Source organism: Myxococcus sp. CA033 (assembly GCF_013336625.1).
In the GTDB taxonomy this organism is placed as follows: domain Bacteria; phylum Myxococcota; class Myxococcia; order Myxococcales; family Myxococcaceae; genus Myxococcus; species Myxococcus llanfairpwllgwyngyllgogerychwyrndrobwllllantysiliogogogochensis.
On sequence record NZ_JABUMU010000004.1, the window covers coordinates 461,374 to 517,106 of the forward strand.

At 69.1% G+C, this 55,733-nt stretch carries 54 protein-coding genes (2 of these 54 only partly in view); 20 read left to right on the forward strand and 34 right to left on the reverse strand.

The annotated features are described in order from the left end of the window. Positions 1-1,712: the final stretch of an Ig-like domain-containing protein gene (locus HUA78_RS14665; RefSeq protein ID WP_217442469.1), read on the forward strand. Its footprint begins 5,731 nt before the window's first position; 1,712 of the gene's 7,443 nt are visible here — the last part of the coding sequence; the start codon falls outside the window, past its left edge; the stop codon is at positions 1,710-1,712. Positions 1,713-1,758: 46 nt separating this feature from the next. Here the strand turns inward: HUA78_RS14665 and HUA78_RS14670 are convergent, their stop codons facing one another. The 7 genes from HUA78_RS14670 to HUA78_RS14700 form a co-directional block, all read right to left on the reverse strand. Further along, on the reverse strand, positions 1,759-2,178 hold the full coding sequence (locus HUA78_RS14670; protein WP_174461942.1) for an STAS/SEC14 domain-containing protein: 420 nt from the start codon (positions 2,176-2,178) through the stop codon (positions 1,759-1,761). Positions 2,179-2,207: 29 nt separating this feature from the next. Continuing rightward, the gene (locus HUA78_RS14675; RefSeq protein ID WP_141642923.1) at positions 2,208-2,888 is read right to left on the reverse strand and encodes an STAS domain-containing protein; all 681 of its coding nucleotides are present in this window, start codon (positions 2,886-2,888) and stop codon (positions 2,208-2,210) included. 10 nt (positions 2,889-2,898) lie between these two features. Then, positions 2,899-3,387, reverse strand: a complete 489-nt coding sequence (locus HUA78_RS14680; RefSeq protein ID WP_174455022.1) for an STAS domain-containing protein — start codon at positions 3,385-3,387, stop codon at positions 2,899-2,901. Beyond that, positions 3,384-3,959 (reverse strand): SpoIIE family protein phosphatase, encoded by a 576-nt coding sequence (locus tag HUA78_RS14685; protein WP_371745574.1) that lies wholly within the window; start codon positions 3,957-3,959, stop codon positions 3,384-3,386. Before HUA78_RS14685 ends, HUA78_RS14680 begins: the two co-directional genes overlap by 4 nt. After that, positions 3,950-4,645, reverse strand: a complete 696-nt coding sequence (locus HUA78_RS14690) for an ATP-binding protein (RefSeq protein WP_371745575.1) — start codon at positions 4,643-4,645, stop codon at positions 3,950-3,952. Before HUA78_RS14690 ends, HUA78_RS14685 begins: the two co-directional genes overlap by 10 nt. After that, positions 4,642-5,034, reverse strand: coding sequence for an ATP-binding protein (locus HUA78_RS14695; protein ID WP_371745576.1), 393 nt, complete (start codon positions 5,032-5,034; stop codon positions 4,642-4,644). Before HUA78_RS14695 ends, HUA78_RS14690 begins: the two co-directional genes overlap by 4 nt. A 347-nt stretch (positions 5,035-5,381) precedes the next feature. Next, positions 5,382-6,218, reverse strand: a complete 837-nt coding sequence (locus tag HUA78_RS14700; protein WP_174455021.1) for a class II glutamine amidotransferase — start codon at positions 6,216-6,218, stop codon at positions 5,382-5,384. A gap of 198 nt (positions 6,219-6,416) precedes the next feature. Here HUA78_RS14700 and dnaK point away from each other — a divergent pair, with 198 nt between their 5' ends. From dnaK to HUA78_RS14715, 3 genes are all read left to right on the forward strand, one after another. Continuing rightward, on the forward strand, positions 6,417-8,024 hold the full coding sequence (gene dnaK, locus HUA78_RS14705) for a molecular chaperone DnaK (protein ID WP_141642920.1): 1,608 nt from the start codon (positions 6,417-6,419) through the stop codon (positions 8,022-8,024). A gap of 1,641 nt (positions 8,025-9,665) precedes the next feature. After that, positions 9,666-10,430, forward strand: a complete 765-nt coding sequence (locus HUA78_RS47500; protein WP_174476565.1) for a J domain-containing protein — start codon at positions 9,666-9,668, stop codon at positions 10,428-10,430. A gap of 27 nt (positions 10,431-10,457) precedes the next feature. Beyond that, positions 10,458-11,225, forward strand: a complete 768-nt coding sequence (locus HUA78_RS14715) for a CvpA family protein (protein WP_141642919.1) — start codon at positions 10,458-10,460, stop codon at positions 11,223-11,225. Here HUA78_RS14715 and clpX read toward each other — a convergent pair. Then, positions 11,215-12,288 (reverse strand): ATP-dependent Clp protease ATP-binding subunit ClpX, encoded by a 1,074-nt coding sequence (clpX, locus tag HUA78_RS14720; protein ID WP_174461941.1) that lies wholly within the window; start codon positions 12,286-12,288, stop codon positions 11,215-11,217. The two genes, HUA78_RS14715 and clpX, sit on opposite strands and share 11 nt — an antisense overlap. Before the next feature lie 226 nt (positions 12,289-12,514). Here clpX and speA point away from each other — a divergent pair, with 226 nt between their 5' ends. Then, positions 12,515-14,521, forward strand: a complete 2,007-nt coding sequence (gene speA, locus HUA78_RS14725; protein WP_141642917.1) for a biosynthetic arginine decarboxylase — start codon at positions 12,515-12,517, stop codon at positions 14,519-14,521. 76 nt (positions 14,522-14,597) lie between these two features. Here the strand turns inward: speA and HUA78_RS14730 are convergent, their stop codons facing one another. From HUA78_RS14730 to HUA78_RS14750, 5 genes are all read right to left on the reverse strand, one after another. Then, on the reverse strand, positions 14,598-15,125 hold the full coding sequence (locus HUA78_RS14730; protein ID WP_141642916.1) for a hypothetical protein: 528 nt from the start codon (positions 15,123-15,125) through the stop codon (positions 14,598-14,600). Between the two features lie 120 nt (positions 15,126-15,245). Beyond that, positions 15,246-15,680, reverse strand: coding sequence for an OsmC family protein (locus tag HUA78_RS14735; RefSeq protein ID WP_141642915.1), 435 nt, complete (start codon positions 15,678-15,680; stop codon positions 15,246-15,248). A gap of 38 nt (positions 15,681-15,718) precedes the next feature. After that, the gene (locus HUA78_RS14740; RefSeq protein WP_141642914.1) at positions 15,719-16,942 is read right to left on the reverse strand and encodes a deoxyhypusine synthase family protein; all 1,224 of its coding nucleotides are present in this window, start codon (positions 16,940-16,942) and stop codon (positions 15,719-15,721) included. A 58-nt stretch (positions 16,943-17,000) separates the two neighbouring features. Continuing rightward, the gene (locus HUA78_RS14745; RefSeq protein ID WP_174455018.1) at positions 17,001-17,279 is read right to left on the reverse strand and encodes a hypothetical protein; all 279 of its coding nucleotides are present in this window, start codon (positions 17,277-17,279) and stop codon (positions 17,001-17,003) included. A gap of 12 nt (positions 17,280-17,291) precedes the next feature. Then, positions 17,292-17,762, reverse strand: a complete 471-nt coding sequence (locus HUA78_RS14750) for an Rrf2 family transcriptional regulator (protein WP_141642912.1) — start codon at positions 17,760-17,762, stop codon at positions 17,292-17,294. A gap of 81 nt (positions 17,763-17,843) precedes the next feature. On the opposite strand from HUA78_RS14750, the gene HUA78_RS14755 reads away from it, so the two are divergent. Both HUA78_RS14755 and HUA78_RS14760 read left to right on the forward strand, forming a co-directional pair. Beyond that, positions 17,844-18,662 carry a PHP domain-containing protein gene (locus HUA78_RS14755; protein WP_141642911.1) on the forward strand — a complete coding sequence of 273 codons (819 nt, stop codon included), beginning with the start codon at positions 17,844-17,846 and terminating at the stop codon, positions 18,660-18,662. Between the two features lie 187 nt (positions 18,663-18,849). After that, positions 18,850-19,818 (forward strand): deoxyhypusine synthase family protein, encoded by a 969-nt coding sequence (locus HUA78_RS14760; RefSeq protein ID WP_174476526.1) that lies wholly within the window; start codon positions 18,850-18,852, stop codon positions 19,816-19,818. 51 nt (positions 19,819-19,869) lie between these two features. Here HUA78_RS14760 and HUA78_RS14765 read toward each other — a convergent pair whose 3' ends face one another. After that, the gene (locus tag HUA78_RS14765) at positions 19,870-21,342 is read right to left on the reverse strand and encodes a D-arabinono-1,4-lactone oxidase (protein ID WP_174476527.1); all 1,473 of its coding nucleotides are present in this window, start codon (positions 21,340-21,342) and stop codon (positions 19,870-19,872) included. A gap of 212 nt (positions 21,343-21,554) precedes the next feature. Between HUA78_RS14765 and HUA78_RS14770 the strand changes: the two genes are divergently transcribed. Continuing rightward, positions 21,555-23,231 (forward strand): arylsulfatase, encoded by a 1,677-nt coding sequence (locus tag HUA78_RS14770; protein WP_174455016.1) that lies wholly within the window; start codon positions 21,555-21,557, stop codon positions 23,229-23,231. 27 nt (positions 23,232-23,258) lie between these two features. Here the strand turns inward: HUA78_RS14770 and HUA78_RS14775 are convergent, their stop codons facing one another. After that, a complete protein-coding gene (locus HUA78_RS14775) occupies positions 23,259-24,665 on the reverse strand; it encodes an aminotransferase class V-fold PLP-dependent enzyme (protein ID WP_174455015.1) in 1,407 nt (468 codons plus the stop codon). A gap of 56 nt (positions 24,666-24,721) precedes the next feature. Here HUA78_RS14775 and HUA78_RS14780 point away from each other — a divergent pair, with 56 nt between their 5' ends. After that, positions 24,722-24,949 (forward strand): amphi-Trp domain-containing protein, encoded by a 228-nt coding sequence (locus tag HUA78_RS14780; RefSeq protein ID WP_141642906.1) that lies wholly within the window; start codon positions 24,722-24,724, stop codon positions 24,947-24,949. Positions 24,950-24,958: 9 nt separating this feature from the next. Here HUA78_RS14780 and HUA78_RS14785 read toward each other — a convergent pair whose 3' ends face one another. Then, positions 24,959-26,524 (reverse strand): methyl-accepting chemotaxis protein, encoded by a 1,566-nt coding sequence (locus HUA78_RS14785; RefSeq protein ID WP_174455014.1) that lies wholly within the window; start codon positions 26,522-26,524, stop codon positions 24,959-24,961. Positions 26,525-26,771: 247 nt separating this feature from the next. On the opposite strand from HUA78_RS14785, the gene HUA78_RS14790 reads away from it, so the two are divergent. Further along, the gene (locus HUA78_RS14790) at positions 26,772-27,143 is read left to right on the forward strand and encodes an NADH-quinone oxidoreductase subunit A (RefSeq protein ID WP_141642904.1); all 372 of its coding nucleotides are present in this window, start codon (positions 26,772-26,774) and stop codon (positions 27,141-27,143) included. A gap of 6 nt (positions 27,144-27,149) precedes the next feature. Continuing rightward, positions 27,150-27,713, forward strand: coding sequence for an NADH-quinone oxidoreductase subunit B (locus HUA78_RS14795; RefSeq protein ID WP_141642903.1), 564 nt, complete (start codon positions 27,150-27,152; stop codon positions 27,711-27,713). Positions 27,714-27,796: 83 nt separating this feature from the next. Here the strand turns inward: HUA78_RS14795 and HUA78_RS14800 are convergent, their stop codons facing one another. Together HUA78_RS14800 and HUA78_RS14805 are read right to left on the reverse strand one after the other, a co-directional pair. After that, positions 27,797-28,165 (reverse strand): PaaI family thioesterase, encoded by a 369-nt coding sequence (locus HUA78_RS14800; protein WP_371745577.1) that lies wholly within the window; start codon positions 28,163-28,165, stop codon positions 27,797-27,799. Next, positions 28,155-30,296: a sulfatase-like hydrolase/transferase gene (locus HUA78_RS14805; protein ID WP_174476528.1), complete on the reverse strand. Its 2,142-nt coding sequence runs from the start codon at positions 30,294-30,296 to the stop codon at positions 28,155-28,157. The genes HUA78_RS14800 and HUA78_RS14805 overlap by 11 nt, the downstream gene beginning before the upstream one ends. 127 nt (positions 30,297-30,423) lie before the next feature. Between HUA78_RS14805 and HUA78_RS14810 the strand changes: the two genes are divergently transcribed. The 7 genes from HUA78_RS14810 (at position 30,424) to HUA78_RS14840 (ending at position 38,416) form a co-directional block, all read left to right on the forward strand. After that, positions 30,424-31,707 carry an adenylate/guanylate cyclase domain-containing protein gene (locus HUA78_RS14810; protein WP_174476529.1) on the forward strand — a complete coding sequence of 428 codons (1,284 nt, stop codon included), beginning with the start codon at positions 30,424-30,426 and terminating at the stop codon, positions 31,705-31,707. Positions 31,708-31,887: 180 nt separating this feature from the next. After that, positions 31,888-32,406, forward strand: a complete 519-nt coding sequence (locus HUA78_RS14815) for an NADH-quinone oxidoreductase subunit C (RefSeq protein WP_174476566.1) — start codon at positions 31,888-31,890, stop codon at positions 32,404-32,406. Positions 32,407-32,420: 14 nt separating this feature from the next. Then, the gene (gene nuoD / locus HUA78_RS14820) at positions 32,421-33,680 is read left to right on the forward strand and encodes an NADH dehydrogenase (quinone) subunit D (RefSeq protein WP_141648282.1); all 1,260 of its coding nucleotides are present in this window, start codon (positions 32,421-32,423) and stop codon (positions 33,678-33,680) included. Beyond that, positions 33,677-35,563 carry a 2Fe-2S iron-sulfur cluster-binding protein gene (locus HUA78_RS14825; RefSeq protein ID WP_174476530.1) on the forward strand — a complete coding sequence of 629 codons (1,887 nt, stop codon included), beginning with the start codon at positions 33,677-33,679 and terminating at the stop codon, positions 35,561-35,563. Before nuoD ends, HUA78_RS14825 begins: the two co-directional genes overlap by 4 nt. A 2-nt stretch (positions 35,564-35,565) precedes the next feature. Then, a complete protein-coding gene (locus HUA78_RS14830) occupies positions 35,566-36,990 on the forward strand; it encodes a complex I subunit 1 family protein (RefSeq protein ID WP_174455009.1) in 1,425 nt (474 codons plus the stop codon). Between the two features lie 31 nt (positions 36,991-37,021). Then, the gene (locus tag HUA78_RS14835) at positions 37,022-37,798 is read left to right on the forward strand and encodes an NADH-quinone oxidoreductase subunit I (protein WP_141648285.1); all 777 of its coding nucleotides are present in this window, start codon (positions 37,022-37,024) and stop codon (positions 37,796-37,798) included. A gap of 249 nt (positions 37,799-38,047) precedes the next feature. Next, positions 38,048-38,416, forward strand: a complete 369-nt coding sequence (locus tag HUA78_RS14840) for a ferredoxin (protein ID WP_141648286.1) — start codon at positions 38,048-38,050, stop codon at positions 38,414-38,416. A 57-nt stretch (positions 38,417-38,473) separates the two neighbouring features. On the opposite strand, the gene HUA78_RS14845 is transcribed toward HUA78_RS14840, so the two are convergent. Further along, complete coding sequence (locus HUA78_RS14845) at positions 38,474-41,011, reverse strand: adenylate/guanylate cyclase domain-containing protein (RefSeq protein WP_174476567.1); 2,538 nt, start codon at positions 41,009-41,011, stop codon at positions 38,474-38,476. A 160-nt stretch (positions 41,012-41,171) separates the two neighbouring features. Here HUA78_RS14845 and HUA78_RS14850 point away from each other — a divergent pair, with 160 nt between their 5' ends. Beyond that, a complete protein-coding gene (locus HUA78_RS14850; protein WP_174468301.1) occupies positions 41,172-42,041 on the forward strand; it encodes a hypothetical protein in 870 nt (289 codons plus the stop codon). Positions 42,042-42,068: 27 nt separating this feature from the next. Here HUA78_RS14850 and HUA78_RS14855 read toward each other — a convergent pair whose 3' ends face one another. The 9 genes from HUA78_RS14855 to HUA78_RS14895 form a co-directional block, all read right to left on the reverse strand. Beyond that, the gene (locus tag HUA78_RS14855) at positions 42,069-43,577 is read right to left on the reverse strand and encodes a hypothetical protein (protein WP_174476531.1); all 1,509 of its coding nucleotides are present in this window, start codon (positions 43,575-43,577) and stop codon (positions 42,069-42,071) included. Positions 43,578-43,645: 68 nt separating this feature from the next. Then, entirely contained in the window at positions 43,646-44,563 is a 918-nt protein-coding gene (locus tag HUA78_RS14860; RefSeq protein ID WP_174461930.1) for a hypothetical protein, read from the reverse strand. A gap of 166 nt (positions 44,564-44,729) precedes the next feature. Next, a complete protein-coding gene (locus HUA78_RS14865; protein ID WP_141648726.1) occupies positions 44,730-45,023 on the reverse strand; it encodes a YtxH domain-containing protein in 294 nt (97 codons plus the stop codon). A 49-nt stretch (positions 45,024-45,072) separates the two neighbouring features. After that, on the reverse strand, positions 45,073-45,519 hold the full coding sequence (locus HUA78_RS14870) for a hypothetical protein (RefSeq protein WP_141648727.1): 447 nt from the start codon (positions 45,517-45,519) through the stop codon (positions 45,073-45,075). Positions 45,520-45,555: 36 nt separating this feature from the next. Continuing rightward, positions 45,556-45,756: a hypothetical protein gene (locus tag HUA78_RS14875; RefSeq protein WP_141648728.1), complete on the reverse strand. Its 201-nt coding sequence runs from the start codon at positions 45,754-45,756 to the stop codon at positions 45,556-45,558. Between the two features lie 55 nt (positions 45,757-45,811). Continuing rightward, complete coding sequence (locus tag HUA78_RS14880; protein WP_141648729.1) at positions 45,812-46,033, reverse strand: DUF3618 domain-containing protein; 222 nt, start codon at positions 46,031-46,033, stop codon at positions 45,812-45,814. After that, positions 46,023-46,463, reverse strand: a complete 441-nt coding sequence (locus tag HUA78_RS14885; protein WP_141648730.1) for a phage holin family protein — start codon at positions 46,461-46,463, stop codon at positions 46,023-46,025. The genes HUA78_RS14880 and HUA78_RS14885 overlap by 11 nt, the downstream gene beginning before the upstream one ends. Before the next feature lie 140 nt (positions 46,464-46,603). Then, entirely contained in the window at positions 46,604-47,371 is a 768-nt protein-coding gene (locus HUA78_RS14890; protein WP_174455004.1) for an endonuclease/exonuclease/phosphatase family protein, read from the reverse strand. 9 nt (positions 47,372-47,380) lie between these two features. Continuing rightward, positions 47,381-47,941, reverse strand: a complete 561-nt coding sequence (locus HUA78_RS14895; RefSeq protein ID WP_174455003.1) for a hypothetical protein — start codon at positions 47,939-47,941, stop codon at positions 47,381-47,383. A gap of 307 nt (positions 47,942-48,248) precedes the next feature. Here HUA78_RS14895 and HUA78_RS14900 point away from each other — a divergent pair, with 307 nt between their 5' ends. Then, complete coding sequence (locus tag HUA78_RS14900) at positions 48,249-49,247, forward strand: M23 family metallopeptidase (protein ID WP_174461929.1); 999 nt, start codon at positions 48,249-48,251, stop codon at positions 49,245-49,247. Between the two features lie 12 nt (positions 49,248-49,259). Here the strand turns inward: HUA78_RS14900 and HUA78_RS14905 are convergent, their stop codons facing one another. The 6 genes from HUA78_RS14905 to HUA78_RS14930 all read right to left on the reverse strand — a co-directional run. Beyond that, on the reverse strand, positions 49,260-50,057 hold the full coding sequence (locus tag HUA78_RS14905; protein WP_174455001.1) for an enoyl-CoA hydratase/isomerase family protein: 798 nt from the start codon (positions 50,055-50,057) through the stop codon (positions 49,260-49,262). Beyond that, positions 49,991-50,707: a TetR/AcrR family transcriptional regulator gene (locus HUA78_RS14910; protein ID WP_174455000.1), complete on the reverse strand. Its 717-nt coding sequence runs from the start codon at positions 50,705-50,707 to the stop codon at positions 49,991-49,993. The genes HUA78_RS14905 and HUA78_RS14910 overlap by 67 nt, the downstream gene beginning before the upstream one ends. Before the next feature lie 110 nt (positions 50,708-50,817). Then, complete coding sequence (locus HUA78_RS14915; protein ID WP_141648736.1) at positions 50,818-52,356, reverse strand: Ig-like domain-containing protein; 1,539 nt, start codon at positions 52,354-52,356, stop codon at positions 50,818-50,820. 157 nt (positions 52,357-52,513) lie between these two features. Next, complete coding sequence (locus tag HUA78_RS14920) at positions 52,514-52,864, reverse strand: helix-turn-helix domain-containing protein (RefSeq protein WP_002634858.1); 351 nt, start codon at positions 52,862-52,864, stop codon at positions 52,514-52,516. 59 nt (positions 52,865-52,923) lie between these two features. Then, the gene (locus HUA78_RS14925) at positions 52,924-55,572 is read right to left on the reverse strand and encodes an LPS-assembly protein LptD (protein WP_174461926.1); all 2,649 of its coding nucleotides are present in this window, start codon (positions 55,570-55,572) and stop codon (positions 52,924-52,926) included. A gap of 46 nt (positions 55,573-55,618) precedes the next feature. Continuing rightward, positions 55,619-55,733, reverse strand: partial view of an AMIN domain-containing protein gene (locus tag HUA78_RS14930; RefSeq protein ID WP_174476532.1) — the end only. It continues 1,280 nt past the right edge of the window; only the last 115 of its 1,395 coding nucleotides appear in the window; its start codon lies off the right edge, out of view — the gene reads right to left on this strand; its stop codon occupies positions 55,619-55,621.

Here is a 55,733-nt window from a genome sequence, read left to right on the forward strand (position 1 = left end):
TCAACGCGAACGGAACGGCCTTCGAGGGCACCGCCGAGCCACTGAGTACCGTGAAGCTCCTCATCAACGAGGCCGTGTTCGTCACGGCGGTGACGAACATCAACGGACAGTGGGCCGTGCCTGTGAGCACCACGCTGGGTGATGGCCCCCACACCGTGACGGCCACCGCCACCGACGTCGCGAAGAACGAGAGCGCCCCCTCCGTGGCCATCCAGATCACCGTGGATGCCTCCCGCCCGGCGATTCCCATCCTCACCAGCCCGGCCGCCGATGCCGTGGTGGGCAAGGCGCGCCCCGACTTCATCGGAACCACCGAGGCGGGCGCCAAGGTGAGCATCTTCATCGACGGCGCATTGGCGGGCGCCGTGACGGCGTCGAGCACCGGTGCCTGGACGTTCGCCCCCGTGGCGGGGCTGAGCCAGGCGAGACACGACGTTCAGGTCCAGGCCACCGACCTCGCCGGGAACACGGGAGACCCGTCCTCCTCGAGGTCCTTCCGCGTGGATACGACGCCTCCCACCACGGTGGTCTCCGTGCCCGCCCAGAACGCGACACTCACCACTCCCACCCCTCGAATCGAAGGGACGGCGGAGGCGGACAGCACCATCTTCATCACCCTGGATGGCACCACCCTCCCGGGTGTCACCGTGGATGGCGCGGGGAACTGGTTCTATGTGCCTCCCCAGGGCCTCGCCAACGGGCGGCACGACATGCTGGTGCAGGCGATGGACCTCGCCGGCAACGAGGGGCCTCGCATCACACGCGCCTTCACGCTCGACCTGGAGCCCCCGGGCAAGCCCGAGCTGCGGACCCCCGCGAATGCCGCACTCGTGAACTCGCCGACGCCGCTCATCGTCGGCACGGCCCCGCAGCAATGCGTCCTCACGGTGCGCCTGGATGGCCTGCCCCAGGACCAGCATCCGGTCATCGCCAGCACGGGCGAGTGGAAGTTCACGCCCTCGGCGGCCCTGTCGGATGGGCTCCATCTGGTCAATGCGTACTGCACGGACGCCTTCAAGCGGACCGGCCCCGATTCCACGACCCACGCCTTCACCGTGGACACCTCAAAGCCCGCCCCCCCCGTCGTCCTGACCCCGGCGGTCGACGCCATCGTCAGGCCGGACAACTACACCATCACCGGCACTTCGGAGCCGGGGACGACGCTCACCGCCACCCTCAACGGACTGACGGTGGGGACGACACTGGCCAACGAGCGCGGCGAGTGGACGGTGGCGGTGACGCTGGCCATCGTCACCGGACTGCAGGACCTGCGGGTCTTCGCCACGGATATGGCGGGCAACATTGGCGACAAGTCCACGCCTCGCACCTTCACGGTGGACAGCCTGCCGCCGACGACCACGCTGAGCGGGGGCCCCACGGGCACCAGCACGCTCTCGGAGGTCACCTTCACCCTGAACACCTCCGAGCCCGTCTCCGGCTTCAAGTGCACGCTGGACGGCGTGGAGCTGTCGCCCTGTGAGAATCCCCTCACCGTCCGCTCGCTGTCGGAGGGCATCCACTCGCTGGATGTATTGGCGACGGACATCGCGGGGAACGTGCAGATAACTCCCGCCCATCACCAGTGGAACGTCATCCGTCCCAGCCTGGTGGAGGGAGGCGGCGTGGGCTGCTCCAGCACCGCGGGCGCCCTCCCGCTCGGCCTCGTCTGGCTGGCGTGGGTGGGCCTGCTCGGGCTGCGCCGGCGGCGGTGAGCGGGTCGGCGTCCGGAGGTTCTCGCGCCTCCTCCGGACAGCCCTTTCAGGAGGCTCGGGCAGCGCCCTGCAGCGCGCGCTGGGCGGCCACCCAGCCCCGGGCTTCCTCTTCCGTTTCCACCATGCCGAACGGAGCGCCCTGCGTCCGCCCGAGCAGGGCCGAGGCCCGCCCCATCATGTTGGCCATGGTCCGCAAGGCGAAGCTCGCGCCGAAGAGGACGGTGGCCACGAAGGGCATCGCCTCCGGGTTCTCGCTCAGCGTCTTGCGCGCGTCCGCGGAGATGCTCGTCCCGCGACGCACATCGGAGATCAGATAGAGCCGGGGATGCGTCGCACTCAGCTCCAGCGCCACCTGGTTCAGCTCGTGGAGGAGCTTGAGGTCGAACACCCCGACGTTGACCAGTCGGATGATGTCGGGCGACTCGAGCCACACCTTGTTGTCACCGAACGTCCACATGCGGACCATGCCGTGTCTCCTCTCGGAAATCGAAGGGGTCAGCGCCGGGAGGTGGAGGTGTTGCCGCCACGCCCGGCCAGGTGCTGGAAGCAATCGCGCAGGCCTTCCTTCAGGCTGCCGAGCGTCTTCACTTCCCGCAGGTCCACGCCAATCTGGACCAGCGTCTGGGCAATCAGCGGGCTGATGCCCGTCACCACGCAGTAGGCGCCCAGCAGGCGCGCCGCGTTCACCATCTTGATGAAGTGGTTGGCCGTCATCGTGTCCACCACCTCCACGCCGGTGATGTCGATGATGACGCAGCGGGCCTTTCCCTGGACCACCCGCTGCAGGAGCCGCTCCGTCATCTCCACGGAGCGCTGCGTGTCCACCACGCCGACGATGGGCAGCGTGAGGATGTCCTCCCACAGCTCGATGATGGGCGTGGACAGGTCGCGGATGGCGTCGCGCTGCCGGTCGATGGTGGAGAGCTTCTCCTCCAGTTCGCGGTGACTCGCCGCCAGGCGCGTCAGGGCCTCCTCGTGCTCGCGGCGGGTGGTGGCCAGCTCGCGCACGAAGACGTTGAGCGTCTCCTCCAACGCGGCGAGCTCGTCCTGCTCACGGATGGAGATGGTGGTGCGCTCGGGCGAGAACTCCCCCACGGAGATGAGGGACAGGACGTCGATGATGCGCCCCACGCGCTCGGGGTCGACGGTCAGGGGTGTGGGCAGGGCGGTGCTCATGGGGTCTCCCTCAGACGACGTTCCTGGCCACGGGAGGAGCGATGATGCCGAGCATCTCGTCCGCGAGGCGCTGGGCCTCCTCGCGCTCCGATTCGGCCGTGCGGGCGCCCACCGCTCGGACGCCGAGTAGCGACAAGCCTTCCTCCAGCCCCAGCGCCGTCTCCACGCCGTCGAGTTGGATGCCCATGCTCTGGAGGGTGAGCGCCACGTCGGCGCCCATGCCGCACAGCACGGTGCGCGTGCCCATCAGCCGGGCCGAGGCGGCCAGCCGCGCCAGCACCGCGCACAGGTGGCTGTCCACGAGCCACAGGCCGGAGATGTCCACCACCATCCCCTTCGCGCTGGTGCGCTGGATGTCGCGCAGCACGTCCGAGCAGAGCTGCGCCGCCTGCGCGTCGGTGATGTCGCCCTGGAGGGGGACGATGAGCTGTCCCCACAGGGGGATGATGGGGATGCGCGACAGGTCGCGCGAAGGGAGGGGACTGTCCGGGTGGCTCACGACGGCTCCACATCCGCCACCAGCACGGTGGCGTCATCGGTGACACGGCCGAAGCGCTCCATCAGGAACGCGCAGGCCGCATCGGGGGACTGCGTACGGACCAGCTCCAGGTCCAGGCGAAAGCTCAAGCCGTCGGTGAAGACCGCCAGACGGTCTCCGGGCGACAGCACGGTGGAGACGGTGCGCAGCGTGCGGAAGGACTGGCCGAGGATGCCCGGCGTGGGCAGCACGGGCACGCGCGTGCCCACGGTGCGCAGCTCCACGTTGCCCACGCCGCCACAGTGCAGCGTGTGCCCGTCGAACACGGCGAGCATGATGGCCGCGCCCCGGCCATGGCGCAGCGCCGCGTGCAGCGCCTCCATCAGCGGCTCCACGGACGGGCCCAGCGGCGCCTGGCCCAGGCAGCGCACGGCCTCCGCCGTCGCCTGTGCCGCAGCGGGCCCGTGGCCCAGCGAGTCCACCACCGCCAGCAGCGTGTGCGGCCCGTCGACGCGCACCACCACGCCGTCGCCGTTCTCCACCTCGCCCACCTTCGGACGGGTCCGGTGGGCGATGGACAACCTCACAGCCACACCTCGAACTCCACCTGCGTTCCCGTGGCGCCCGTCTTCACCTCGAACCGGTCCGCCAGACGCTTGACGCCCAGGATGCCCAGGCCCATGCCCGTCTTGCTCCGGTAGGTGCCCGACAGCACGCGCTCCAGCTCCGGGATGCCCCGCCCCTGGTCCTCCGCGCGCACGCGCAACAGCTTGCGCGGCGTCTGCACGGGGATGAGCTGGATGGTGCCGCCGCCCGCGTAGGAGATCTGGTTGCGCGCCAGCTCGCTCACCGCCGTCGCGACCTTCTGGCACTCATAGCCGCGTCCCCCCATCGACTCGCACAGCGCGCGCGCCGCGAGCCGCGCATGGCTTGCGTCCGCCTCCGTCCGCACCAGGTACGTGGTGGGCCGCGCGTCCATCGTCGTCGTCGCGGGGACCGGCGTCGGCTCGCGCGCGGCGCTCAACCCCGAGGGGACGGTGGCCGTCGCCGTCAGGGCCCGCAACCGCGCGGCCAGGTCCGGACGTCGGGCCGGGTCCACGAAGTGGCGCGTGGCGGGCTCCAGCGCCTCGATGACCCGCGGCAGCTCCGCCGCGCCCAGCGTGTCCGCCGACAATCGCAGCGGCTCCAGCGTTCCTCGAAGCACCAGCCGCGCGGCGGTCTCCGTCATGAAGTGCTGCAAGACGCCCAGCAGCTGTGTACTCGTTACGCCCCGACTCACCACGGTCTCCTTGCTTCCAGACTCATGCGCTTGCGCGCGAACACTTCCAGGCCACCGCCCTCGCGGTTGGACACGCGGACCTCGTCGGTCAGCCGTCGCACGGCGGCGCCGCCTTCACCCAGGCTCTCTCCTGGCAAAGGCCCTGGGCGTCCCTCGCGGCCGACGAAGAGCCGCTCCGGCTCCGCCATGCCCGGGCCCCGGTCCAGCGAGCGGATGCAGAGCCAGCCGTCCTCACACCACACCTCCACCGTCCCGCCCGCCCGCGTGTGACGCACCAGGTTGGTGGCCAGCTCGCTCACCACCACCGCGACCTCCGCGCTGGAGGCCGCCGACAATCCCGCGTCCCGGGCGAAGCGCCGGCCCATCGAGGCCGCCACCACCGCATCCACGGGATGGCGAACGACGACGGACAGCCGAGACTCAAGCGAAGCAGAGGAAGGCAGTGGCAGCGGCAAAACTCATTCCCGGAGTAAAACCCTTGGAATTACGCCAGTATGAGGCAACAAATCTGCGGGGCCTGTAAAGCGGTTCACATTCCACCCATGGAATCCGCTTCGGTTTCCCGGAAGAGGCGTCTAGATTCCTGGGTTTTTTCGTTTTACTCCCGTGCTTCACCCGCTTGCGCCGGGATGCTCCGGGAATCCGTCACTTCAGCTCCAGCGTCTCCGAAAGCCACGGGGCGGGAACGACCCACGCGAAGTGCGTGGGCATTCGACCAGGAGAGCGCCTTCCGGGCTCAGCCGCCGTTGAGCAGTTGCACCTGAAGGTCCAACCCCACCGCGAGGGTGGTTCCGCGAGGCAGCTCCACCCAACTCCCCGGGCGCTTCAGGTGGCTGGCCAGGACGACGGTGCGGCGACGCCGGTGGGCGCCCACCGCGGGCTGCGACTCTGAAGAGCTGGCCGTCACTCCGCAGGGCACGCACTCCGCGCCGCCTTCGAGTCGCGAATAGAACAGCGGCTCCTCGCCGAAGCGGCAGGCCACGAGGAGGTATCCATTGGTGGCCACCAGGTTGAGCGTGGACGCGCGAGGGATGCCCGCGTCCACGGAGCGCTTGATGACCTCGCGCGCGGTGTCCGCCAGCATGCGACCGGCGACGTGCGCCTCCAGCCGGGGGTCGTCGGTGCGCCCCACGTCACGCAGGTGACGCAGGAAGAGGGCGAAGAGCACCTCGCTGTCCGTTCCGCCGTGCACCTGACGCTGCAGGTGCTCTGGCAGCGAATCCAACAGGGCCGCGCGCAGTTCGTCGAAGCCACTGACACTGCCCTGGTGGGCGAACAGCCAGCGGCGCGAGCGGAACGGCTGGGTGTTCTCCTCCAGCGACTGGCCCACCGGAATGCGGCTGGCGTGGAACAGCAGGGCTTCCGACTCACCCGGTGGGGCGAGCCCCACGAGCGAGGGCTCCCCTTCCGCGCTGGAGAAACGGCGCAGGAGGACCTCGTCCTGGGCGTACGCTCCCACCCCCACCGCGTTTGCGCGAGGCTCCGTCTGGACGAGCACCTGCTCGGCGAGCCGGTGGAGCTCGCACCTGAGCAGGTTCGGGTCTGACGTGAGGGCTGCGAGGACGACGGACATGAGGGAGAACTCCTTTGCTCCATAGATAATGACGTCCCCTCCCCCCCTCAAGCCAGCGGGCACGCCCCCTTGCCACTTCGCTAAGTGCTTGAAATGGCTGGGCTTTACATTGATCGAACATTGACACCTCTTCCGGAGGCTCCTAACCTCCGGGCGCTTCACCGACGGCCTCGGGCTAGACCCTTCACCGGAGATGGAATGTCGGACGACATCGCAATCGGCATCGACCTTGGCACGTCGTACTCGTGCGTGTCGGTGGTCCAGGATGGCCAGCCCATCGTCATCCCCAACGAGTGGGGAGAGACGACGCATGCCTCCTGCGTGTCCTTCCTCGAGGATGGCTCGGTGCTGGTGGGCAACGCGGCCAAGAAGAACATCATCACCAGCCCCGAGACGACGGTGTACTCGGCCAAGCGGCTCATCGGTCGCTACTACTTCTCCGACGAGGTGAAGAAGGCGCAGGCGGTGATGCCGTACCGCATCGTCGAGGGCGAGAACAACTCGGTGCGCATCGGGGTGAGGGAGCGTGCGTACTCGCTGCCTGAAATCTCCGCGCTGGTGCTCAAGGAGATGAAGGCCGTCGCGGAGACGTACCTGGGACGTGAGGTGACCAAGGCGGTCGTCACCGTTCCGGCGTACTTCAACGACAACCAGCGCCAGGCCACCAAGGACGCGGGCCGCATCGCCGGGCTGGAGGTGCTGCGCATCCTCAACGAGCCCACGGCGGCGGCGCTCGCGTACGGCTTTGGCCGGGACGTCAACCAGCGCGTCGTCGTCTACGACCTGGGCGGCGGCACGTTCGACGTGTCCATCCTGGAGATCGGCAAGGACGTCTTCGAGGTGCTCGCGACGGCGGGCGACACGTACCTGGGCGGCGACGACTTCGACGACCGCATCATGACGTGGCTGGCGGACGACTTCCTGGGCAAGACGCGGTTGGATTTGCGGCAGAACAAGTTCTGTCTGCAGATGCTGAAGGAGGCCGCGGAGAAGGCGAAGATCGACGTGGGGCAGACGGGCTCCGCGGACATCCTCTGCGCGGGCATCTGCCAGGACGCGCAGGGCAACGTGATGGACCTGCGCCACACGTTGAACCAGGACCAGTTCAACCGGATGGTGATGGACCTGGTGCAGCGCACGTTCAAGGTCTGCGACGAGGCGCTGCAGAGCGCGCGGCTGACGGCGGCGGACATCGACGCGGTCATCCTCGTCGGCGGGCCCACGCGGCTGCCCATCATCCGCAACTCCGTGAAGCACTACTTCCAGAAGGCTCCGCTGGAGGGCATCAACCCAGACCAGGTCGTGGCCATGGGCGCGGCGCTCCAGTCGCATGCGCTGCTGGACAGCAAGACGGAGACGTTCCTGGTGGACGTCACGCCGCTGACGCTGCGCATCGGCACGGTGGGTGGGTACACCGAGAAGATCATCGACAAGAACACGCCGGTGCCCATTGACCGCTCGAAGGCGTTCACCACCAGCCGTGACGGGCAGGAGAAGGTGAAGATTCGCGTGTATCAGGGCGAGTCCAACCGGGCCGACGAGTGCGAGATGCTCGGTGAGTTCGAGTTCGCGGGCTTCCGCATCGGCTATCGCGGCGAGGTGAAGATCGAAGTCACGTTCGAGATCAACACGGACGGACTGGTGAACGTGTCCGCGTGTGACACGGAGACGGGACAGAAGACGTCGACGACCATCACCTTGTCGTCTGGCATGTCGGAGGACGACATCCAGAAGTCCATCCAGGCGAACCGGAGCACCCGCCTCGCCGGACACAACAACAACGACCTGCCCGCCGTGGCCCAGTAGACGAGCGCGATGTCCGAGCCTTCCGATCCCAGCTCCGGCAGGCCGCCGGGAAGCCCGCCCGGGACACCGGCGGCTCCCGCGCGCCCCGCCATTCCGCGGATGACGGCGGCCACCCCGGGCCCCGTGCCGCCCACTCCGGCGCCGGTGGCCAGGCCTCCCGCCGCCGCCCCGCCGCGTCCTCCCGGAACGGAAGCCGCGCCCGCTGGAGTGCCGACAGCAAGACCTCCGGGCGTCGCGGCGCCGGCCGTGCCTCCATCGCAGCGGCCCACGGTGTCCGTGCCCGCCATCACCGCGCCCACGCCGCAGCGCACGAGCGCCACGGGGCTGCCCTCGGTGGGAAGCCCCACCTCCACGCCCACGGGCGCGAGGCCCACGGTGGCCGCCATGCCCGCCGTCGGTGCGCCCGCGACTCCGGCGACGGGTGCGAGGCCCACTGTCTCCGCAGGGATTCCCGCCGTCGGTGCGCCCGCGACTCCGGCGACAGGTGCGAGGCCCACTGTCTCCACGGTGCCCGCTGTCGGTGCACCCGCGACTCCGGCGACAGGTGCGAGGCCCTCGGTAGCGGGCGCCATTCCCGCTGTCGGTGCACCCGCGAGTCCAGCAACGGGCGCAAGGCCCACGGTCGCTACAGGCATTCCCGCCGTCGGTGCACCCATGAGTCCAGCAACGGGTGCGAGGCCCACGGTCTCCGCAGGCGTTCCCGCCGTCGGTGCGCCCGCGACTCCAGCAACGGGTGCGAGGCCATCGATCGCCGCAGGCATTCCCGCCGTCGCTGCGCCCGCGACTCCGGCAACAGGTGCGAGACCCACGGTGGCTGCTGCCATGCCCGCCGCCGGCGGTGCACCCGCGAGTCCCGCAACGGGTACGCCGCAGGCGCAAGCGACAGCGAGGCCCACAGCGCCCGCCGCGCGAGCAGGACCACCGCCCTCGCCCCAAGGCGCACCTTCCGGGATCGCGCCGTTGACTCCCCCGCCTGTCGCGGGCGGGGCACCCGGGGGCGCAGTCCCCTCCGCTTCGGGCCCCGCCCCGCGTCCGACGCCTGCGGGCCTCGCGCCGCTGACACCTCCTCCCGTCGCTGGCGCTGCGCCTCGCACTGCGCCCGTGGGAACGGTGCCGCCGCCTCCTCCAGGTTCGGGCCCCGCGCCGCGTGGGACTCCCGCGGGTCTCACGCCGCCGACGCCGCCTCCTGTCGCCAGCACGCAACCTCGCGCGGCTCCTGTCGGCACCGTGCCGCCTCCTCCGCCTGTCGCGGGCACCCCGCCTCGCGTGGCATCCGCCGGCACCTCGCCCCTGACGCCTCCGCCCGTCGCGCCTCGCGCCATCGTGCCGCCGCCACCTCCCGTCGCTGGCGCCGCGCCCCATGGTGCGGTGCCGAGCATTCCTCCTGGAGTCCCGTCCATCGCGCCCGCGGTGCCGAGCATCGCCCCGGCGGCCCCCTCCGTCCGTCCGGCGACCACTTCCCTGGCGGGACCGCCCCACACCACCGTTCCGAGCATCGCCCCGGCCGTACCGCCGCAAGGCGCCGCGCCACGGGGTCCCGCGCTCACGCCCCGTCCACCTCCGACGCTCGCCGTCGGACAGGTCGTCCCGCCTCCGCCGCCGACCTCAGCTCCGCAGGCACGTCCGGGCGCACGGCCCACGATGTCGCTGCCGGCACTGGCGCCCTCGGACCTGCCGCCCCGACATCCTGCCGCGGCCACCGTCCCGGGCATCCCGCCGATGACGGCGCCCCGCGTTCCGGCCATCAGCCCCATGGTGCCGCCCATCGCGCCGGCGGTCCCCTCCATCGCGCCCATGGCGCCGCCTCCACCGCCGAGCGCGGCCAAGGGCCCGGGCCTGGATGAGCACCAGCTCGCGGACCTCCAGTCGCGCTGCGCGAAGCTGGACCAGCTCGACTACTTCGAGGTGCTCCTGCTGGAGCGCACGGCCACTCCCGCCGACATCAAGAAGGCGTTCTACCGGGAGAGCCGCACCTACCATCCGGACCGCTTCTTCCACATCGACGACAAGCAGCTCAAGGAGCAGGTGCACGAGCTCTACAAGCGCGTCACCGAGGCCTATTACGTCCTGCGCGACGACACGAAGCGCAAGAAGTACCTCGTCGATGTGACGGGCGCCGAGCGCGCGCAGAAGCTGCGCTTCACCGAGGCGTCCGAATCCGAGACGAAGGCCGCCGCGAAGAAGGAGCAGGAAGAACAGATTGGCACCCACCCCAAGGGGCGCCAGTTCTACCAGCAGTCCCAGAAGGACATCGACGCCGGCAACTGGTCCGCCGCCGAGCGCAACTTGAAGATGGCCCTCACCTACGAGCCCTCCAATCCCCGCTACAAGGAGAGCCTGGCCGAGGCGCAGAAGCGCCTGTCTGAAGAAGCCAAGGCCAAGGGCGACTCGTTCAAGATTCGCTGACGTCGTCCGGAGGCGCGGCAAAGCCCCATGGTCATCGACCTCATCATCCTGGGCATGGTGCTCTTCTTCGGGCTCATCGGCGCCCTCACCGGCGCCTCACGCCAGGTGGCCAACTGGGTGGGCCTGGCGCTGGGGTTCTTCGCCTCGCGCCGGCTGGGCCCCTTCGTCGCACCCCGGCTGGCGGAGGCGCTCGACGGCCCGCTGCTGCTGGGCCTCCTGCTGGGCACGGTGCTCCTCTTCGTCGGCGTGTGGCTCACCGTGCGCTACGCGCTGGGCACCCTGCTCCAGCGCTTCCTCGCCACGGGCAAGCAGAACGAGAACCGGGGCATCGACCGGTTCCTCGGCTTCGTGCTGGGCGCGGGGAAGACGGCGGCCTTCGCCTGGATGGCCCTGAGCGCGATGACCTTCTTCGAGCAGCACGTCATCGTCGCCGGCAAGCGCATCGGCGTGTCGCCCAAGGACTCCCTGGCCGCCCACGCCGCGCGCCGCTACAACCTCTTCGAGATGACCCAGTTCGCCCCCATGGACGACATGGTCCAGGTGGCCAAGGCCGCGGGGGACCCGGAGCGCGCGGCGTCACTGAAGAACGACCCCGCCTTCAAGGCCCTGCGCAAGGACCCGCGCTTCCAGCGGCTCCTCCAGGACGACAAGGTGAAGCAGGCGCTCGTCCGGGGCGACACGGCCGCGCTCCTGCGCAACGACCTGGTCCTCCAGCTCATCCAGGACCCGGACATCGCCGCCCGACTGGGAGCGGCGGCCCGGGCCTCGGAGCATGCCGGGGACGTCATACGTTGAGCTGCACGGCGTCCAGCCCCACCAGCCGGGGACGCACGTAGTCCGCGTCCACCTTCAACTGCCGACGACGACGCTCGGGCGCCTCGAACATGATGTCCGCCATCACGTGCTCCAGGATGGAGCGCAGCCCACGAGCCCCCAGCCCGCGCGACACCGAGTAGTGCACCACCTCGCGCAGCGCCGCGTCGTCGAACTCCAGCTCCAGCTCGTCCATGGCCAACAGCTCACGGAACTCCCGGACGATGGAGTCCGGCGGCTCCGTGAGCACACGGATGAGGTCCGCCTCGCCCAGCAAATCCAACTGCACCACCACGGGCAGGCGGCCGAGGAATTCCGCCAGCATCCCGAACTCCACCAGTTGCTTGGTGCTGATGCGCTTGCGGAGCCGCTTGGAGGCGTCGTCCGCGCCGAAGCCCAGGGGCCTGCTGAACGCCTCGTCGCCGGCGTCGTGCAAGTCACTGAAGGTGCCCGCGCAGATGAAGAGGATGTCGCGCGTGTCCACCTGGACGAAGTCGCTCTTGTTCCAGGCCTGGGTGACGTTGAGCGGCACGTACACCTCGCGGCCCTCCAGGAGCTTCAGCAGGGCCTGCTGGACGCCCTCTCCACCGATGTCCCGGCTGCCCGCACCGTTGCGGGCGCCCTGGGAGCGGCGGGCAATCTTGTCCACCTCGTCCACGAAGATGATTCCCCGCTGCGTGTCCTCGACGGAGTGGTTCGCCTTGAGGAGCAGGTCGGAGATCATCACCTCCACGTCTTTGCCGTAGTAGCCCGCCTCCGTGTACTCGGTGGCGTCCACGGTGGTGAAGGGCACCTGGAGGATGTCCGCCAGGTTGCGGGCGATGTGCGTCTTGCCGCTGCCGGTGGGGCCAATGAGCAGGATGTTGGATTTCTTGATGAGCGACTGCCGACGCAGCCTCCGGGCCTGCACGCGCTTGAGGTGATTGTGGGCGGCGATGGCCACTGCCCGCTTGGCGGCGTCCTGGCCAATGACGTAGCGGTCCAGTCGCTCGTAGATTTCTCGAGGGGTCAGCGGCGCTTCTTCCCTGCGTGCGGACGACTCCATGTACCCTTCCCTTCTATCCACGCGTCCTCCCGACACTCCGTCCAAAGGGTAGGAATCAGATGGAAGGTCCGCCCGCCAGGACAGGGGCCCGGGGTGGTCGCCTGCCCGCCAGCTTGCTGTCCCTTCAGCCGGCTGTTGTATGCGGGGGGGCTTTCCTATAGTTCCCGCGCCCCTCCAGTGTTGACTGGAGTCCACCCTCCATTTCCCTGGGAGCCTCGAACCGCCGATGCCCGCAAACGCCCCTCCGCACCGCTGGACCCTCGCTGACGCGCACGAGCTCTATGGAATCCGGAACTGGGGCTCGCCCTACTTCGGCATCAACGACAAGGGCCACGTCTGCGTCCATCCGGACGGCCCCCAGGCCCCCAGCATGGACTTGAAGGACCTGGTGGACGAAGTTCGTCGCCGGGGCATTGGACTGCCGCTGCTGCTGCGCTTCACGGATGTGCTGCGCCACCGCGTCGTCCACCTCAACGAGGCCTTCCGCAAGGCCATGGCCGACCAGGGCTTCAAGGGCGGCTACCGGGGCGTCTACCCCATCAAGGTGAACCAGCACCGTTACGTGGTGGAGACCATCATCGAGGCGGGCAAGGGCTACAACTACGGCCTGGAAGCCGGCAGCAAGCCGGAGCTGATGGCGGTGATGGCGCTGTTGGAGAACGAGGAAGCGCTCGTCATCTGCAACGGCTACAAGGACGAGGAGTACATCGAGACGGCCCTCTTCTATTCGCGCCTGGGCCGCAACGTCATCCTCGTCGTGGAGAAGCCCAGCGAGCTGCCCCTCATCGCGGAGGTCTCGCGCCGCACGGGCATCACCCCGCGGCTGGGCATGCGCGTGAAGCTGTCCACCCGTGGCGCCGGCAAGTGGGAGGCCAGCGGCGGAGACCGCTCCAAGTTCGGCCTGTCCTCGTCGGAGCTGATGAGCTGCATCAGCTTCATGAAGGACACGGGCCTGCTGCCCGCCTTCGAACTGCTGCACTTCCACCTGGGAAGCCAGATCTCCAACATCCGCAACGTGAAGAACGCGCTGCGCGAGGTGGGCTGCTTCTACGTGGAGGTGGCGCGTCAGGGCGCGCCGTTGAAGTACCTGGACGTGGGCGGTGGCCTGGGCGTGGACTACGACGGCTCCCAGACGAACTTCGCCTCCTCCATGAACTACACGACGGAGGAGTACGCCAACGACGTCGTCTTCGGCGTGATGGAGGCGTGTGACCGCGCTGGCGTGCCGCACCCGACGCTCGTCTCCGAGTCGGGGCGCGCCGTCGTCGCGCACCACGCGGTGCTGGTGGTGGACGTGCTGGGCACCAGCGAGTTCGACCCGGCCCACGTGCCGGACAAGGTGGACGAGAAGGCGCCCTCCGTGGTGCGCAACCTCCTGTCCACCTTCCGCGAGGTGACGAACAAGAACCTGCTGGAGGCGTGGCACGACGCGCAGGACGCCAAGGAGGAGAGCCTCACCCTCTTCTCGCTGGGTCACCTGTCGCTGGAGCAGCGCGTGGCGGCCGAGAACATCTACTGGGCCACCTGCCACAAGATCATGCGCATCGCGAAGGAGGCCGGCGAGATTCCCGAGGAGCTGGACTCGCTCGAGAAGGCGCTCAGCGACACGTACTTCTGCAACTTCTCCGTGTTCCAGTCGCTGCCGGACTCGTGGGCGATTGACCAGCTCTTCCCGATGATGCCCATCCACCGGCTGGCGGAGAAGCCGACGCGCCGCGCGACGCTGGCGGACATCACCTGCGACTCGGACGGCAAGATCGAGCACTTCATCGACAAGCGCGAGGTGAAGGACGCGCTGGAGCTGCACGCGCTCAACGATGACGACTACTACCTGGGCATCTTCCTGGTCGGCGCGTACCAGGAGATTCTCGGCGACTTGCACAACCTCTTCGGGGACACGCACACGGTGCAGGTGTCGCTGGCGCCCAACGGCGGCTACCTCATCGACCACGTGGTGGCCGGTGACACCGTGACGGAAGTGCTGAACTACGTCAGCTACAGCAGGGATGACCTGGTGGCCCGGCTGCGCAAGTTCACCGAGATGGCGCTGCGCCAGGGTCGCATCTCCCTGGACGAGTCGCGCACCCTGCTGCGCATGTACGAGGACGGCCTGTCCGGTTACACGTACCTGGAGCGCGGCGTGGACGCGACCTTCGCGGGCAGCGCCAGCCAGCTCCGTCTGGTGCCGGTGCCGGACGCCACCCGTCCTCCGGTGTCTCCGTCGGGCACGTAGTCACTTCGCCTTCGACGCTTCAAACCCCGCCCTCCGCCGCGCCCCTTGAGGGGAAGCGTCGGGGGGCGTGGTGTTTTCAGTAGCTGGCGATGGCGGGCTCCCCGGCGCCGAAGGGTGTGGGCTCGTCCGCGAAGGCGACATCCGCCGCGCGGGCGCGCAGCCGCTGGAGCCCCGCCTGTTGCAGCTCACCCCGGGCGACGAGCGACTCGAAGTCGAAGCCCGCCAGCCGCAAGTCGTGAAGCTGGAGCCGCGCCAGCGTGCTCCACAGGGACATGCGGCCCTCGGTGGCCGTGCACAGGCCCTCCAGCTCGATGAGGCGACTCAGGGGCGAGTAGCGCACCCAGTGGCCGTTGAGCTTCAGGCGGCCCGCCTTCTCCATCACCCACGCGACGCGGGACTTGAGCGGGTCCTTGCGCAGCTCCAGGGCCCGCATCACCGCCTCGAGCGTCCGCTGGTCCTGGCGCAGCTCGGGGATGAGCGCGGCCAGGAAATGGCCCACGGGGTTGCTGTGATTCTCCGACTCGGTGCGCCGCGCCAGCGCGATGCCCGCCACCGAGCCCGCGTGGTGATCGCTGAGATAGATACCCAGTCGCTTCGCATCCATCCGCCCCTCCCGGCCACGCGGCCCACACCGCCGCGGGGGAAGGGTTCTCACGCGGGAGCCTCCGGGCAGCAAAGGCCCGGAGGCTCCACTGGAGGACGGCCGGACAGCCGGGCGCCCGGCTCAGTCCGGGTAGCTGAACGTCAGAGGCAGCTTCACCTCGGGGTGGAGGCTGCGAGCCACCGGACACTCACGGCCCACCTGCTCCAGGCGAGCACGGTGCTCGGCGGAGAGGCCCGCGGGCATCTGGATGTCCAGCACCAGTTCGCCAATGCGGCGCGGCGGCGGCGTCATCCGCTTCTCCACCTTCGCGCGAATCTCTCCCAGGGCGATGCCCTCGCGCGAGGCGAACAGGTGCATCGTCGTCACCGCGCAGGACATCAGCGCCGCGCCCACCAGGTCCGTGGGCGAGAAGCTGCCGCCGGTGCCGCCGTTGTCGCGAGGCGCCTCCGTCTGGAGACCCGCGCTGGAGGGTCCGTGGGTGAGCTGCGTCTTGAACTGGGCGTGGCTGACCAGGGTCATCACCACGCCGGTGGCAGGGGGCTGTTGCGTGCTCATGGGTCGGAAGCTCCTTGGAGCCTGGGGGCCTGGGGCGTTCAGCGGACGTAGGCTTCGTGCTTCTTCGCGTCCTTCTTGGTGGAAGGCTCCGCCTCCTCCACGCTCCAGTCCAGCGTCTTCATCAGCGCCTTGCTGCGCTTCTTCACATCGGCGTCGAGGAAGGTGATGGCCTCCGGCAGCCGGTCCATCAGCCGCATGGGCTTGCGCTTGTTCTTCGGCTCGTTGAGCAGCGCGTGCGTCAGCCAGGGGAACACCGCCGTCACGTCGCAGTGGACGTAGACGGAGCCCGTCTCCACCGCCTCCACGGAGACCTTGCCCCAGGTGTGGCCCTCGCCCGCGGGGCAGCTGGACAGCGCGCCGTTGTCCACCGGGTCCACGCAGAACTGCACGTCGATGTCGAAGCCCGACGTGGGGACGTTGAGAATCTGGTCCAGCAGCGGCTCACCCTGGAGCGTGTAGTTCTTCGGCACGCCGCCGCCCAGAATCCAGATGGCCAGCCGCTTGCTGCCGTTGTGCCGGCAGAAGTGCTGCATCGCCGCCATGGAGTAGACGTCGTCGTTGATGTCGAGCTCGAACTTGAACTCGGGCCCGAGCAGGCGCTTGAGCTTGACGATGTTCAGGAAGATGGAGCCGTCCTGCACCGCGCCCACCCAGATGGGGACCGCGTGCTTGTAGCAGGTGGACAGGAGCGACGGCTGCTTCACGCCCAGCTGCTTTTCGATTCCGTGGATGGCCTTGCCGAGCAGGAAGTGGAACTCCGGCGTGGTCATCTTCTTCTGGAACTCGGGCTGCCGGATGATGGCGGAGAAGAGGCGGTCGGTGTCGAGCAGCGCCTCCTCCCAGAACCCCAGGTCATAGATGCGGATGATGCGCGCCAGCCGGTACTGGAGGTCGCCCGCGTTGGGGTTCACCTCGCGGATGGCGTGGCCGATGATGCGGTGGGCGTCGTGGTACAGATTCGCGCCCGTCGTGGTGATGGCGGAGATGACGCCCTTCTCGATGAGGGGAATCAGACAGCTCTGGTGCAGACCCGCCGGCGTCATCGCGCCCGACAGCGTGAGGAAGATGGACGCGTCGTCCTCCATCGACTTGGACATCAGCTCGAACGCGGTGCGCTCCTGGCGGCCCACGTAGGCGCTGAAGGCGTGGGCGAGCAGTTCCGCCGGCCTCTCCTTGCCGGTGATGGGACGGGGGTCCGCCTTGCGGGCGCCGGAGTACGCGGAGCGGAGGGACTTCTTCGGGTTCGAGGAGGTCTTGGCCATGGCGCGGCGATCTAACACCGCCCGCCCGCCAAGGGGAGCACCGCCTGAGCCCCCGCCCCTACTTGTCGCGCTTGCGACGGCTGCCGCGCTTCTGGGGGGCGGCGTCGACGGCGGGCGCGCTCAGCACCCGCTCCCGGACCTGCTCGGGCGTCAGGTCCCCGGTGTCCGCCACCACACAGGAGACGAAGGCCAGCTCCGCCAGGGCCCTCCGGGCACGCTCGCGCTCGGCGGAGTCCTTGGAGCCCAGCGCCTCCGAGGCCGCGGCCACGTAGCTGCTGGCGAGCGACTCGAAGAGGTACACCCGGTTCTCGATGCTCGTGTCGGATTTCTTGGCCATGGGGCGGGCAGTCTAGGCCCGCGCCGTCACGGCCGGCGAGCCGGTTTCCGACGGGGCCCGCAGCTCTGTCATCGCCAGACGGTCCAGCGTGGTGGAGCGGTACACGTCCAGCATCCGCTGCTGCCCCAGCTTCCAGACGCCGTACATGGTGCAGCTGCCGGTGGCCTTGCAGCCATCGTGCTGCGTGTCCTGGCAGACATTGACGTGGACGGGCCCTTCCACCGCCTCGATGACCTCCAGGAACGTCACCTCGCGGGCGGGCCGGGACAGCGCGTAGCCCCCGTGCGCGCCCCGGGTGGACCGCACGAGCTTCTGGGAGACGAGGACCTTGAGAATCTTGGCGAGGAAGTCCTCGGGAACGTCCATCCGGCGCGCGATTTCCCGGAAGGGAACCATGCGCTCCAGGGGTTGTGAGGCCAGGAAGGTCATGGCCCGCAGCCCGTACTCAATCTTTCGTGAGATTTGGAGTGGGTGCTGCGGCATCGCTCTTGACGTTGTCCGTGGTTTGACGAAGAGCCTAGGTCGCGACAGTGCGGCTTTCAACCGCTCGCCCCGGAGCCCGAGATGATCGACCTGCACTCCCACACCACCGCCAGCGACGGCCAGTACACGCCCACGGAGCTGATGGCGCGCGCGGCGGCGGCGGGGGTGACGGTGCTGTCGGTGACGGACCACGACACGGTGGCGGGGCTGGCGGAGGCCGGCGAAGCGGCGCGCGCTCACGGCGTGGAGCTGGTGCCGGGCATCGAGGTGTCCGCCTTCGTCCTGGGTCGCGAGGTACACATCCTCGGGCACTTCGTGAGGCCGGACGACGAGGACCTCGCGCGGTTCGCCCAGCGCCTGCGCGGCGAGCGCGAGCAGCGCATGGAGGCCATGGTGGCCCGGATGCAGCAACTGGGCTTCCCGGTGCGCATGGAGCATGTGCTGGCCGTCGCGGGGGATGCGCAGTTGGGCCGGCCGCACCTGGCGCGGGTGCTGGTGGACCAGGGCTGGGCGGTGGACATGAAGGCCGCGTTCGACCGCTTCCTGGGGACGCGGGGCATGGCCTGGGTGGAGCGCTTCAAGCTGGACGGCGCGGACGCCATCCGCCTCATCCGCAACGCGGGCGGCACGGCGACGCTGGCGCACCCGGGCTCGTCCAAGGCGGAGCGGATGGAGATTCGCGAGCTGACGAAGGCGGGGCTCTCCGGCCTGGAGGTGCTGCACGCGGACCACAACCCGGGGCTGCGGCAGAAGTATCTGGCTCTGGCGAAGGAGCACGACCTGGTGCCCACCGCCGGCAGTGACTTCCATGGAGAGGCCGTGTCGCCCGAGCACCGCCTGGGCACGGCCGCGATGCCGCCGGAGTTGTTCGCGAAGCTGAAGTCCCGCGCCGCCGCCTGAGCTCCCTGCCCGCCGAGCAGGCCCGCCGCCCATGTTGCGGCGCGTGGGTGAAGCGAATATACGAACCCCGCCGAGCCACCCGACGCTTCGATGGCGGTGCCAGTCCGGACCGTAGAGCGTTCAGGCGTGGTGTGTTCCTGGCGACAGCCCCCGCGCTTGTACCTCGTGGTCGCCGGGAGCAGCACGCATGGGAATCAGGGACTTCTGTCGGACGCACTTCCGTCACTTCAACGCCGCCGCGCTCGTGGACGCGGCCGAGGGCTACCGCCGTCACGTCGATGGCGGCGGAAAGATGCTGGTGACACTGGCGGGGGCCATGAGCACGGCCGAGCTGGGCATCTCCCTGGCGGAGATGATTCGCCAGGACAAGGTCCACGCCATCAGTTGCACCGGGGCGAACCTGGAAGAGGACCTCTTCAACCTCGTGGCCCACGAGGCGTACGAGCGGGTGCCGAACTACCGGGACCTCACGCCCGCGGATGAGCTGGCGCTGCTCGGACGGCACATGAACCGCGTCACCGACACCTGCATCCCGGAGATGGAGGCGATGCGGCGCATCGAAGCGGTGGTGCTCGAGGAGTGGATGGCGGCGGACCGCGCGGGCGAGCGCTACTTCCCGCACGAGTTCATGTACCGCGTGCTCCGCGGCGGCAAGCTGGAGTCGAGCTACGAAATCGACCCGAAGAACAGCTGGCTGCTGGCCGCGTGCGAGAAGAACCTGCCCATCTGGGTGCCGGGCTGGGAGGACGCGACGCTCGGCAACATGTACGCGGGGCACTGCATCTCCGGGGACGTGAAGAACGTGCACACGGTGCGCACCGGCATCGAGGCGATGCAGACACTGGCCGCCTGGTACACGGACGTGGCTCCGAAGACGCCCGTGGGTTTCTTCCAGATTGGCGGCGGCATCGCGGGCGACTTCCCCATCTGCGTGGTGCCCATGCTGCATCAAGATTTGCAGCGCACCGGCGTGCCGCTCTGGGGCTACTTCTGTCAGATCAGCGATTCGACGACGAGCTACGGCTCGTACTCGGGCGCGGTGCCGAACGAGAAGATCACCTGGGGCAAGCTGGGCCTCGAAACGCCCAAGTACATCGTCGAAAGCGATGCCTCCATCGTCGCCCCCCTGCTGTTCGCCTACGTCCTGGACCAGTAACGCGCGGGCCCGCCTCCCTTCCCGCACACGACGGGAAGGGAGCGTGGCGATTCAACCCCATGAGACGACAGGCTCCGGTGTCGGCGCGTCTTCGTCCCGCGTCTCCAGCCTCCGCGTGGGGCCGAAGACGCGGGCCACGAAGTCGTTGACGAACTTCCCATCGGGGTCCTGGGCGCGCTGCACGGTGCGCAGCGCGTGCCAGCGCACGCCATACATCCGCTCCATGTCCCCCTCGGTGGCGCGCGTCGCCTTCCCCAGATGAACCTGCCCGCCGTACTTGAGGAAGATCTGCTCCGCCTCCGCGAAGACGGAGCTCGAGTCGACGGACAGGCTGGGCGCCAGCTCGATGAAACACGTGCGCCGCCCCACGCCCGGCCCCACCGTGGCCATGGAGGTCGCGGGCGTGAAGCGCACCTCGACGATGCAGACGAAGCGCCGTCGCTTCAGCAGGTCGAACACCTCCTGGAGACACCGCTGATGCACGGCGAAGGGCACGCCGTACTCAATCTCATCGTGGTGGTAGAAGAGCTGGCGCGAGAAGGCGGAGCACATGGGGAGCACCGTCTTGCGTCCCTGCTGCGTGAGCTTCATGAAGAACAAGCCGACCTTCGCGAAGGGCTCCGTCAACATCAGCACCCGGGACAAGCCGAGCAGATAGCCCGACAGCGACATGTCCAGCAGCTCCAGCCCCATCTTCCGGAGGTGCCAGAACCGCGATGGAGGCCGCGTCGACCGGTTCCACACGTTCATCCGGACGTGCTCCGCGTCAATCCCGCCCACGTAATAGAAGCTGACGTGGTCATGGGTGCCGAGGATTTCGTCCAGGTGGTCCTCGGCCCACCGACGCGGGACGACCTCCAGGCGCTTCTCCAGGTTGAACGCGGGGACACACTGGAGCTCCAACTCGGTGACGACGCCGCAGGTGCCAATCGAGCCCGCCACCGCATGGAACTCGGGCGTGCCGCGCCGGAGCGTGCGCGCCTCGCCCGCGGCGTCCACCACGCGCAGCGACAGCACCTGCTCGGAGAGGAAGCCATGCGACCTGCCCGTGCCGTGCAGGTCCGTGCCAATCAGCGCCCCCAGGCTCTGCGCGTTCGTGGACCCGAGCACCGGTAACGCGAGGCCGTGCTCCAGGAGCCGCCGGGTGAAGTCGCGCAGCCGGATGCCAGCCTGGACGCGCACCACTCGCCGCTCCATGTCGACCTCCAGGACGCGGTTCTGCGCGTCGAGCGAAATCAGGGTCCCCTGGGTCAGCGGACAGCGGTTGAACGAATGTCCCCCGCCCACGACGCGGACCTTCTCCGACTCACGGACGATGCGACACAGCTCCGCCTCCGTGCCCGGCGTCTCGAAACGCTCGGGCTGACATTCGAAGGTCCGGCTCCAGTTGCGCCAGGTTCCGCGCCAGCGGGCGAAGTGACCTTCGTGAAGTGTCTTGGTGCCACCCGACGCGACATAGACAGCGGTGTTGAGCGTGTTGATGCGCCACGTGCGCGCGATGCGGCGAATGCGGTCCAGCGTCATGGGTCCCCCCTCGTTTCTCGAAAGAGGGAGGCGCAACGGCCGCGGGTGTGAGTCATTGGGGCGGGGCGACGCTCGCCTGGACGCACGGGTTCGGGAATGGAGCCGGCCGACCACTGCCCCGCAGGGCAAGTCGCCCCTCACACCACCCCGCCTCACCTTGCCTGTCGGCCGGACGGATTTCACCGACGGCGGGACAGCGGGGGGCGGAGCGAATGGCGTTCATCGGAAAATCCAAGAGCAAGGGCAACGGCAACGGCAACGGCCACGACAGCAAGCAGCCGGGGAAGAAGCCGAACATCCTGGTCATCTGGGGTGACGACATCGGCCTGTGGAACGTCAGCGCCTACAACCAGGGAATGATGGGCTACCGGACGCCCAACATCGACCGCATCGCGAAGGAGGGCGCGATGATGACGGACTGTTACGGCCAGCAGAGCTGCACCGCGGGCCGCGCCGCCTTCATCACGGGCATGAACCCGCTGCGCACGGGGCTCACGACCATCGGCATGCCAGGCGCCGCCTACGGCCTCCAGGACTCGGACCCCACCATCGCGGAGCTGCTCAAGCCCCAGGGCTACGTGTGCGGGCAGTTCGGCAAGAACCACCTGGGCGACTCGAATCGCTACCTGCCCACGGTGCACGGCTTCGACGAGTTCCACGGCAACCTCTACCACCTCAACGCGGAGAACGAGCCCGAGTGCCCCGACTACCCGAAGGACCCGGCGTTCAAGGAGCGCTTCGGTCCGCGAGGGGTGCTCCACTGCTGGTCCACGGACCGCGACGACCCGACGGAGGATCCACGCTGGGGCCGCGTGGGTCGGCAGAAGATTGTCGACACCGGGCCGCTCACGACGAAGCGCATGGAGACGGTGGACGAGGAGTTCCTCAAGTCCTCCCTGTCGTTCATGGAGCGCGCGGCGAAGGACGACAAGCCCTTCTTCCTCTGGCACAACAGCACGCGCACCCACGTGTGGACGTTCTTGCAGGAGAAGTACCGCAACAAGACGGGCAAGGGCCTGTACGCGGATGCAATGACGGAGCTGGATGACCACGTGGGCATGCTGCTGAAGAAGCTGGATGACCTGGGCATCGCGGACAACACCATCGTCGTGTTCTCCACCGACAACGGCGTGGAGAAGATGGGCTGGCCCGACGGCGGCAACTCGCCCTTCCGGGGCGAGAAGGGCTCCACGTGGGAGGGCGGCGTGCGTGTCCCCTGCGTCGTGAAGTGGCCCGGGGTCATCGAGCCAGGCACCGTCATCAACGACATCTTCGCGCACGAGGACTGGATGCCGACCTTCGTCGCGGCGTCGGGCGGTCCCGAGGATATCGTGGACAAGTGCAAGCAGGGCCACACCGTGGGGAAGAAGAAGTTCCGCGTGCACCTGGATGGGTATGACCAGCGCGGGCTGCTCGCGGGCAAGGAGCCGGGACAGCGACACGAGTTCATCTACGTGCTCGACAGCGGCAACATCGCGGCGGTGCGCTACGACGACTGGAAGGTCATCTTCAGCTACCAGGATGGCCGGGGCCCGGACATGTGGTTCAGCGGCAAGCGCTTCAACCCCTCCTGGCCCTACATCCTCAACCTGCGCTCGGACCCGTTCGAGGAGGCGCTCTTCTCCGGCCTGTACACGCAATGGTACGGCCAGCGCATGTTCCTCTTCGTCCCGGCCCAGGCGCTGGTGAAGAAGTTCGCGGAGAGCCTCATCGACTACGTGCCCAGTCAGGCCCCGGGCAGCCTGAGCATCGGCCCCCTCAAGGACAAGGTGAAGGAGAAGATGAAGGAGGCTCAGCGCGACGGGAAGTCGGAGGTCGGCGACCAGGTGATGGCGCTCGCCAACGAGGTGGAGGAGGCCCTCCACCGCTTCCAGCAGAGTCACGCCTGAGCCCGCGCCCAGGGCCGCGTGACGTGACTACGAGACCCTGAGCTCCTCCGCCGCCGCGAGCACCTCGTGAACCACCGTCGCCACGTCCTCGGGCGTGGTGCGGTGGTTCACGAAGCAGGCGCGCAGGAAGAAGCGTCCCTCCAGCGTCGCGTTGGAGATGTAGACACGGCCCCGCCGGTTGATTCGCGCCAGCAGTCGCGTGTTGAAGTCGTCGAGCCCCGCGTCCGGAAGTCCGCCCGTGTAGCGGAAGCACACCGCGCTCAGCGTCGCCGGGGAGCGGAGTTCCAGTCCCGCCGTGTCCCGGACGAGCGCCTCCAGGCGCTCCGCGTTCCGCACGTCGCGGCGGATGGCCTCGCGGAACGCGGCGAGCCCGTGGAAGCGGACGGAGAGCCACACCTTCAGTGCTCGAGCGCGACGTGACAGCTCCATCGACTCGTCGAAGAACGCGAAGCCCTCCACCGGGTCCGCGTTCAGGGCGCGCGCATAATCCCCCGTGAAGGAGAAGGCACGCCGCGCGGCCTTCGCGTCGCGGAACAGCAGCACGCCGCAGTCCGCTGGCTGATAGAGCCACTTGTGCGCATCCATGGACAGTGAGTCCACCAGACCCAGTCCCTCGAAGCGCTCCGGGAAGGCCATGGCCGCGAGCGCGCCGTAGGCGCCATCCACGTGCATCCACAGGCCGTGTTCGCGCGCCAGCGCCGCCACCGCCGTCAGCGGGTCCACCGCGCCGGTGTTCACCGTGCCCGCCGTCGCAACCACGGCCAGGGGACGTAGGCCCGCGGCCTTGTCCTCGGCTATCGCGCGAGCCAGCGCGTCCGGACGCATCCGCCACTGCGCATCCGTGGGAATCAGCCGCAGGTTCTTGCGCCCCAGGCCCAGGAGCGCGACAGCCTTGGGAATGGACATGTGGACTTCAGCCGACGCGTACACCACGCCGGACGGGGCGCCGTCCTCATTGGCGGGAGCGAGCGACTCACGCGCCATGGCCAGGGCCATGAGGTTGGCGGAGGAGCCTCCCCCCGCGAAGCTCCCGGTGAAGCCCTCGCAGCCCACCGCGCTCGCGAGGCTCCGAATCACCGAGCGCTCCAGGCTCACCACCGTGGGCGCCGATCGCCACGCGGTGACGTTCTGGTTCACCACGCTGGCCACGTAGTCGCCGAGCACACCCACCGGCTCGCCCGAGCCGAACACGTAGGCGAGGAACCGCGCGTTGCCCGCGCGAGAGCCCTCCATGAAGGGCCGCAGCGCATCCAGCGCGGCGTCTCCGAGGCCCTGCTCGGGGAGCCCTTCGGAGAACATCGCCTCCGATGCGGCGCCGGTGATGGAGGGCGCGATGGGGCGTGAGTCGAGCCCTTCGAGCCACTCCTCGGCCAGGGTGGAGACGCGGTCAGCCAGACGCCGGAAATGCGCGGGGGACAGTTCGAGCGAGCCCATGGGCGCGCACAGTAATGAAGTTCGACGGGTTTGCACGTCGCTGGCAGGATGAAGCGATGGCGAAGCGACCGAAGCGTGACATCGAGAAGGTCTATCCCCGCGCACAGTTCGTCGCGAAGCTGCGACGCCTCGCGGACGCGGTGGAGAGCGGCAAGGGGTTCAGCATCCAGGTGGCCGGCGAGCGCCTGCACGTCCCCGCCCATGCGCACTTCAGCATCGAGCACGAGCGCGAAGGCGACGTGGACGAGTTGGAGCTCCAGGTCCGCTGGACGCGCGACGAGTAGGCGCCTCTCTCAGCTCCGCGTCGTCTTGAAGCGACTGGTGACGGCGGTGAGCCCCTCGGCCACCGCCTGGAGGTCCTGGGCGATTCGCGTAGTGCGGCCCGTGGCGTCCACGCCCTGCTTCACCAGCTCCGCCACGTTGCGAGCGCCCTGCACCGCCTGCTCGCTGGACTGACGCTGCTGCCGCGTGGCGATGGTGATCTGCCGAGCGGCCTCGCTGGTGCCGCGCGCCAACTCCACGATTCGCTGGAACACCGAGGAAGCCTGCTCCGCCACCTCGACGCCCCGGTCGCTGGTGGCCATGCCCACGCGCGCCTTGGACGCGGCCTCCTCGCCGGAGTCCTGCACCTTCTCGACGATGCGGCCGATGTCCCGCGCGGAGGCCGACACGTTCTCCGCCAGCTTGCGCATCTCCGCCGCCACCAGCGAGAAGCCCCGCCCCACCTCGCCCGCCTTGGTGCCCTCCAGCGCCGCGTTCAACGCCAGCAGGTCCGAGCGCTCCGCCACCTGATTGATGACGTGGGCAATCTTGGACACCTGCTGCAGGTCCTGGTTGAGGCCGACAATCGCGTCCGCCACGCCCTTGGACTCGGTGCGGATGTCGTTGATGCCCGCGACCACCTGCGCCACCACCGCCATCGCCTCGGCCACGGCCTCGTGCGTGCGACGGGCGCTCGACTCCACCACCTCCGTGGAGCTGGAGATCTGCTCCGCCGTGCGGCTCAGCTCCTCGAACGTCGCGGCGATCTGCTGCGCGTATGCCGCCTGCTGACTGATGACGTGCTCCTGGTCCGCGGAGGCGCCCAGCAGTCCGCGTGATGCGCCAGACAACTGCTCCGTGCGCGACACCAGCTCCAGCACCGTGATTCGCAGCGTGCCGAGCATCTGGTTGAAGGACTGCGCCATCAACCGCACCTCGCCCGTGGCCGGCACGTCCAATTCCACGCGCGACACGTCTCCACGGGCCACGTCCCGCACCACGTCCGTCACCTGGGACACGGGCTCGACGATGGTCCGCCCGATGAGCGCCGCAAGCAGCAGCCCCAGCACCAGCGCGCCCACCAGCCCCGCCACCACGGAGCCCTTCAGTTCGGTGACGGAGGCCGCCGCTTCGTCCAGGCCCAGGCCCACGACATACGTCCGCTCGCCGCTCGCGCAGCGCACCGACACCTCGCGCAGCGCCAGGAGCGACGTCACACAACCTTCCCGAGTCACCGCCGTCCGGCCGCGCGCATGCTCGGGCAGTCGCGTCGCGGACTCGTACACGGGGCGGCCGTCCGGCCCGAGCAGCCCCTGATAGTTCACCGTGAAGCCACCCTCACCGTTGACGTCACGGGCCTCCAACTGGGCCAGCACGGTGTCCAGGCGCTCCTTGGAAGCCTCCGTGCCGTCCCACTCCCGCGTCGCCGGGTGGTTGGCCACGAGCGTGGCGAGGACCCGGGCCCGCTTCTGGAGCAGCTCCAGGGAGACCTCGCGCTGCCGGGCGGAGAAGTTCCAGATGCACAGGCCGATGACCGTGAGACAGGGCACGAGCACCGCGATGGCCACCTGCATCCGCAAGCCGAGCCGCCCCCACATGCCTGTCGTCTCCCAAGTGACGCGCTGATCGCCGGCCGCCGGCGCCGCCCGACGGTAGGCGTGCGTCCCCAGAAGCGTCAAACGAGCCCGCTGCTCGCGGGGCGTGCGGGGAACCGTCCCAGGCCCCCTGCTCGCCGCCGGAGTCGACAAGCCCTGCTTTTCATCGTTATCTCAAGGGGTTGCGGCACCGAGCAGGGGGACTTTCCCTTTGACATGGCAAGGCCGGTGTCATTAGGTTCCGCGCGCGATGACTCCCTCTCCCCTCTCGCCCTACCTGCCCCTGGCGGTGGTGCTGCTGCTGGCCGGCATCATGGGCGTCGCGATTCCTTTCATCACCTCGCTGCTGGGCCCCAGTCGCCCGAGCGCCATCAAGTCCACTCCGTTCGAGGCCGGCTCCGAGTCGAGCGGCCCGGCACGCCAGCGCTTCGCCGTGAAGTTCTACGTCGTCGCGTTGTTGTTCATCGTGTTCGACGTGGAAGCCGTGTTCATGTACCCGTGGGCGGTGAACTTCCAGGCGCTCGGTTGGTTCGGGTACGTGGAGATGCTGGTCTTCGCGGTGACCCTGGTGGTGGGCCTCATCTACGTCTGGAAAAAGGGCGCCCTGGATTGGGAGAGCTGAGACATCATGGCTGATTCAGACATCGCTCCAGTGCTGACGACCCGCCGCGACGAAGCCATGGGCTTCTTCCAGCGCATGGTCTCCAAGGGCCTGGGTTGGGCCCGTAAGTACTCGCTGTTCACCTACCCGTACGCCACCGCCTGCTGCGGCATGGAGTACATGTCCGTGGCGGCCAGCCGTCACGACATCGCGCGCTTCGGCGCCGAGTTCCCCCGCTTCTCGCCGCGTCAGGCGGACCTCCTGATGGTGGTGGGCACCATCAACCTGAAGCAGGCCCCCATCCTCAAGCGCGTGTACGAGCAGATGACCGAGCCCAAGTGGGTCGTGTCCTTCGGCGTGTGCGCGTCCTCGGGCGGCTTCTACGACAACTACGCGGTGCTCCAGGGCATCGACCGCATCCTCCCGGTGGACGTCTACATCCCCGGCTGCCCGCCCCGTCCGGAGCAGGTGCTGGACGGTCTCATGCTCCTCCAGGACAAGATCGCCAACCAGGTCCACCGCATCGCTGACCGCGAGCAGCCCAACCAGACGGCAGCCCGGCACGACCTGCTCATCTCCATGGGCAAGTAGTCAAAAAGCCTTCGTCTTGCTCCCGGGGCCCCGCGTGCCTCCCCTCCAGAGGGGTGGCGTCGGGGCCCCTGGTGTTTCCGCCCTCACCAGCGGTGGTACGCGGGGTGGCCTTCCTTCACCGCGACGAAGGTGCCCCGGCACAGCGCCGTCACCTTGCCGCCCGCGGTGAGCGTGCCTTCAATCACCGCGCGGTCGCCCTTGAGCTCCACCGGCTTCGCCTCCAGCCGCACCGGCCCGGACATGGGCGTGGGGCGCTTGAGGGTGATGGAGTAGTCGGCCGTCACGGTACACGGAGGAGAGGACGCGCCCTGCGCCTTCATCAGGTGGTACGCCGCCGTCCAGTTGCAGTGACAGTCCAGCAGCGCGCCGATGATTCCGCCGTTGAGCACGCCCGGAAAGGCCTGGTGGTGCTCGGAGGGCGTCCACTCGGCGACGACGAGGTCACCCTCCACGCGGCTGCGGATGCGCAGGCCCTGGGTGTTGGCCGGGCCGCAGCCGAAGCAGCTGTTGTGGGGGGCGTACTGTTCCTGGAGAGACGGGGCGTCTGGAGTCGTCGACATGGCCGGCCACCTTACGCGAGTCCCCTTCCGGCGTCCGTCCTCGCACCGTGTCCAGCCACGACTCCAGCGCCAGCGCGTCCAGCCCTTCACAGTCCCCTTCACACACGCGCAGCAGGGTGCCATCCGCCTGCGGTCGGTCCACCCACCAACGCTGTCCGTCGAACGCGCCCCGGTCCTTCTCCAACACCACGGCTTCGTGCGCCGCGTCACCCAGCTCCACCACGCCGTCCGGGCGGATGCGGTACGCGTCGAACGCGCGAGGCGCGCCGGGCCAGTGCCCCCTGTCGAACACCTCGGGCGAGACGTGCGTGAAGCCCGTCTCCGCGTACAGGTTCAACGGCGAAAGCGACTCACCGCGCAAGAGTGGCGCCAGGGACACGCCGTCCACACCGGAGAGCGCGGGCAGGCTCGACAGCTCCAGCAGCGTGGGCCCCACATCCACCAGACGCACCAGCGCCTCCGAGGTCGCGGGCGCACCCGTGCGTCCCTTCGGCGGCTTCACCGCGAGCAGGATGCGGTTCTCCAGCTCGGACAGCCGCGCGCCGTGCACGGGCGTCGCGCCCGCCAGGTCCGGCCGGTCCTCGTGGAAGCTCTCGCCGTGGTCCGACATGAGGACGATGAGCGCGTCGTCATACCGCCCCGAGCGGCGCAGCGCGTCCAGCAGCATGCCCACCTGCGCATCCGCCTGGGAGATGAGCTCGTCGTAGAGCGCCTCCGCCCCGTCGCGACTCCATCCGCCCTTCGCGCCGGGAGACACGGGGGCGAAGTGCATGCGCAGCCGGCGCTCCAGGGGCTCGGACGACGACACGAAGCGCCGGTAGAAGGGATGGACGGGGTCGCCCGGGAAGTGCGCGGCGGTGGCGTGGAAGGCGAACAGCGTGGGGCCCTGGCTCGCCTCGTCGAGCAGCGTGGACGTCAGCCGCCCGGCGTAGCCCATGGGGTCATGGATGCCGGCCAGCGCGCGGTTGTCGATGAACTCCGGCACCCACGCGGCACCGACGGCATGGTCCGCGAAGACGCCCAGCGCGCGGTAACGCAGCTTCTCCAGGAGGAAGTTCACCGCGCCCCGTGGAGGTTGCAACCGGGTGGCGAAACCCGAAGCGGGCCCCTCCGCGTGGAAGCGCGAGCAATCCGTGGCGAACACCGTGCGCCACCCCGCCCGAGCGAAGGACTCCGCGAAGGTGGGCTGGAGCTTCATCCGCGACTCGGACGTCAGCGCGTAGCGCACGCCCGTCTCGTGAGGCCAGCGCGCGGTGAGCAGCGAGCGCCACGCGGGCTCCGTCTGGGCCACCGGCGTATACGCCCGCGTGAAGAGCGTGGCGTCCTCCACGAACCGGTCCACGTGCGGCGCCACCTCTCCGTTTCCGCCCAGCGTGCGCAGCCGGTCCGGCCGGAAGGCATCGATGCCGATGAGCACCACCAGCGGAGGCCTGGCGTCCGTCGTCGCGCCACCGCCCGCGCGCCCCGCGACGAACAACACCACCACGGTGGCCACCAGTCCCAGGCCCACCTGGAGCCGGCGCTTCCACGTCCCCAGTCGGGCCAGGAGCACCGCGACATGCACCAGCGCGAGCAGCACCGCCGCCGCGCGCGGATGCCACGGTGCGCCATTGTCCACCAGCCAGGCCAGGAGCGGACGCACGGCGGGCAGGTCGTCGAAGAGCGCGGGCCGGGAGATGGCGCGGTCCCATGCCAGCAGCAGGACGAGCACGCACCAGCCTGTCGCCGTCGCCCCCACCCCACCCCGGCCCCAGACGCGCGCGAGCCCCCACGCCACGCCCGCGAGCACCATCCCCGCCATCAGGTAGACGGCCGCCACGCGCAGGAGCAGGCCCGGGAGCACCGGCCTCACCGCCGCCGCCAGCGCCGCGTAGGGCCCGTCCACGGGGATGTCCACGCCGACCAGCCCCGAGCGCAAGAGCAGCCAGGACTCTCCAGCGAACAACACCAACCCCAGGCCCGCGCCCAGCACGAGGCGCCAACCGAGCGAACGGAACGGATGAGGAGGAACGGACTCAGCCATGCATCCGCGTGTATACCGCAACGCGACAGGCTCGCGAGGCAAGGACCCTTTCCGGCCCGGAAGGTGCGAGCGCGGTCCAGACGGTGCAAGATGTGCGTGCTGCGGAAGTCGACCCGTGGAGCCTGGGATGGGGGGTAAGGGCCTGAGGTCCAACGCGCCAGAAGGCATCCAGGACTCGGTGAACCGGGCCCTCGACGACGAGCGGCGACGCAACGCGCGCCAGCTCTCGAGGATTCGCTTCGTCGCCGTCACCGTCATGCTCGTGATGTCGGCCTGTCTGGGCCTGGGCGTGGGCAAGGCGGACTGGGTCGAGTACCTCCGCCCCCTCTCCGTCTACTGGCTCTGCACCGCGGCGGTGTGGGTGGCCGTGGCCCGCTCGCCCCGCGCCGTGCGCTGGGCCGGCCTGTCCGTGGCCTTCATCGACGTGCCGGCGGTGTACTGGCTCCAGAGCCACGCGATTCCAGTGTCGCCCTCCCCCGGGGGCGTCGCCGGCTTCACGCTCGGCATCTTCGCGGTGCTGGTCATCCTCGCGGCGCTGTCGCTGCGCAACACCGTGACGCTCGTCGTCACCGCCTTCGCCGCCGTCGCGGAGATGGCGCTCCAGCACCAGGCCGGCATCGGCATCGGCGCCCAGTTGGCCTCGGTGGTCATGCTCTCCGTGGCCGCCGCCGGCGCCCGCCACCTGCTCAACCGCATCCGCGCGCTCTCCGCCGCCGTCTCAGAAGAGGAGCTCAAGCGCGCCCGCCTCGGCCGCTACTTCGCCCCCGCCGTCGCGGAACGACTCCAGCGCCTCGCCTCCCCGGAGCCGGAGCTGCGCGAGGTGACCGTCCTCTTCGCCGACATCCGCGACTTCACCTCGATGAGCGAGCGGCTCCCCCCGGGCGAGGTCGTCAAGCTCCTCAACGCCTACTATGGCCGGATGGTGGAGGTGGTATTCCGCCATGGAGGAACGCTCGACAAGTTCATCGGGGACGCACTCATGGTGTACTTCGGGGCCCCGTTGGCGGACGCCGAGCACGCCGAGCGCGCTGTGCGCTGCGCCCTGGCGATGGTGCGGGAGCTGGAGGACTTCAACGCGGACCGGGCGCTCCAGGGGGCCCCGGCCCTGCGGATGGGGGTGGGGGTCCACACCGGCCCCGTCATCCTGGGAAACATCGGGTCCACCGCCCGGCGCCTGGACTACACCGCCATTGGCGACACTGTGAACCTGGCCAGCCGGATCGAGGGGCTGACCAAGCGGGTGGGCGTCCCGGTGCTCGTCTCGGAGGCCACCCGGGACCAGGCGGGCCCCCTCTTCCACTGGGAGGCCATCACCCAAGCGCTCGTGCCCGGCAAGAGTCGGCCGGTGGCCACCTTCGTCCCCCTGGCGACGGCCCCCGCCCTCGTCGGCTCCCCGGGCTCGGCGGCCTGAATTCCTCCCCTTCCACCGATCCACACGCCCGCTCGGACGCCGCGTGCGCAACGCGGGCTTCTGGGCTTCCTAAGTGGCCTACATGGTTGAGGGTTTACGTTGACGCCCCCCTTCTGGGCTCCTTATAAAGCCGCGGATTCTTCTCCCTCAGTCATCGGGTCCCCCTTGAGCACTTTCGCGTTGGACAGGGTCTCCGCCCACTTTCCCGAGGCGGTGGTGGAGCGTTATGTGGACCGGGCCGGTGGCGCCTGGGCCGTGATCCATCCCGACTCGCTCCCGAAGGTCGCCGCGTTCCTCAAGAACGACGCGGAGCTGGAGTTCAAGCTCTTCGGCTCCATCGACGGCGTGGACCGGCTGCACCTGGCGGAGAACGACCCTCGGTTCGAGGTCGTCTACTTCCTCTACTCGTTGAAGCGCCATGAGCACGTGCGGCTCAAGGTGCGCGTGAGCGAGCACCAGCCGGTCATCCCCTCGTTGGTGCCGGTGTACCGGGGCGCCAACTGGTGGGAGCGTCTGACCTTCGACTTCTACGGCATCCGCTTCGAGGGCCACCCGGACCTGCGCCGCATCCTCCTGTACGACGAGTTCCAGGGCCACCCGCTGCGCAAGGACTACGCGCTGCGAGACCGGCAGCCGCTCATCCCCGAGCGCCCCATCAAGGACATCTTCCGCGGTCCCGGCACCAGCGGGCACTCCTGAGGACGACAGACACCATGGCCGACAGCCACACGTTTGATGCGAAGGGCCACAATCCGGACACCGACGGCTCGCTGCCGCCGGAGGGCTCGGAGCTGGAGGCCCACCTCCAAAGCAAGCACATGGTCATCAACATGGGCCCGTCCCACCCGGCCACGCACGGCACCGTGCGGCTGAAGGTGGAGCTGGACGGCGAGACCATCGTCAAGATCGACCCCGAGATTGGCTTCCTGCACCGCGGCTTCCAGAAGAGCTGCGAGAACGTCACCTGGACGCAGTGCCTGCCGTACACGGACCGGCTCAACTACCTGTCCGCGATGATGAACAACTTCGGTTTCCTCAACGCCGTGGAGAAGCTCATCGGCCTGGAGATTCCGGAGCGCGCCCAGTACATCCGCGTCATCGGCAGCGAGCTGCACCGGCTGACGGACCACCTGACGTGCGTGGGCGCCACCGGCCTGGAGATGGGCGGCTTCGCGCCGTTCCTCTACGGCATGGAGGCCCGCGAGCTCATCCAGGACCGCGTCACGGAGCTGACCGGCGCGCGCCTCACCACCAGCTTCGGCCGCGTGGGTGGCATCAACCGCGACCTGCCCGAGGGCTGGGCGGACAAGGTCCACAAGACGCTCACCCGCACGGAGGAGCTGCTGGTGGAGATGGACGGGTTGCTCACGCGCAACCGCATCTTCGTGGACCGCACCAAGAACACCGGCGTCATCAGCGCCGAGGACGCCATCGACTACGGCTGGACGGGCCCGGCGCTGCGCGCGTGCGGCATCGACCACGACCTGCGCAAGGCGCACCCGTACTGGGTCTACGAGCGCTTCAACTTCAGCGTCGCGGTGGGCGAGCACGGCGACAACTACGACCGCTACCTCGTCCGCATGGAGGAGATGCGTCAGTCCATCAGCATCATCCGCCAGGCGTTGGAGACCATCCCCGCGGGCCCCATCATCGTGGATGACTGGCGCATCGCGCTGCCGCCCAAGCCGGAGGTCTACGGCACCATCGAAGGCGTGATGGCGCACTTCAAGCTCGTCATGGAGGGCATCCAGGTGCCGCCCGGCGAGTGCTACGACGCGACCGAGGCCTCGAACGGCGAGCTGGGCTGGTACCTGGTGAGCGACGGGCGCGGTCGTCCGTACAAGGTCCATGTGCGCGCCCCGGGCTTCCCGGTGCTCGCGGCGGTGCCCCATATCATCGAGGGGAAGATGCTGGCGGACCTCATCCCCACGTTTGACACCATCAACATGATTGGCGGCGAGGTCGAGCAGTGAGCAACGACGACACGAAGAAGCCGACCGGTGATGCGCAGCCGCCCCCCAAGGGCGCGCCCACGGACACCCCCGCGGCGAAGATCGGTCCCGAGCCCTCCAACCCTCCGGCCGGCGCGAAGCTGGACACGCCCCCCGCGGCGGCCAGCAGCGTCACGGCGCCGCCCAAGGCCGCCGCCCCTCCGGGCCCGCCGCCCAAGCCCGCGCCGAAGAACCCGGGCTTCGTCACCTGCACCATCGACGGCAAGGAAGTCGTCGTGAAGCCGGGGACGAACATGATCGAGGCGGCCAAGTCGGTCGGCTCGGAGATTCCGTACTACTGCTACCACCCGCGCCTCTCCATCGCGGCCAACTGCCGCATCTGCCTCATCGAGGCGTCCAACGCGCCCAAGATGGTGCCCGCGTGCCAGACGCCGCTCGCCGAAGGTGTGGTCGTGAAGACGACGACGCCCAAGGTGAAGGAGCAGCAGCGCTCGGTGATGGAGTTCCTGCTGCTCAACCACCCGGTCGACTGCTCCATCTGCGACCAGGCCGGTGAGTGCAAGCTGCAGGACTACTACATGAAGTACGACTACCGCCCCTCGCGCCTGGAGGGCGGCAAGGCCCTGAAGAACAAGCGCAAGGTGCTGGGGCCGCGCGTCGTGTTGGACCAGGAGCGCTGCATCATGTGCACCCGCTGCGTGCGCGTGATGAACGAAGTGGCCAAGGAGCCGCAGCTGGGCGTGTTCGGCCGCGGCAGCCACGAGCGCATCGACGTGTTCCCGGGCAACGAGCTGGACAGCGACTACTCGCTGAACACCGTGGACGTCTGCCCGGTGGGCGCGCTGCTCAGCCGCGACTTCCGCTTCAAGGCGCGCGCGTGGTTCCTCTCCGCCACCCCGTCCATCTGCACGGGCTGCGCGAAGGGCTGCAACACGTACGCGGACTGGATGTCGCAGGACACCTACCGCATCCGTCCTCGTGAGAACGAGGAGATCAACAAGAGCTGGATGTGTGACCAGGGCCGGCTCATGTACAAGTCCTTCAACCTGGGCCGCGTGCTCCAGGCGAGGATTGGTCGCGCCACGGTCCAGGCCGCTTCCGAGGTCGTTCCGGTGGTGACGCGCAAGGAGGCCGCTCAGGCCGCCGCCAAGGCGCTCAAGCCGCTGGTGGGCAGTGGCAAGCTCGCGGTGCTCGCCTCGCCGGTGTCCTCCAACGAGGAGCTGCTGGCGGGCCTCACCTTCGCGAAGGCCACGCTGGGCATCTCCACCGTCTACGTGGGCGGCCGTCCAGCGGGCAAGGCGGACCACTTCCTGAAGACGGCGGACAAGAACCCCAACCGCAAGGGCCTGGAGTGGATCGCCAAGGGCCTGGGCCTGAAGGTGGAGACCTTCGAGGCGCTCACCACGGCCCTGGACAAGGGTCAAGTCAAGGCGCTCTACGCCATCGGCACCGAGGTGCCGGGCGACGTGGAGGCCTTCGCCAAGGCCGCCTCCAAGCTGGACGTCTTCGTGGTGCAGGAGAAGAACGAGTCGCCGGTGACGGCGCAGGCGACGGTGCTCCTGCCCGCCTCGATTCACGTCGAGGACGAGGGCTCCTTCACGCAGATGGACGGCATCACCCAGCGCTTCCGCAAGGCGTACCCGCCCAAGGGCGACGTGACTCCGGGCTGGAAGTGGGTCGCGGAGCTGACGCGCGAAGTGGGCGGCGAGACGCCGGCCTGGACCTCCGCGCGCGACGTGTGGCGCGAGCTGTCCGGCAAGGTGGCCGAGTTCGCCGAGTTCAACTGGGACAAGGCCTCTCCGCCGGACCGGGAGAAGCCGGGTATCAATCCGCTGCCCACCGGCGCCGATGGGCGTCCTCCGGGCTACCGTGAGTTCGGTTCTCCCCGGGTGAGGGGTATCTAGCGATGAAGCGCGTACTGACTGTCCTCTTCGCGACGGGCTTCATCGTCGCGACGCTCGCGGGTGTCTCGGCGGCGGCCTATGTGGTGGCCGGCCTGGCCGAGAAGCACCTCTTCCCGGGTGCGAGCCGGCTGTCGAACATCATCTTCCTGATGCTCGTCTTCGTGATGATCATCGCCACGCTCCTCACGCTCGCCGAGCGCAAGTGGAGCGCGCTGATGCAGGACCGCGTGGGCCCCAACCGCGCGCGCATCGACCTGCCCGGCCTGCGCAACCGCTCCCTCGCCGGCATCCCGCACATCCTCACGGACGTGCTGAAGATGCTGACGAAGGAGGACTTCATCCCCGGCACCGCGAACCGGTTCCTGTTCAAGCTGGGCCCCATCCTCGCCTTCGCGCCGGTGTTCGCGCTGTTCGCCGTGGTGCCCGCGGGCCCCTCGGTGACGGTGTTCGGTCACCGCGTGGACATGGTGGTCGCCACGCCGGACTTCGGCGTGCTGTACCTGCTCGCGATTGCGTCCCTGGCCGTCTACGGCACGGCGCTCGCGGGCTGGTCCTCCAACAACAAGTTCGCGCTGCTGGGCGGCGTGCGCGCGTCCTCGCAGATGATTTCGTACGAGGTGGCGCTGGGCCTGTCGCTGATCGGCCTGTTCATGGCGTTCTCCTCGCTGCAGCTGCCCGCGATCGTCGGTGAGCTGGGCCTCGCCGGAGCGCAGGCCACGGGCCAGGCGCAGTACCTGTGGCGCACGGAAGGCGGGTTCGACTTCGGCGTGCCGGCGTGGGGCTTCCTCCTGCAGCCCATCGGCTTCATCGGCTTCTTCGCCGCGTCCTTCGCGGAGACCAAGCGCGCACCCTTCGACGTGCCGGAAGGCGAGTCGGAGATCATCGGCTACTTCGTGGAGTACTCCGGCATGAAGTTCGGCATGTTCATGATCTCCGAGTTCGTGGAGGTCGTGGTGCTGGCCGGCGTGACGACGGCGCTGTTCTTCGGCGGCCACCACCTGCCCTTCGGCGGCGAGTGGCTGGCGAGCCAGCCGCTGATGCAGGAGCACGGCTGGCTGTACGGCACGCTGCTCGGCACCGTGTTCTGGGTGAAGGTGGTCTTCCTCATCTGGGTGCAGCTGGTGATTCGTTGGACCTTCCCCCGCTTCCGCTACGACCAGATCCAGACGCTGGGCTGGAAGATCCTCCTGCCGCTGGCCCTGGTGAACGTGTTCGTCTCGGGTGCGCTGGTGCTGTGGGATCCGTCGCTGCGGGCACTGGCGGTGGTGGGCATGCTGGAGATCGGCGTGCTGGTGGTGCTGACGATGACGAAGAAGGCAGAAGCGGCGGAGGGCGGTGCGCACGGCGCGCATGGAGCCCATGGCCATGACCACGGGCACGACGCGCATGGGCTGCCGTCCCACGCGAGCGCGACGTCTTCGCACTAGGCCCTAGGGCACCGGGAATCGAGACACCATCATGGCCATCAAGGTTACCAAGGTCACCCAGGACCCCCGCACGGACATCCGGGAGCGGATGTACATCCCGGGGCTGCTGCACGGTCTGGCCATCACGACCAAGCACTTCTTCCGCAACCTCTTCGGCACGCGTGACACGAACACGCAGGTGCAGGACCGCACGGGCACCAGCCTGATGACGACGGTCGAGTACCCCGAGGAGAAGCCCATCTACCCGGAGGGCTACCGCGGTCTGCACCGGCTGGTTCCGCGCGAGGACGGCAAGCCGCGCTGCGTGGCCTGCTACATGTGCGCGACCATCTGCCCGGCGCAGTGCATCTACATCGAGGCGGGTGAGTACGAGGAGACGGACGCTGACGGCGAGTCGCGCGTCATCGAGAAGTACCCCACCCAGTTCGTCATCGACGAGCTGCGCTGCATCGTGTGTGGCCTGTGCGTGGATGCGTGCCCCAAGGACGCCATCCGCATGGACACGTACATGCACACGCCCTCCGAGTACACGCGGCAGAACTTCGTCTACGACATCCCGAAGCTCTTGAAGGGGCCGGCCGTCTCGCACCCCTCGGATCCGTGGAACAAGCGCGAAGGCTCCGAGGAGCCGCACCACACGCACAAGGAGGCCCACACGCGCATTGGCGAGGGCCTGGTGCAGCTCAAGACGCCGCAGCTGGGCGCGGGGCACGACCACCAGGGTGGGCACGGCAAGGCCGTCGTGACGCACGGACAGACCGTCGTCACACAGCAGGGCCCCATCCAGGTGACGAAGTTCCTCAAGTAGATCCACCTGCGCGCTCCGCGCGTACGAATGTGTAGCTGCCCCGGCCCGCCTCCCCGCTCCTCGAGCGGTAGGCGGGCCGGTTTCATTACGGGGTGCGGGTGATGACGTTGCAGCTCTTCAATGGCCCTGGCGTCTGGCGTCCGGGCTTTCGGCCCCGGGACGGGGTGGAGTGCGGCCTGGCACACGAAGGTGGGGGCTGGCTGCTTTCGCTCGGGGCGTGGACTCCGTAGGGTGGGTGGTGTCTTGGCGATGAAGCGCTACCGCTTGTCCGTGTGCAAAGGGTCGACCTGCAAGGCCGGCGGCGCGGATGGTGTGTATGCCGCCGCCCGGGACTCGCTGTCCGAGCAGGGCCTGGTGCCACGCTGCGAGCTGTACCGGGGCGGCTGCTACGGCTTCTGCCACATGGGGCCGAACGTCGTCGTCCGCGAGGACACGGGCCGCAAGAGGGACCCGCTGTCGCCCGAGGACTACCAGCTCATGGGTTGGGACGGCGAGGTGTACTACTCGGAGATGACGCCGGAGAAGATGCGCCGCGTGGTCAACGAGCACATCGCGAAGGACGCTCCCGTGAGCGAGCTGTTCGGCCAGCCGGACACGCCGGACCCCGACGACGGCTGACGCGGAACACCTCGCGCTCCAGCGCGGAACGCGAGCGCCGTCCGGCGGCGAAGCTCCTCACGCGGCGACAGCGAGGTGCTCACCCTCTTCCACGCCGTGCACCCCATCCCACTCCGCGGGCGGCGGCGTGACGATGAAACGGGCGCAGCGGGCGGCATACACGGAGGAGACGGTGTCCTTGAACTCGGTGGCGGAGCGCTCGAAGAGGGCGTGTGCCTCCGCGAAGCGTCGCTGGTGGTACGCGGTGAGCGCCTTCTCGTGCAGGGCGAGCTGCTCCTGCTGCGGGCTGGTGATTTCACCCTTCCGCCCCACCAGCTCGTGCACGCGCAGCGGCTCCGCGCGCCCCTTGAGTCGCACCCGGTCCACCACGCGGAAGACGTAGTTGTCGCCCGCGAGCGACACGGTGCCGTCCCCCACCAGCACGTAGGTGCCGTACACCTTGTTCAGCGACTCCAACCGGGCGGCCATGCCCACGGCGTCGCCGAGCACGGTGTAGTTCGACTTCAACTCGCTGCCCATGTCGCCGACGACGACTTCGCCCGTGTCCACTCCGGCGCGGAAGCTCAGACGGCGGCCGTACTTCTTCTCCCAGGCGTCCTGCTTCTCCGCCAGCACCGCGCGCATCTTCAGCGCGGCCTCACAGGCCAGATGCGCGTGGCGCTCGGTGCGCACCGGCGCGCCCCAGAAGGCCATCACCGAGTCGCCGATGTACTTGTCCACCTGCCCCGCGGTGGAACGCACCACCGCCGCCATCTCCAGGAGGTACTCGTTGAAGAGGCCCACGAGCTGCTCGGGCGTCATGCCCTCCGACAAGCGGGTGAAGCCCTCGATGTCGCAGATGTACACGGACATCCGTCGGCGCTCGGGGCGCATCAGGCTCAAGTCCCGAGTCACCAGCCGGGCGACCTCCGGACTGACGTAGCGGCCCAGCGCCGTCTGCACGAAGTCGCGAATCTGCTGCTCGTTGCGGAAGGCGTAGACAGTGGTGACGGCGAAGGCCCCCACCATGGCCAGCAGCGGGCCCGCCATCGCCACCCAGAGCCGCTGCTCGATGAACACGTAGAAGGCCGCCGCCGTGTAGCCCGCACCCGCGAGGGCCAGGCCACTCAGGTACAGCATCGCGCCCCGCAGCGAACGCAAGAGGAAGCTGAGCGACAGCGCGAGGAAGGCCCCCAGGAAGGCGAGGCCCACCGTCAGCCCCAGGTCGTAATCCGCTGGTGCGCGCGAGATGCCCTCGGAGCGCAGGATGTTGGCCAGCGCCTGCCCCAGAATCGCGCCCCCCGGCGTCTCCAGACCAATGGGCGTGGGCCGCAAGTGGCCTGACTCGCCCGCGGTGCGCGTGAGGACGACGGTGCGGCCCTCCAAATCGTTGTCGAAGCGCGCCGGGCGCTCGTCCGCGACGTCGAAGACATTGAGCAGCACGTTCCACGCACGGATGGAGCGCGCCAGCGAGCCGCGAGAGCCCCGCCCCGCCGTCGGTGCATCCCAGCGCATCAGGCTGAAGCCCGACGTGTCCATCGGCACCGAGTACGCATCTCCCACGTGCAGACGGCCGTCCGCGTAGTGAAGCGAGCGCGTGTTGGCCAGCCGCATCGCCGCCGCGAGCGGCAACGAGGGCAGCACATGACGCCCATCCCTCGCCGTGTACGCCACCAGATGAGGGATTCCTCGCACCACACCGTCGGGGTCCGTCGTCAGGGTGGCGGCCCCATAGCCCGCGCCACCGCCCATGAGCGGCGCCACCGGGTGCTGGAGCTGACGGACCTCCACCAGCTTCGCGGGGTCCAACCCCACCACCTGCACCTCCGCCAGCGAGACGAAGAGCTCCGTCGGGCCGATGCGGAACGTGTCGTCCGCCGCACGGCGCTCCGCGACAGCGGCCCCCGGCGAGCCCAGCCGCGTCCCGAGTTCGCGCGCATCCGCCTCGTCCGAGGCACCACCCCAGACCTCCACCTGACTTCCAGCGGGGATGACGAACGCGGGCCGCTGCACGGCGAGAACCGACTGCGCCTTCGCGCGCGCCTCGGATGTGCCGGGGAACGTCCCCACCTTCACCCGGTAGGGCCAGAGGCGGCTGGCGGGAGGCAGCACCCGCGAGCCCTGCGACTCCCACGAGAAGGACAGCAGCGCCTTGCCCGAGTCACGCTCCAGGAACTCTCGGAACGAGGCGTCGTCGCTGGAGATGGCGCCGGGTGACAGCTTCGGGTTGACGCAGGCATTCGGGCTCAGCTCGGGGAACGGCAGGTCCAACAGCACCAGCAGCGCCCCCTCCTCCACCAGTCGGTGCGCCATGGCGCCCACGAGCTGCCGGGGCCAGGGCTGGGTGGCGACGCCGGGCCTGTCGTCCTGCCGGGCCTCGGCGAGCGTCTCATCGTCGATGGCGACGACCACGGCCTCGTCCGGGCGCTCCGAGCGCGCGCCCAGCTCCAGCACGCGCCAGTCGTAGGTGCGCCGCTCCAGGCCTTCCAGCCAGCCCTGCGCCATCTCCACGACGCCCGAGGGCATCCACGAGGGCGAGTCTCCTCGCGGCGCCGCCGGCTGGGGTGCCCGCAGATAGACGAGGATCCCCAGCACACAGCCGAAGAAGGCGGCCATGGCCAGGGAGAAGCCGAGCCGCTTGAAGAAGCGCCGGCTCGCGGAGTGAACGCGGTGTCCTTGCACGAGTGCCCGGAGGATACCCCGAGATGCCGAGTGCGCGGGGCTTGTCGCACGTGCCTGCTATGCTCGGCCGACTCGTCGCAACCCGGGAACTCCGATGAAACGCTTCCTCTTGTCCGCCGCCGTCGCTGCCCTCTCCCTTGCTCCCCTGGCGTGCGACCTGGAGAAGACGGGGGCCCAGCTCACCGCCGACCACGTCATGGTGGGCACCCTCCTGGCCACGCCCGAGGTGGAAATCAGCGCCCTGGCGCTCGCGGGCTTCGACGCCGGGACGGTCATCCCGGATGGGGGCGACGTCATCTCGCTGCCCGCTCAGACGGCGGCGGTCGTCTTCTTCGGCACCAAGTCCGGGGAGAACTCGCAGCCCTCGGGGGTGTCCGGCGCCACGGCCACGCTGCAGCCGGTGGGAGGCCAGGCCACTGCGCTGACGGAGGACGGCTCGGGCAGCTACAGCCGCACCAACGTGGCTGGGAGCGACCCGGAGCTGGCCTACCAGTCCGGCGCCACGTACCAGTTCATCGCCTCGCGCAACGGCACGCGCTACGTGGGTCAGGTCGACGATGCGCCGATTCAGGAGGCCATCACCCGGTTCCACCCCCCCGAGGGCTTCCTGCGGCACGCCTCGGGCACCGTGCTGACGTTCGACCGCGCTGCGGCGGCGGGGAACAAGGAGCGCACGCTGGGCTTCGTCACCGTGGTGCCCGTGAGTTCGGACGGAGAGAAGGGCCAGCCGACCTACTCCAACGTGCCCACCACGCCCGTGGAGTTCCTCCAGCTCGTCGCCGTGCCGGGCACGTACCGTGAGGCGCAGGTGACGATTCCGGGCACGGCCTTCCCGAAGGCCAATCAGACGTACCTGGTCATCTTCCAGGCCGTGCGCCTGGGTGGCGCGGAGTCCAACAACCTGTTCATCGGCAGCGCACTGCTCGCGGGCACCGCCGACGTAGGCATCATCCGGACGAACTGAGTACCAGGTACGAGGGCCACGGCCTCCTCAATCCGAGGAGGTCGACCTCCACAGGGGCCCATCCTGTGAGAAGTGCTCGTGAATCCAGCGCTCACTGGCCGCGGACAGTTGCCACTCGCCGCGGCCATTGAGGACCAGGACGTCACAGCGCGCGAGAAGCGGGAGCATCGTTCGCTGCGAGCGCTCCTGCTCGAAGGCCGCCGCCGCGGAGGCGAAGCGCTCGGTGCCACCCAGCGCGTCGTGCAACATGAGGCCGTAGGGGTCGACGAGCACGGGGGCGCCCTTGGGAATCCCTGGCAGTCGCCCCGCGACGATGCCCCACGAGGGCTCGAACACGCAGAGCGCCGAGTCAGCGGGCACACCGGCGCGGATGCTGTTCCCCAGCGCGAGAAGTCCACGGTCTTTCTGGTTCGCGCCTCGGAGGGAGGCCGGCAGTGGCGAGAGCGCGGCAATCCCCACCACTCCCGTCACGAAGGCGGCGACGGCGCGAGAGCGCGTTTCCGCCCACGCGAACAGCAACGAAGCGCCGAGCCCGGCGAGCACCGCCGTGGCCGGGGCCAGGCTCGCGTTGTATTGGCCCCAATAGCTCTTGGATGCGAGGAACGTCACACACGTGAGGAGCCAGGCTCCCGCGAAGAGCCTCTCGGCGACGGCCTCCTTCCGCCGAGCGCGCACCAGCACGACGAGCAGCCCCAGCATGCTCAGCACGGAGACACCGACGTGGCCCTCGCCCAGCATCGAGAGGAGCCGACGCCAGCGCTCCAGCTCTCCATCGGGTGGCCTCATCAACTGGAAGCGCAGGAGTCCGTCGAACATCGGACCGGGCGCCAGCGCGAAGAAGGGCCCGACCCAGAGCAGTCCCGCTCCCACCGCGGCGCCCACGACTCTCACGACGCGCCTCCACTCCCCCGCCGCTCCGCGAGCCCACACCGCCGCGAGCACCCAGACGCCCGCCGTCAGCTTGATGGCGCAGGCCGTGGCCAGCAGCACCCCCACCCACCCATCCTGTCGCCGAGCCACGCCATCCCCACCCGGGCGAAGCCACACCCATGCCATCCCGAGACAGGTGAGGTTGAGCAACGGTTCGAGGAATGGGCCTCGCTCTGTCGCAGCGGCCTCTGGGTAGACCGCATACACGAGCGCCGCGACGAGCCCCGCCCGCATCCCCCACCGCTCCTGGGCGATGCGTCCGCTCAGCACCGTGCTCAGGGCGCCGAGGACGGGGATGAACCAGCGAACCACGGTGAAGGCCGTGGCTGAATCAAAGACGCGGGAGAGCGCGGCCAGGGGCGACAGCAGCACCGCCAGGCCTGGAGGATGAACAAAGAAGTAGTCGCGATAAGGCAACACGCCCTGCGACAGGAGCGCGGCGGCGCTGAAATAGACGCCCTCGTCGTAGTCCACCGGGTAGCCCAACGCGCCGCCCCGGTGGAAGAAGCCCGCGACTCGAAGCAGCCAGGCACCAGCCCCCACCAGCAGCAGGGGCCACCACGGATGGCGCGAGGGACTGAGGCTCGAGGGGCTGGCGTCGGACACGGAGCGTCGCGTCTACCAGAGGTCGCCGCCATTTTCGAAGGCGGGGTGCCCAGTCCCATCCATCGACTTCAGCCCGCTTCGATGTCCAGGTCGATGCGCCCCGCCAGCTTGAGGCGCAAGAGGTGCCCCGCGAAGCGCTCGGACTCCTCGCGGCCAAGGACGTTGCGAAACGTCGCGCCCTCCACCACCTCCACCTCGAGCACGGCCCCACGCTGCAGGAGTCGGAAGAAGTCCTCTCCTCCTCCCGGACGCGGAACGGCCAGCGGCAACATGCCCTTCACCGGAAGCACCTCGCCCGCCACGCGCACGCGCTCCACCAGCGCGGAGGCATCCGGTCTCACGTCCGCGGACGCCACGCCTTCGTCCGGATAGAGCGGCGCGGGAGGCAGGGCCACATCCTCCGTCGAATCATCCAGGAGGAAGCCATACCGCGACGGAATCCTCCCCGTGAAGAGCATGCACAGCAGCACGGGCGTGTCGCCGGACACACGCTCGACATGGAGGATGGAGCGCTCCGTTCCCACGCGGCGCAGCAGCAACGTCAAGCGCGGACGATGCACCGCCAGGTGCCGCTGCACGCGGTCCTTCAGGGTGGCGCGAATCTCCGCGAAGGCCGCTGAGTAGCCCGCCTCGGACTCGGCCTCGCGCGCCGCGAGCGCCTCGCGCGTCTTCGAAAGCTTCTCCTCGGCGTCTCGCAGGAAGTCACCCGCCGACGCCGACGTGGGCACCAGCCCCGGCTCCAGAGACGACGTCGACTCCAGGCCCGCCGCGCGCACGGCGCCCAACAGGAAGGAGCCTTGCTGATCCAACCGCTCCCGCTCCTCTCGAAACCGCGCCGAGGAGGCCGCATGCTCCCCCTTCAACTCCAGCCACGCCTCGTAGCCCGACTCGAGCGTCTCCAGCGCGCGCAGCCGCGACAGCGCCGCCTCCGGCCCCGCCGCCGCGCTCACGGGCCCCAACGCCCCACCCTTCGTCGTCTCACTCACGGCGACGGAGTCTACACCCTGCCTCGAACAGAGCCGTTCTCATCCGCGCCGGGCCTGGCCCCGCCCCTGCTCGCGAAAACACGAAGGCCCCCACCCGACGCCGACTCGCGGCACACGGATGGAGGCCCTCACGTCACGGTCCGCGCTGTGCGCACGGACGCAAGGCTCACGCGGTGCGAGACACCGGCGGCTGCGCACCCTGGGAGGGCGACGTCTCACCCCGGCCCAGCGTGTTCGACAGGTAGTCCTGGCCGCTCTGCAGCCGCTGCTTGAGGTCATCGCGGAGCTGGTTGCCCGCCTTCGGGGCCAGGAGCAGGCCCAGGCCCGCGCCAACCAGGATGCCCGCCGCGAAGGCGCCCAGCACCGGCAACACATCCTCCGCCGCGCTGCGACGGCTCTCCAGACCGATGAGGTTGAGCAGGTCGTCCTTGTCCATCTTCTTGAGGGCGTTCAGGTTCATTCGCGACTCCAACAGGCTGTTACGTCGTGGGGAGATGAGACAGCAAACGCTAGTAGGACGGAGGGCGCGGAGTCCCCGCTGCGGACGCATCCGCCGACGCGGAGCCTTCCCGCGCGGGCGAGCCCACCACGCTCCGCCCCGTCTGATAACCCTGGAAGGCCGTCTCGGCCATGCCCAGCAGCTCGTCCTTCACGAAGGGCAGCGCCGCCAGCCGCACACCCAGCTTGAGGATGCGCGCCGTCAGCGGCGTGAAGAGCCCACCGCCCAGCACGTAGCCCACGCCCAGCGCGGCCGCCATCATCCCGTACGGGTTGCGCTCCACGCGGCCCCGCAGGTCCAGCGTCTGTCCCAGGTCATCCACCGCGCCCCTCGCATCGCTCCAGAGCTGCTGCGCCTCCGAGCCAATCTGGTCCACCCGCTGGCCGAACCCCGCGTCGGAGCCATGCTCCCGCGACGAAGGGTTGCCGTTACCTGAAGCCCCTGGATAGTTCGTCATGAGTGCCCTCTCTCGTGTTTGCGTCAGCGGTGCCACTCAGCGACGCGAGGCGATGCGCCCCACCAGGAAGCCCACGGCCACCGCGCCCAACAGGCACGTCCCGGGGTTGGCGCGGATGAAGCTCACCACGCGGTTGTTCATGTCGACCAGGTTCTGCCGCGCCTCATCAATCTGCGGCACCACGCGGTCCTGAAGCTGTCGGGCCCGGTCGGCCACCTGCTGCGGGTTCATGTCCATGAAGGCGTTCTCCTCGATTCAAAGGGTGAAACCACGAAGTCGTCGGCCCGCGCGCTCAGCGGCGCGAGCCCAGCAGGAATCCCACCGCGAAGGCCGCGGCCACGCACTCGTGCGGATGACGGCGCACCCACTCGCGCCAGTCCGCGGCGACCGCCACTTCCTCGCGCAGCGCGCTCACCGACGTGGCCAGCTCCGCGCGCGTCCGCTCGATGTCCTCGCGCAGCCCCGCGCTGGTGCGAGGGCCCACGGGCTTGGGGTGTCCATTGCTAGCGCCCATTCGAAGACTCCTTCAAGAGCGGGTTGCCCACGGGTACCGGGGCCGGAGTGGAGAGGGCCGCCATGCTACGGGTCAACTCATCCGCCGTGTCGTCCATCATCCGCCGTGCCTTCAGTCGTTGCAGCGCCCAGGCGATGCCGCCCCCTCCCGCCACCAGGTTGAGCAGCGACACCGCCCCGAGCGCCCCGGCCCATCCCAGGTACGCGGACAGAACCGCCGCGAGCGCACCGCACGCGAAGGCATACCCCACCAGGATGAAGGGCACGAAGGCGGCGATCATCGCCACGTTCATGCCCGTGGCCTTCAAGTCCTCCGCGAGCTCCAGGCGCGCCAGTTGGAGATGTTGCGTCACCAGGCGGCTGAAGCTGTCCGCCATGCGGCCGACGAGCGCGGCGAGGCCACGCTCCGTCTGTTCGCTCCCCACGTGCATTCACTCTCCGGCCGGCGCTCACGTCCTCACAGAAGTGGCGCCAACCTAGGCACCCCTGCCCTCCGGGACAACCTCCTCCCGGCGTTTCTGTCCGGCGTTCGCAAGCGTCGGCCACTCAACGCGCCCGCCGTTCCCCCACGCTACCCGATGAGCTCCACCGGTGGAGAGGGGGACGACGCCACCTCGGCGATGGGCGCCGCGAAACGCAGGACGAGCGGCAGGTGGTCGGATGCAATCCGGCTGCGTTCCGTGCGGTGGGGGTGGATGGAGAGCGGCCGGACACCCGAGTCCACGTAAATCCGGTCCAGCCGCAGCACGGGCCACCGCGTGGGGTAGGTCCGTGCGGGAGTGCCCAGCTCCAGCGCCGCGTCGTGGATGGCCTGGCGCACCAGCGACGGCACCGCGCCGTTGCCCCAGTAGTTGAAGTCCCCGCACACCACGGCCGGGTCCTTGCGCACGGCGTCCCGGAGGATGTCCGAGCCCAGGAGCAACGCCTCCTGACGCCGACGCTCGGCCACCCGCAGGCCCAGGTGGAGCGAGAAGACGTGGAGCTGCTGTCCCCCGCCCAGGTCCAGGTCGCAGCGCAGCGCGCCCCGAGGCTCGCGCCGCCCCACGCTCAAGTCGTAGTTCTTCGAGTGGAGGATGGGCAGCCGCGTGAGGATGGCGTTGCCGTAGCGCCGGCCGTTGCGCACCACGTTGGGGCCAAAGGCCATGTGCATCCCGAGCATGTCCGCCAGGTGCTCGGGCTGGTCCTCGCGCGAGGTGCGCGCGCGGAAGTCGCCCACCTCCTGGAGTGCGACGATGTCTGCTCCGACTTCGCGGAGCACCTCACCCACGCGGCCCAGGTCGAACCGGCCGTCCGTCCCGATGCCGCTGTGGATGTTGTAACTGACGAGCGTCAGCTCCACGGGGCGCCGCTAGCCGTGGAGGGGATTGAGGCGCCGCGCCGCCAGGCGGATCACCTCGAAGGGCAGCGCCGCCAGCCTCGCCACCGCCTTGACCGCGTCCCCCAGACCGCCGCGCAGCGTCTGCAACTGGCGCCCCGCATCGTCGATGAGGTCCGGGAACCGGCCACGCGGAGGCTGCTCGCGCGTGGGAGGCAGCGCGCCAATGGGCAAGGTGCCCCGGATGACGGGCTCCCCCCTCGACGCCTGCTTCCTGTTCTGGTCCTCCCGGACCTTGTCCTCACGCGAGGCGCGCTTCGACGCCGCGCGGGCGGGCGTCGACATGCCGTGGGAGAACTTGCCGTCGGGTTCCTGACGCGCCAGCTCCTCGAGCTGAGCTTCCATCTGTCGCGCGTGGAAGTTCTCCTCCGTCTCGGAGAAGGACTTGCCGTAGTGGACTCCTTCGCGCGCCGCCAGCTCCTCCGTCTGCGAGCGGGATTGAGCGAGGTGCTCCTTGTCCCGCCGGCGCATGCTGCGGCTCTGCGGCAGAGTCTTCGGTACCTGGAAATGGTCGAAGCTATAGGGACGAGGCATCCACGAATCTCCAAAGGGTTATTGGGTTCGAGCAGAAGCTAGGAAGCCTGGAGGCGCGCCGGTACGGCTTGACGCCATGGCTGACAGTCGGCTGCCTGCCCTCCAGCCCACCGGGCCGCGATTCCAGGCCCCTGCGACCTCCAAGTGCCGACAATGTCTGGCGTGCGCCGCTCGCTCGCGGACCGAGGGGCCGGACGTCGCCAGGCAGGCACCCCAGCGGGCGCTCCCGGGGAAAGGGGCAGGCGTCCGACACCTGCTCTTCTCACCCTGGGAAGAATCCGGGACTTCGTGGTGTAAAGGACCGCTCATGGCTCCGCACCCCGCCCGCTGGTTGTATTCCGCGCCCTCCCACGCGCTGCTCGCACTGCTCGCCCTCGGTGCGAAGGCCCAGGCCGCCGAGCCGACGCCCGCGGCCGTCGTCGTCCCCGCCTCCTCGGTGCAGGCGCCCTCGGCGGCGCAGGGTCGCCCCCTGCTCTCGCTCCAGCCCGGCACGGCGAAGCCCGGCGACCCGGTGATGGTCGCGGTGCGGGGCATGGCGGGCATGCCCACGGGCACGCTCGCGGGACGCGCGCTGCGCTTCTTCCCGTGGGGAGATGGCTTTCTCGCGGTGACGGGCCTTCCGGTGGAGCTGGCGCCCGGCAGTGCGTTGGTGCAGGTGGTGGGGCCGTCGTCGCTGGGCGGCGCGCCGCTGGAGCTGACGGGGACGCTGGACGTGGCGGAGCCGGGCTATCCGTCGCGCGAGCTGAAGGTGTCCGGCAAGTACGTGGCGCCTCCGGCCTCGGTGAAGGCCCGCATCGCCGCGGACCGGAAGGCCTTCGCGGCGGCCTTCTCCCAGCCCTTCAGCGCGCCGCACTTCGCGCAGAACTTCGTCTGGCCCCGGCAGGACCGCATCACCGCGCCCTTCGGAGACCGGCGGACCTTCAACGGCAAGCTGTCCAGCCAGCACTTCGGCGTGGACATCGACGGGGACCCGGGCGCGCAGGTGACGGCCAGCAACGAGGGCACCGTGGTGATGGCGCGCGACAACTACTCCGCTGGGAAGACGGTGCTCGTGCACCACGGCGGAGACCTGTTCACCGCGTACTTCCACCTGTCGCGCATCCAGGTGCGCACGGGCGACAAGGTGGAGCAGGGCCAGCACCTGGGCCTCGTGGGCAGCACCGGCCGCGTCACCGGCCCCCACCTCCACTGGGGTGTGAAGGTGGACGGCATCTGGGTGGATGGCGAGTCGCTGCTGCGCCTGGACTTCTTCCCACCCGCGTCGCCCGCCGTGGCCAGCGGGGACACCGCGCTCGGCGTGCCCTGAGCGCGACGACGCTCAGCGGTCGTTCCACTTCGGCGCGCGCTTCTCCATGAACGCGGAGACGCCCTCGCCGGCATCGTCCGCGAGCACGTTGAGCGACAGCTGCGAGGCGAGGAACTCCAGCGCCGCGGGCAGCGGCAGGTCCTCCGCCGTGAAGAAGGCACGCCGGCCCAGGGCGAGCACTGCCTGGCTCTTGCCGGCCAGCTTCCCCGCCAGCGCCGCGACGGCGGCGTCCAGCTCCGAGGCGGGCACCACCCGGTTGACTAGGCCCAGCGCCAGCGCGTCGCGCGCGGGGAGCCGGTCCCCCGTCAGCACCAGCTCCAGCGCCCGCTTGCGGCCCACGTGGCGCTGCAGCAGCGCCATCATCATCATCGGGAACAGGCCCACGTCGATTTCGGGCGTCCCGAAGTCCGCGGTCTCCACCGCCACGGCCAGGTCACACGCGAGCACCAACCCCAGGCCACCGGCCAGCGCGTGCCCGTTGACGCGCGCCACGGTGGGCTTGCGCGCCTCCTGGAACCGGGTCAGCAGCTTCCCGTAGGAGCGGCGCCCCTCGTGGGTGGCGAGGAAGCCGCCGTCGCCCACCATCTGCCCCAGGTCTCCGCCCGCGCAGAAGACCTTTTCGCCCGCGCCCGTGAGCACCACCACTCGGACGGAGGGGTCCGCCTCCGCGCGCTCCAGCCCGTCCATCAGCGCCTTCACCACCGTGGGCGACAAGGCGTTGCGCGCCTTGGGCCGGTTGATGGTCAGGTGCGCTTGGGGGCCTTGGACTTCGTAGAGGACTTCTCCGACGACGGCTTCTCCGGCTTCCATGCGGCGGTCTCCGCGCCTGGCGACGCGTCCGCCAGCACGCCATGAAGGAAGGTATCGGCGATCTGCGCCTTCGCCCGCTCCAGGGCCTGCGCGTCGCGCGAGTCCGCCAGCCCCGTCACGAACGCCGTCAGCCCCATCTCGATGGCGCCAAACAGGAGCGCGGAGGACAGCAACGGGTCCGTGTCCGCGCGCAGCTCCCCCGCCTCCTTCGCCCGGATGAACAGCTCCGAGCTCAGGCGGATGGCGTCCACGAAGGCCGTCTGCCGGTTGATGCGGGAACCCGCTGGGCTGCGGGCAATCTCCAGGATGAGGACCTTCACCGCACGCGGGTCCACCCGGTACGCCTCGAAGGCCACGTCCACCACGCCGTACACCTTGGCCGAAAGCGCCCCCTCCCCCTCCACCACCGCGCGCACGCGCGTGACGAAGCCGCTCCAGCCCGTGTCGAACACGGTCTCCAGCAGCTCATCCTTGTTCTTGAAGTAGTGGTAGACGAGGCCGTAGGCGACACCGGCCTCCTTCGCCACGTCCGCGATGCGGCAGCCGTGATAGCCCTTTCGGGCGAACACATCGATGGCTGCCCGCAGGATGGTCCGGCGGCGCTCGCTCTCGCGATTCCCGTTGTCCGCCGCCGACTTGCTCTGGCCCACGACGTCCTCCACCGGCCGGTTGATTCTTCAATCAGCCGGTGTGGACCCTACGAACGCGGGCCCCCGGGGTCAATGGGTACTTCTCCGGGAGGCCCGCGCGAGACAGCGGACTAGAGTACGTCGCCCGTGACGAGGGGGGCGGTGACGAACACCTTGTGACCCTCGAGCTGCGCGGCGGTGTACTTGCAGAGGGCTTCCGTCTTCCAGGCAACGGGCGCGGGGAACGGCGAGGGCTGCGGCTCCTGGGTGATGTCGTGCTTGTCGCTGATGAGGTAGCGCTCCACGCTGTACGACGGGTACGTGAGCGGAATCATCCCGGTGACGAACGGGTCGACCTGCACGGGGCCCTCGGCGCCGCCGGTGCAGCCATCCGACTCGGAGTTCTGGGCCATGTGGTTGAACCAGGGGTCCGACACGAGGAAGGTGGCGCTGGCTGAGCCGAAGTGGTCGATGTGGACGTTGGTCGCCGGCGGCGGCGGGGAGATCTGCCGCACCGTGTCCACCTTGTCCAACCCGTGGGGCACGCCCGTCCAGAGGATGCGCTCCTGGACCCAGATGAGCGTGGACACGTCATAGGCGCCGTTGCCGCCGTTCCACCGGCCATCGCCGTTGGTGTCGACGAAGCGCTCGCCCGCATCCCAGGTGCCGTTGTCGTTGTTGTCGACGAAGGGCTCGGTCAGGTCTTCGTAGTCCTCGCCGGTGTCGAACTGGCCGTTGTTGTTGTCGTCGTTGAACGCCTCTTCGCCCGTGGTGAGGGCGATGAGGGCGACCAGGTTGTCGCGCGGGTTGTTGGTGATGCCCGGGCGGATGGGGTCGGCGCGCTCGGGCTCGGCACGGTCGATGAACGGCTGTGCCGGCGTCCCATGGGCCGCCAGGGGGTTCCTCTCCCAGAGGAACGGCTCCATCCACAGCGGGGCGATGTAGTCACCCGTGTGGGTGGCGTCCTTGACGGGATTCCAGGTGAACACGCCCGGCGCCACGTCCTGCGGCAGCGGCAGCGAGGTCTTGTAGAGGACCTCCGCGTTGCCCACCACGTCGGTGGTCGACGTGGCCGTGGGGCCAATGGTGCCGGCCTCGGTGAGGAAGGACACCTGCGCGCCCTCGATGCCGTCGCCGTTGCGATCACCCACGTGGGCGATGCAGCGCACCTTCACGCCGGCGATCAGGTGCCGCGCCTCATCCCAGGCGCCAATGGCGTGGTGCAGACCGGAACCATCACCAGACCACGAGCCACACTGGAACGTGAGCTGACGGGAGCTGGAGTTGGTGCCCGCGAAGCTGATGACCGGGGAGATGACCGACTTGGCCTCCGCACCCGTTCCCGCCGACGCGACCACGACCACCGAGGCGACACGGCCTCCTCGGGCGACCACCTGCATGGAGACAAGTCCATCACCGGGGTTGGTCGTCCCCTCGGTGGGAGAAATCTCAACACCCGGTACCGGTGACTGGAGGGTGAAAGTCACCTGCGTGCCGGCTTGCGCCATGCCTCGCGAGTCCACCGCGCGGAAGCGCAGTGTGGTGATTTCTCCCAGTCGCGGCCTAGCCGGAGACTGATCCACGAACTCAAGCGTGGCAGGAGCTGGCGAAGAGCACGCCAACAACACCATGCTCGTGAAGGCCATCCACGAGGCCAGACCCGGACGCATCAGCGACGACTCCTTGACGAAGAAGGAAGCACGCTGTGCGCGAGCAGCGCACAGCGCATTTCCATCATCTTCCCGGTCTACCTACCGTCCAGTCAAGGACAGGACAGGAAGACCGATGGGCCCCTTGCGTCCGGCGAGGGGCCCCCCGGGGTGGAATTCAGGCGGCGGTGCCGCTGAACATCACCCGGGCGACCCCCAGCAGGCGGTCCACGTCCCGTGCCGTGAGGCCCCGGGCGCGCGCGAAATCAGACAGAGGACGCAGCAGGTCCTCCGTCTGGGCAAGGGTCTGCTCCGTTCCGGTGAAAAGCTCTCCAAGGCTGACGCCAAGGGCGTTGGCCAGGGCGGCGAGCGTTTCCACGTGGGGGACACGCTCTCCACGCTCGATCATGGAAAGGAAAGAGACGCTGATTTGAGCCCGCTCCGCGAGCTCCTCCTGCGTCCACCGCTCCGGCCTCTGCGTACGAAGCTCGCGGATGCGCTGGCCGATTCGTTTTCCGAGGTCCGACACGAAATACTTCTCCTGGCTGCTTGGGGGTTGGTGGAACCACCATGCACATGGGGTGATTCCTAGCCGCCCGAACCGAACGATCCGACACCCGCGACGCTGACATTCACATCGGAAAATTCCAACCCGATATCACGTCGCAGAGTCACAACCCCTTCGATGCGCCAGCAGTCACACGCTGGCCCATACGACACGCCCAGTGTCTGCTGGGCGAGGGGCTTGTACTCTTGGGTTATTTGATCTTGGTAAAGGGGCTGCACCAGAGCTTCGTACCGCACCCCGAGGCCAAATCCGAGCTTCAAACGCGCACCCGCGATGAGAGCTTGAGACCGCTCGGCCGGAGGGAGGCCGGGCGTTTCTCGGGATACACCGCCTACCAAGGCATCTAGAGGGCGGCGGAGGGTATCGGGACCCTGGGCGAAGGGGGAATCACCCTTGGCGAGGGCTTCCCGGCTGGTAGTGAGGATGTCGTCGTAGCGCGCGTACAGGGCGTTGCCCTTGCCGTCGTCGATGGCGAAGTCCGCGCTGAGCTGGGTGATGCGGCCAGACCTGGGGTCGAGCCGGACCAGCCCTCCGGCGTTCAACACGCCGGCGCTCGCGCTGAGTCGCGCGAAGGTGTCTCGCAGGACGGGTTCGGGGTCTCCCAGCTTGTTGGCGGCCGGCACGTAGCGCGTCAGGTCGAACCCCTGACCGATGCGAAGCCGAAGGGGCTCACGGACCTGGGTGCCCGTCTTGACGCGCAGGGACTGGTCCACGGCGAGCACACCCTGGAGGAAGCCCCGGGTGGAGCCATCGAGCGCGAGCGGCACCGCCCGATCAATCTGGTCGTAGGGCTGGGCAAGGCCTCCATCCTCGGCGCCCGCCGAAGGCACCCGCCCCCACCCTCCCGGCACGTAGCGAAGCTCCAGGGAGGGCGCGAAGCTGTGGCGGTAGCTCGTCTTCGCACCCGTCCAGGTCCGGCTCAGCTGCGTGTCCAGCATGAGCCCGCCGATGGGATAGCCGCGCTGCCACGACTTGCCGGAGTACTCACCGGCCCACACGTCCTGGCGCAGCGACAACGACGGCGTCACGCGCGCGACGTCCCCCAGCGCCACCGACGTCGACAGCCGGGACGTGAAGTCGATGCGGTCCCTGGCCTCGCGGTCCCTCGAGTCGAAGAGGGCATTGGATTGACCGGGGTCCGGCGCGTCACCGACCCCCAGGAGGAGGTAGTTGCCATTGGGTCGGAAGATGCCGTCGACGCCTTCGTCCCCGAAGCCTTCATGGATGGGGGCCAGGCGGGTGAACTCCGCGCGCAGTCCTCCGGTGAGGCCCCCGAGGAGGGGGCGCTCGGGCAGCGACAGGACCAGCCCGGGCAGTCGCTGGAAGGTCCTCGGTGAGGGCAGGTCCGGCCGCAGCGGGTCGACTTCCGCCGGCACGCGGTTGTCCTGGAAGAAGCGGTAGGGCCAGCGGATGTCCTGGCGCAGGGAGACGTCCAAGCCCGCGTAGGAGTCCTCCTGTCGCCGGAAGACGGTGGCGGTGCTGCGCAGGTAATCCAGCCCCTGGACGAGGATGTCTGCGGTGAGGTCGCGGGTGTAGTTGCCGTCCGAGACGACCGACGCGTCCACCCGGTCGTACCAACCCGAGCCCAGGTCCTGGAAGTGCTGCCAGGAAGCCTCTCCTCGCAGTCCGCGCGGGGCGTCGATGATTTTTCTGATCCCGTTCGGATCCACCGGATAGCGGAAGAAGTCGAGGGTCGTGGGGTCCAGCTTGGGCCGCGAGTCGTAGAGGAACCCGAGCGTGGCGCGCCCCCGCGTCCGCTCGCTGGGCACGTAGCGGAACTCAGTGAGCAACCGGGGGCCCTTCACGCCGTTGGGCCGCGGTTCCTCGTAGGTAATCGTGTTCTTCGTCTCGGAATTGCCATCGGGGTCGTGCGTCTTTTCCACGAGCGCGCCATGGTAGTAGCCCGGGGTGAACGTCAAATCGTAGCTGCGACCCAGCGTGACGAAGAGGGGCTGCTCCAGGCCGAGGCCATTGAGGCTGGAGAACTGCGGACTGGGGAAGAGGAAGCCCGTGCGTCGCTCCGCCAGCGGCAGATACACCCAGGGCAGCGCGAAGATGGGGACGGACTGGATGTAGACGACGGGCCAGGTCAGCGTGGCGCGCTCGCCGAGGATGACGTTGGCGGAGCTCGCCTCCATGCGCCAGGTCGGCGTTCCGGGGCCGCACTCGCACGGGGTGAAGGCCAGGTCATCCACCACGAAGGCGTTGGGACCGGTGCGACGGATGCGCGAGCCGCTGAGGATGATGGGCGTCTCCCCCATCGCACGCAGCTCCTGGGGCGTCTTCGCCGTGAGCAGCGCCTCCTGGGTGACACCCTTCTTCTGCATGAAGAGGCCGCCCTTGAGGGTGGCCACGAAGGTGCGGATGTCCACGTGCACGTCGTCCGCCACCGCGGCCATGCCGTCGGGGCCCACGAACATGACGTTGCCGGTGGCGGTGGCCACCTGGTTCGCCTCGTCGTACGTCACCTCGTCGGAGCGCAGCAGCATCTCACCGGTGCGCAGCTCGCAGTGGCCGCGCGCGGTGAGCAGTTGCTTGTCGGCCTCGTAGGTGAGGAAGTCCGCGGCCAGCTCCACCGTCTCGCCGGAGGGGAGCTGGACCTGGGTGGCGAGCGGAATCTGCGCTGACGACACCAGCAGCGCTGCGGCGAGCGGAACGAGGAGGCTCATTCAGGGGTGCAGGGTATGCCGCGCCACGGCCGCGCGGTCGCCCTTATCACCGAGCCGTGCGCTGAAAATCCAACGAAATGACGTTGCCGTCCTGCCGCGCCTGCACCGGGGCCTGCTGCCGGAGCTGGATGGTGACACGCACATCGCGGCCGTTCGCGTCC

What these genes read in the sequence shown, in the direction of transcription:
- HUA78_RS14790 (WP_141642904.1), top strand. Translation starts at nt 26,772, where the DNA reads ATGACTCCCTCTCCCCTCTCGCCCTACCTGCCCCTGGCGGTGGTGCTG.
- HUA78_RS14885 (WP_141648730.1), bottom strand. Translation starts at nt 46,463, where the DNA reads ATGCACGTGGGGAGCGAACAGACGGAGCGTGGCCTCGCCGCGCTCGTC.
- HUA78_RS14745 (WP_174455018.1), bottom strand. Translation starts at nt 17,279, where the DNA reads ATGGCCAAGAAATCCGACACGAGCATCGAGAACCGGGTGTACCTCTTC.
- HUA78_RS14805 (WP_174476528.1), bottom strand. Translation starts at nt 30,296, where the DNA reads ATGGCTGAGTCCGTTCCTCCTCATCCGTTCCGTTCGCTCGGTTGGCGC.
- HUA78_RS14845 (WP_174476567.1), bottom strand. Translation starts at nt 41,011, where the DNA reads ATGGCCGCCTTCTTCGGCTGTGTGCTGGGGATCCTCGTCTATCTGCGG.
- nuoD (WP_141648282.1), top strand. Translation starts at nt 32,421, where the DNA reads ATGGCCGACAGCCACACGTTTGATGCGAAGGGCCACAATCCGGACACC.
- HUA78_RS14795 (WP_141642903.1), top strand. Translation starts at nt 27,150, where the DNA reads ATGGCTGATTCAGACATCGCTCCAGTGCTGACGACCCGCCGCGACGAA.
- HUA78_RS47500 (WP_174476565.1), top strand. Translation starts at nt 9,666, where the DNA reads ATGTCGCTGCCGGCACTGGCGCCCTCGGACCTGCCGCCCCGACATCCT.
- HUA78_RS14700 (WP_174455021.1), bottom strand. Translation starts at nt 6,218, where the DNA reads ATGTCCGTCGTCCTCGCAGCCCTCACGTCAGACCCGAACCTGCTCAGG.
- HUA78_RS14810 (WP_174476529.1), top strand. Translation starts at nt 30,424, where the DNA reads ATGGGGGGTAAGGGCCTGAGGTCCAACGCGCCAGAAGGCATCCAGGAC.
- HUA78_RS14775 (WP_174455015.1), bottom strand. Translation starts at nt 24,665, where the DNA reads ATGGGCTCGCTCGAACTGTCCCCCGCGCATTTCCGGCGTCTGGCTGAC.
- HUA78_RS14835 (WP_141648285.1), top strand. Translation starts at nt 37,022, where the DNA reads ATGGCCATCAAGGTTACCAAGGTCACCCAGGACCCCCGCACGGACATC.
- HUA78_RS14925 (WP_174461926.1), bottom strand. Translation starts at nt 55,572, where the DNA reads ATGAGCCTCCTCGTTCCGCTCGCCGCAGCGCTGCTGGTGTCGTCAGCG.
- HUA78_RS14780 (WP_141642906.1), top strand. Translation starts at nt 24,722, where the DNA reads ATGGCGAAGCGACCGAAGCGTGACATCGAGAAGGTCTATCCCCGCGCA.
- HUA78_RS14670 (WP_174461942.1), bottom strand. Translation starts at nt 2,178, where the DNA reads ATGGTCCGCATGTGGACGTTCGGTGACAACAAGGTGTGGCTCGAGTCG.
- HUA78_RS14755 (WP_141642911.1), top strand. Translation starts at nt 17,844, where the DNA reads ATGATCGACCTGCACTCCCACACCACCGCCAGCGACGGCCAGTACACG.
- HUA78_RS14675 (WP_141642923.1), bottom strand. Translation starts at nt 2,888, where the DNA reads ATGAGCACCGCCCTGCCCACACCCCTGACCGTCGACCCCGAGCGCGTG.
- HUA78_RS14870 (WP_141648727.1), bottom strand. Translation starts at nt 45,519, where the DNA reads ATGACGAACTATCCAGGGGCTTCAGGTAACGGCAACCCTTCGTCGCGG.
- speA (WP_141642917.1), top strand. Translation starts at nt 12,515, where the DNA reads ATGCCCGCAAACGCCCCTCCGCACCGCTGGACCCTCGCTGACGCGCAC.
- HUA78_RS14760 (WP_174476526.1), top strand. Translation starts at nt 18,850, where the DNA reads ATGGGAATCAGGGACTTCTGTCGGACGCACTTCCGTCACTTCAACGCC.
- HUA78_RS14735 (WP_141642915.1), bottom strand. Translation starts at nt 15,680, where the DNA reads ATGAGCACGCAACAGCCCCCTGCCACCGGCGTGGTGATGACCCTGGTC.
- HUA78_RS14730 (WP_141642916.1), bottom strand. Translation starts at nt 15,125, where the DNA reads ATGGATGCGAAGCGACTGGGTATCTATCTCAGCGATCACCACGCGGGC.
- HUA78_RS14830 (WP_174455009.1), top strand. Translation starts at nt 35,566, where the DNA reads ATGAAGCGCGTACTGACTGTCCTCTTCGCGACGGGCTTCATCGTCGCG.
- HUA78_RS14915 (WP_141648736.1), bottom strand. Translation starts at nt 52,356, where the DNA reads ATGCGTCCGGGTCTGGCCTCGTGGATGGCCTTCACGAGCATGGTGTTG.
- clpX (WP_174461941.1), bottom strand. Translation starts at nt 12,288, where the DNA reads ATGGAGTCGTCCGCACGCAGGGAAGAAGCGCCGCTGACCCCTCGAGAA.
- dnaK (WP_141642920.1), top strand. Translation starts at nt 6,417, where the DNA reads ATGTCGGACGACATCGCAATCGGCATCGACCTTGGCACGTCGTACTCG.
- HUA78_RS14765 (WP_174476527.1), bottom strand. Translation starts at nt 21,342, where the DNA reads ATGACGCTGGACCGCATTCGCCGCATCGCGCGCACGTGGCGCATCAAC.
- HUA78_RS14875 (WP_141648728.1), bottom strand. Translation starts at nt 45,756, where the DNA reads ATGGACATGAACCCGCAGCAGGTGGCCGACCGGGCCCGACAGCTTCAG.
- HUA78_RS14770 (WP_174455016.1), top strand. Translation starts at nt 21,555, where the DNA reads ATGGCGTTCATCGGAAAATCCAAGAGCAAGGGCAACGGCAACGGCAAC.
- HUA78_RS14715 (WP_141642919.1), top strand. Translation starts at nt 10,458, where the DNA reads ATGGTCATCGACCTCATCATCCTGGGCATGGTGCTCTTCTTCGGGCTC.
- HUA78_RS14750 (WP_141642912.1), bottom strand. Translation starts at nt 17,762, where the DNA reads ATGCCGCAGCACCCACTCCAAATCTCACGAAAGATTGAGTACGGGCTG.
- HUA78_RS14900 (WP_174461929.1), top strand. Translation starts at nt 48,249, where the DNA reads ATGGCTCCGCACCCCGCCCGCTGGTTGTATTCCGCGCCCTCCCACGCG.
- HUA78_RS14785 (WP_174455014.1), bottom strand. Translation starts at nt 26,524, where the DNA reads ATGTGGGGGCGGCTCGGCTTGCGGATGCAGGTGGCCATCGCGGTGCTC.
- HUA78_RS14880 (WP_141648729.1), bottom strand. Translation starts at nt 46,033, where the DNA reads ATGGGCGCTAGCAATGGACACCCCAAGCCCGTGGGCCCTCGCACCAGC.
- HUA78_RS14840 (WP_141648286.1), top strand. Translation starts at nt 38,048, where the DNA reads ATGAAGCGCTACCGCTTGTCCGTGTGCAAAGGGTCGACCTGCAAGGCC.
- HUA78_RS14905 (WP_174455001.1), bottom strand. Translation starts at nt 50,057, where the DNA reads ATGGAAGCCGGAGAAGCCGTCGTCGGAGAAGTCCTCTACGAAGTCCAA.
- HUA78_RS14895 (WP_174455003.1), bottom strand. Translation starts at nt 47,941, where the DNA reads ATGCCTCGTCCCTATAGCTTCGACCATTTCCAGGTACCGAAGACTCTG.
- HUA78_RS14850 (WP_174468301.1), top strand. Translation starts at nt 41,172, where the DNA reads ATGAAACGCTTCCTCTTGTCCGCCGCCGTCGCTGCCCTCTCCCTTGCT.
- HUA78_RS14740 (WP_141642914.1), bottom strand. Translation starts at nt 16,942, where the DNA reads ATGGCCAAGACCTCCTCGAACCCGAAGAAGTCCCTCCGCTCCGCGTAC.
- HUA78_RS14865 (WP_141648726.1), bottom strand. Translation starts at nt 45,023, where the DNA reads ATGAACCTGAACGCCCTCAAGAAGATGGACAAGGACGACCTGCTCAAC.